The organism is Nonomuraea sp. NPDC050404 (assembly GCF_040655495.1).
Taxonomy (GTDB): domain Bacteria; phylum Actinomycetota; class Actinomycetes; order Streptosporangiales; family Streptosporangiaceae; genus Nonomuraea.
The window spans coordinates 1-57,363 of record NZ_JBFAKB010000033.1; the positions used below are offsets into that span (position 1 = coordinate 1).

Below are 57,363 nucleotides of genomic sequence, written 5' to 3' on the forward strand. Positions count from 1 at the left end.
CGTCCGAGACCGCCCCGAACCCAGCAACCAGGGCACCCTTAGTACCGATACGGAGAGTGATCATTCTGAAAGTTGCCCATTGCGTTGGAGGCGTGATCTCCCCCATTCTCTCCAATATCTACTTGAACCGGCTGGACAAATTCGTCGAAACAGTTCTCATACCGGAATACACCCGAGGCGCGGTCAGAGCGAAAAACCCGCCCTACCGCAAAGTCGAGTCGGCACTGCGGGCAGCACGCAGACGCCAGGACCACACCACCGCACGGCACCTGCGCAAGCAACTGCACAGCCTGCCCAGCGGAGACCCCGGAGATCCCGGCTACCGGCGACTGCGCTACACCCGCTACGCCGACGACACCCTCTTCGGATTCATCGGACCCAAGGCCGAAGCCGAGCAGATCAAGGCCCGCCTGGCCCAGTTCCTGCGCGAGGAACTCAAGCTGGAACTGTCACCGGATAAGACCCTGATCACCCACGCCCGCACCCAAGCGGCGCACTTCCTCAGCTACCAGATCACCGTGCTGCACAACAACCGCAAGGTCACCCGGGGCCTGCGCAAAACCAACGGCACCGTCTCCCTGCGGGTGCCCACCACGGTGGTCAAAACGGCCTGTGCCCCCTACCTCCGCGGCGGCCACCCCGCCGACCGGCCCGAGTTACGCAACCTCGATGACCACAACATCATCGCGACCTACGGATCCCGGTACCGGGGCATCATCCAGTACTACCTGCTCGCCGGCAACGTCTACACCCTCGACCGGCTGGAATGGGTCATGAAGACCTCCATGCTCAAGACGCTGGCCGCCAAGCACCGCTCGACCGTGACGAAGATGGCCCGAAAACACCGGACCACCATCGCCACCCCGGCCGGGCCTCGCCGGTGCTTCGAAGCCCGCATCGAACGAGCAGGCAGGAAACCACTGGTCGCACGGTTCGGTGGCATTCCCCTCCGGCCGCACAAGAAGGCGATCTTGACCGACCTTCAACCACCCCTGGCCACCGCCCGCCGCAAACAGTTGCTCACCCGGCTCACGGCGGGCCATTGCGAGCTATGCGAGCAACCCGCCCCGGTGCAAATCCACCAGGTGCGTAAACTCGCCGACCTCACCAAGCCAGGACGGCCACAACCCGCGTGGGACCAGCTCATGACCAGGATGCGACGCAAGACCCTGATCGTCTGCCAACCCTGCCATGACACCATCCACGCACCACCCCAACCCGCCACGACCACCACGCAGTAATCACTGGAGAGCCGGATGCGGTTAACGCCGCACGTCCGGTTCGGGCCGGGGGCCGTCGGCAAAGGACCTGCTCATACAGGCACCTCATCGACGGCCTACCGGAGCACACCACCACGGCCTCTGCTTCCTGGCATCATGGTCACCGGCCGACGCGACGGGAGCAGCTCCACATGCATGTCGAGACCCATGGTCCCGTCGGCGCCCCGCCCGTGCTCCTGCTGCACGGTGGCGGTGTCGCCGGTTGGATGTGGGAGCCGGTACGGGAGCGGCTCGCGCGCGACCACCGGGTGATCGTCCCGGACCTGCCCGGCCACGGCCGCAGCGCGGACGAGACGTACCACTCCCACGCCCGCACCACCGAAGCCCTGACGAAGATCCTGCACGACGCGGGCGGTCGCGTCCGCGTCGCCGGATTCTCCCTGGGCGCGCAGCTGACGGTTCTCCTCGCCGCACACCGGCCCGACCTCGTGGAACGCGTGGTCGTGGTCAGCGCCCAGGCCAAGCCCGTCGCGGCCACGGGGTTCACCCTCGGCCTGCTGGGCGCCACCGCGGGGCTCGCCCGGCAGCGGTGGTTCGCCAAGTTACAGGCCAAGCAGCTCTTCATCCCCGATCCGCTGCTCGACGACTACATCCGTACGTCCGCGACCATCTCGAAGCAGACCCTGCTCGCGGCGGTCGGCGAGAACCTGCGTTTCACGCCGCCGCCCGCCTGGTCGCGTTTCCCCGGCCAGGCGCTGATCCTGGCCGGCGGGCGTGAGCGGGCTCTGATGCTGGAGTCGGCCGGCCTGCTGCACGAAGCTCTGCCGGGCAGCGACCTGGAGATCGTGGCGGACTGCGGCCACGGCATCCCGCTGCAACGCCCCGCCTGGTTCGCCGGCCGGCTCGCCACCTGACTCGCCCGCATCGTCATATGTGTGCGGGGACGCCTCTATACGGCCGTGTCCCGGTCCTCCGGGGCTTGCCCGATGCGCCACGAGTACGCCAGCTCGACCTGATCCGCAGGTATCACGTAGTCGGCCGTTTCCACCGGCTGGCCCCCCACCCAGAAGGTTCGCCTGATCGTCAGCACCGGAGCCCCCGGAGGCATCTGCAGTTTGACGCACTCCTCCGAGCTCGCGGCTCGGGCGCCGACCACTTCACTGGTGCTGTCTACCGCCATCCCAATGCCGGCCATGCGCTCCATGACTCCGCGACCGGCATAGGGGCCTTCTTCCGGTAGAGCGATCGGTGTCCCACGGGTGATCGTGAGCACCTCCCAGCTTCTCACGATCATGGTGGGCTCATCATTGAGCTGGTGCAGGTACTCGGTCTCCATGACGTCGGGACGGTCTTCGAGGTCCGGATCTCCGAGACCGAGCCTCACGCGCACCTCCATCGGTGCATAAATGCTCTGCGAGCTGTAGCTCCGCATGCCCTGCCGACGCGCCGCCGTTTCGAGCCCGTTGGCGATGGGACCGCCCTCGCCTCGTAGCCGGTCGTAGCAGCGGATGAGCTGACGAACCCCAGGACGAGCTCGTACGTACGTTCCGGAACCGCTCTTGGAGACCACGACGCCCCACTGCGCCAGCGTCCGTACTGCTTCGTGCGCCGTGTTCCGGGCGATGCCGTACGACTCCGCGATGGCCGGAATGGCAGGCAAGCGCTCCCCGACCTTGAACTCTCCCGCCTCAACACGTCGGCGTAGGTCGTCTGCGACCTGCTGGTAGCGATCGCGTTCTGCTGGATTCACGGGAACAGGTTGACAGCATCCTAGGACGCTTGCAAGCATCTCAATATGAATAACAAGCATCCCAGGATGCTTTCCGGCTCAGTGCACGAGCACTCCCTCTCTGTCAGCCCGACCACCATCGAACAGGCACAGGCCTGGATTCGAGCGCTCGTCGACCCGGAGTCGGCCGACGACGCCGCCACGATCATCGGGGACCTGGTCGGAGCAGCCGGGGTGCGCACCCCTCCGGGCGGCCGGATCCAGCTCGCCGCCACTTCACAACACGGAGAACTGACCATCGAGGTTCGCACCGCATCCCCAGACATGAGCTCAGGCAACGGTCCGGACTGGAGCAAGTGCTCCAACCGCGCCTGGTCCATGGCAACGAGGCAGACCGACTCCGGCTACATCGCCATGGCGAAGGTCAATTGCCCCAGGCGGGCCGAGCCATGAGCCTGTTCCGACACACCGGCAGAACTCACCTCAGCGTGGCGGACACGGCAGACAGCGGACACTTTCTCGCTGAGCTGGTACTGCCTGGAAGGCGAGCTTCCGTGCCGATAGCGCGCCACCACGTCGGCACCGTTCTGACGGCGGCGGGGCACCGGAACGTCTGTAACGCGCAACTCGTGGTTACCGAGCTCGTCGCCAACGCCATCATGCACTCCGCCTCGGGCCTGGCAGGCGGGCTGGTCACGGTGGACCTCACGGCACTCACCGACGACCTGGCCCGAATCGACGTGATCGACCAGGGGGCATCCACCATGCCCAAGGTGTGCATGCCGAGCGACGCGGAAAGCTCCGGCCGAGGTCTGTGGATCGTCGAACGAACGGCGCTGCGATGGGGCGTACTCGATGACGCCCTCGGCGGCACGGCAGTGTGGGCGGTCGTACTCACGGCCGACGATCCGACGCACAACATGCCCAAAGCGCTAATTTGGGCGGCGGATGCGCGATGACATCGTCAGTGCAGTCACCCATCCTTGGCAGCGAGATCCCATCCCTGTGCTTCAGCCCTCATGTCGAAGCCCCGGCCCCGCACTGCCGACGCCTGAAGTGGACGGTTCTGGAGCGATGTGCGCTCGGGGGCCGTGTCCTGGTGTGGACCTGCGACTGTGAAGGCACCTTCTACGAACTGCGCCAGGCCGGTGGTCTGCAGTTCATCCGGTGGACGCGGGTCGACGAGCGGGGAGCACAGATGATCGAAGACAGCCACACCTGGCGCGCCGCCATCGCCGCCGCACACTGGCAGGCCCTGCTGAGGGGCGAGCTCCGGTAAGGCGGCACACGACGAACCGTGCGCGACCGTTGCCTACAGCGCGCCCGCGTAAACCCAGCGCCCCTCGAACCGAACGAACCGGCTGTTCTCCTCCTGCTCCCCCGCTCGGCCGCGCTCCAGATAGTGGGCGCGGAAGCGTACCGTGCCCTCGGTGTGCACGACGCTGCCGCCGGTGCTGTCCAGGATCTCCAGCCGCACATACTTCGTCCGCTTGTCCAGGCCGACGCGGGGCGGCCGGGCCGACGGGTGCCAGGAGCGCAGCAGGTACGCCTCGTCCCCCACCGCGAAGGCGCTGAAACGGGAGCGCATGAGCTGCTCGGCGGTGGTGGCGGCCGCCTCGCCCCGGTGCAGCTTGCCGCAGCAGTCCTGGTAGGGGGCGGGCAGGCCGCAGGGGCACGTACGAGGAGGCATGGGCCCTATTGTGCACCCACCGGAACGGTCAGACGGTGGGCGAGGTCGCTCAGGGTGGCGCCGAGCGGGGCGTCCAGGATGAGTACGGCGTCGGCGTCGCCGCCGGTCGGGCCCTGGTTGACGATGGCGATGGGCAGGCCGAGGGCGGCGGCCTTGGTGACGAAGCGCAGCCCGGATCTGATCGCCAGCGACGACCCGAGCACGAGCAGCGCCCGCGCCCCGCCCACCACCGAGAAGCATTCGTCCACGCGCGGCCTGGGCACGTTCTCGCCGAAGAAGACGACGTCCGGCTTGAGCACCCCGCCGCAGCCCGTGCAGTCCACCATCCGGAACCCGGCCACCTGCTCGTCGGTGAGCAGGGCGTCGCCGTCGGGGTTGATCTGGCCGCTGTCGGCCTCCCAGTCCGGGTTGGCGTCGCGCAGGCGGCGCTCCAGCTCGGCGCGCGGGGTGCGTTCCCGGCACGACAGGCAGACGACCCGGTCGAGCCCGCCGTGCAGCTCGATCACCCGTTGCGCGCCGGCCGCCTGGTGCAGGCCGTCCACGTTCTGGGTGACGATGCCGGCCAGCAGGCCGCGCCGCTCCAGTTCGGCCACGGCCCGGTGACCTTCGTTGGGGCGGGCCTCGCCGATCTGCCGCCAGCCGACGTGGCTGCGCGCCCAGTAACGCTGCCGGGCCTGCGCACTGCCGACGAAGCGCTGGTACGTCATCGGCTCGGCCTTGCGGGAACGCCCCGTCGGGCCCCGGTAGTCGGGAATTCCCGACTCGGTGGACAGCCCGGCCCCGCTGAGCACCGCCACTCTTCCCCCGGCGACCAGTTCGGCCAGCTCCGCCGCCTTCGTGCTGCTTGGTGTCACAACTCCATGGTGCCTCAGCCCTTGGTCAGCTCCGTCCGGCGGCCCGAGGCTGAGAGCTCATCGAGAGCGGTCACCTGGCGGCGAGCATTTGGGTCCAGTAGATCGAGCCGTCGGAGTCCTCGGCCGCGCCGACCCCGATGAGGGTGTACTTGCAGTTCATGATGTTGGCCTTGGTTCCGGGGCTGCTCATCCAGGACCGCACGACGATGGCCGGGGTGCGCTGGCCCTTGGCGATGTTCTGTGCCCACGCGGTGCCGCCTTTGAAGCCGGCCTGCCTGAGGCGGTCGGTGAAGGATCGGTCGTCGCGGGACTCGCTCGAGAAGTAGCGGTACTCCGCCATGTCGGCCGCGTGCCCGCGCGCGGCCCGGTGGAGTTGCCGGTGGTGCTTGAGCGCCCGGCATCCCTCCTTCGCCCGGTGGGCGTTGACCAGCCGCACGACCGCGTTCTCCCGCTCCGTTCCCACGGTGACGGCGTCGGAGGCATGCGCCGTGCTCACGGGCGCGGCGATCGTGGCCAGGACAGCGGCGGCGGCGGCGGGTAACCCGAGGTGTCGGCGCATGGGACATTCCTCCAGTTGCGGTGGACGTTGGACCGCTCCGCATTCTGGCGCGGCACAGATCAATTTGTCACCTCAGTCACCGGTCTGCTCCTCCGCCTCGGCGATCTGCTCGGCGTGCCACAGCCGCCGCATCTCCGGGCAGCTCTCCAGCAGGTCGGTCAGCCGCCCGCGACCGGCGACGCGGCCCCGGTCGAGGACGATCACCTGGTCGGCGCGTTCGAGCGCGGCCTGGCGGTGCGAGACGACCAGGACCGTCCCGGGGCCGCCGCCGCCGATGCGCTCCCACAGGAGTTGCTCGGTCTCGACGTCCAGGGCGGACGACAGGTCGTCCACGACCAGCAGGTCCGGGTCCCGTACGAGGGCGCGGGCGGCCGTCGCACGTTGCGCCTGCCCGCCGGACAGCCGCATCCCGCGCGGCCCGACGACCGTGCCGAGCCCGTCGGGCAGTTCGGCCAGGTCCCGTTCGAACGCGGCCAGTTCCAGTGCCCGCCGCGCGTCGTCGTCGCTCGCCGGGTGGCCGAGCCGCAGGTTCTCCCCCAGGGTCGCCGAGAACAGCCGGGGCACCTGGCCGGCGTAGGCCGTGCGGCCGGGGACGAGGAACGTGCCCGGGTCCGCAATCGGCGTGCCGTTCCACGAGATCGTGCCCGCGTCCGGGGTCAGGAGGCCGAGCAGGGCGCGTACCAGAGTGCTCTTGCCCGCCCCCACCGCGCCCGTGATGACCGTGAAGGTGCCCCGCTCGACACGCAGATCCACATCGTGCAGCACGCCACGGACGGTCAGGCCGCGCGCCTCGAACACCCGCAGCGGCCCGGCATGCGCGCGCGAACGCGCCCCAAAAGGCGGTGGGTCGTCGCGTAGCCAGACGTCGGAGCCGCGGGCCAGGTCGGTGGCGTTCTCGTGCGGTGCCATCAGGCCGGTGAGGCGTTCGGTGGCGACCGCGGCCTGGGGCAGGCGATAGAGGATGGTGCCGATCGAGCGGGGGAAGGCGGTCAGCCAGCCGATGTAGCTGGTGAACAGCGCCAGGTCCCCCACGGTGAACTCGCCGCCGCGCATGGCGGGCGCGGCCAGCAGCAGGACGAGCCCGATGCTGAGCTCGACGGTCGTGGTGGTCGCGGCGTCCAGCAGGTCGGTCGCCATCCGGTCCTTGACGGCCGCGTCGCGCCGCCGCCGGTTGTGCTCGCGCAGCCGTTCCAGGGCAGCGGCCTCGGCCCCTGCCGTCTTGATCGCGAGTACGCCGCCGAACAGCTCCCCCACGTACGCCGTCACGGCCGCGCCGAGCCGTGCCGCGCGCCGGTGCAGCCGGGCGATCGTCCGCCGCATCATCCTGCTCAGTACGCCTACCGCGATCATCGGCAGGACCAGCACCACCGTGATCACCGGATCGACCGAGGCCATGATCGGCAGGGCCGCGGCGGCGAACAACGCGGTGCCGACCAGGCTGACGCTCTCGTCGGTGAAGTCCACCGTGTCGGCCACGTCGTCGCGCAGGCGGGCGACGGACTCGCCGGAGGAGCGCGGCAGCCGGTCGGCGGCGGGGCCGCGCGCGGACAGGACGGAGCGCAGCACGTTGGCGCGCAGGAGGGTGGCCGCCGCGTTCCACCAGTAGACGCCGTACGTCCAGGCGACGAAGATCACCAGCCCGCGTACGACCTCCACGCCCACGAACGCCGCGCACAACCACAACGTCGCCTCCAGCGCGGCCGGACGGTGCCCGCTGATCTGGTCGAAGACCTGCTGCAGGACGAGCCCGCCGGCCAGCGGGATCACGTGGACCGGCAGCCACAGCAGCGCGCCGACGAGGTAGCGGCGCAGGTCGAACACGGCCAGCCGGGTGGCCACATGCATCACCGGCCGCATCGGCCGGCCACCGGGGACCGTGCTCATCGGCTCACTCCCGCCAGGTCCAGCAGGCGCCCGAATCGGCTGTCCGGGTCGGCGGCGAGGTCGGCGCGGCGGCCGTACTCGACGATCTTGCCCCGGTCGAGCACCGCGATCTTGTCCACGCGGGCCAGTGACGACAGGCGGTGGGCGATGATCACCCCGGTCCTGCCGTCCAGCAGGCGTTCGATGCTGTGCTCGATGCGGCGCTCGGTGGCCGGGTCGAGGCGGCTGGAGGCCTCGTCGAGCACGACGAGCCCGGGATCGGCCAGGAACGCCCGCGCGAACGCGAGCAGTTGCGCCTCCCCCGCCGACACGTGGCGCAGTTCGGTGTCGAGCCCGTCGGGCAGGCCGGCCGCCCATTCGCCGAGCCCGACCCCTTCGAGGACCTCCAGCAGCCGCTCGTCCCCGGGCGAGGCCCTGAACAGCGTGAGATTGTCGCGCACGCTCGCCGCGAAGAGCTGCACGTCCTGCGTGACCACGCCGATCCGGCTGCGCAGCGAGCGCGGGTCGGCCTCGCGCAGATCCACGGTGCTCATATGGGCCCCGCTCGTGTGTACGCCGCCCACGCGCACGCTGCCCTCCACGGGGTCGTGCAGGCGCAGCACGAGCCTGGCCAGCGTCGTCTTGCCGCTGCCCGTACGCCCGACCAGGCCCAGCGTCTCGCCGGGGGCGAGCGTGAGGTCGATGCCGGACAGGACCTGCTCGTCGTCGCCGGGGTAGGAGAAGCCGACGCCGTCCAGCCGCAGCCCGAGCGGCCCGTCGGCGGGCAGCGGGCGGGTGCCGGGGGTCAGCGCGGGCCGTTCGGCGAGCAGGTCCCCGATGCGGGACAGCCCCGCGAGGGCCGCCTGGTACTGCCGCAGCTGGTCGATCAGCCGCTCGAACGGCGCCCGCACCATGAGCGTGTACTGGAAGAGCAGCACGGCGGTGCCGACCGTGAGCGCGCCGCTCCCCATGCTCCACGCCGCCAGCCCCAGCATGATGGCCGTGCCGGCGGCGAAGGCCACCGAGGTGCCCGCGAGCAGCATGGTGCCGATGCCGGCGTCACGGTGCTCGGCGCGGAAGAGTGCGGCGCTGACCTGGTGGAAGCGGCGTACGGTGTGCTCGCCCGCGCCGTTGGCCCTGATGTCCTCGGCGCCGGCGGCGCGCTCTTCGAGCATGCCGAACAGGGTCGCGCTGGCCGCGCGTGAGCGGGCGGCGGACGGTACGGCCAGCCGCTGGGCACGGGCCATGCCGTACCCGATGAGCAGGCAGTACACCAGCAGCACCGACCCGATGCGCCAGTCCACGGTGAACACGACGACGACCACGCCCGCCAGGAGCAGCACGCTGGCCACGACGTCCAGCAGGAACGCCACGACGAAGTCGGCCACCGCCGCGACGTCGCCGTCCACCCGCTCGATCAGCTCGCCGGGCGTGTGCCGGCCGTGGAAGGCCAGGTCCAGGCGGAGCGCGTGCCCGGCCAGGCGTTCGCGCAGGCGGTTGGTGCCGTCCCAGGCGAGCCTGCCAGCCAGCCACGCGGTGAGCATCCTGGCCGCCTGGCCCGCGACGGCCAGCGCGAGGTAGCCGAGCGCGATCAGCGTCAGGTGCCTGATCCCCGCGCCGCCGATGGCGTCATCGACGAAGCGGCGGGTGACCTGGGGCGCCGCCAGCGGGAGCGCGGTGGCGGCGGCGATGGCCGTGGCCAGCGCGGCCGCCGAGCGCCGCCCGGGGCGGAGCAGGCGCAGTACGGAGGGGTTATGGGGTGATGGAGGTCCGGGGTCGATCGGAGTCAAGAAGCGTCATGCCCTTTGCGTCGGAGGTTTCGCTGAGCTGAGGGATCATGAACGCTTCCCGCATCGCGGGCCTCCTTGCTTCGATGACTGCTTCCGCCCGGGAGTACACCAGGCGGGGCCGCCGCCCGGCAACCGAATTATCCGGACTCCATGTGTACGTGGCAGCCCACGCGCAGTTCCGCGCACTGCTCCTGGTCGTCCACCCGCCACCAGAGCTGCCCGGGTGCGGGCAGCATCTCGCTGATCAGCACCTCGGCCGGGTCGTGCCTGGCCAGGTCCTCGACGGCGAGCGGGTCGCAGAAGTCGACGTGGAAGGGGGCGGGGTCGGCGGGGTGGCGGACGAAGGCGTGCCGGGGCAGGTCGTGTTCGCGGTGCAGGCGGTGGATGGCCAGCCAGCGGTCGAAGGCGTCCGCGCCGCGCTCCTCCGGCAGGCGCAGGCGCCAGCGGGCCCGCTGGTAGATCAGGTCGTCGATCATGATGCGCGGGGTGTGCGCACCGAGGTCGATCTCCGGGGGCCCGTGCCCGCTTGCCGGCGGCCCGACGTCGGGCAGGTCTCGTCTGAGCGCTTCCGGGTCGGAGTGGAGCCTGCCGTGGAGGCCCTCGTACAGGTGCCGGCAGTCGGCGCCCAGGCCGGACAGCAGCCAGGTCGCCTCCTCCAGATCCGTGCCGACGGCCATCAGTTCGGGGGCGGGCAGCGCGGGATCGAGCCGTGCTCCGAGGTCGGCGGTGGCTCTGGCGATGTCCTGCGCGGTCAGCCGGATCACGCCCTGCCTGAGAGGTGCCTCGGACGCGAGCCTGGTCAGGACGGCGCCGGCGGCCTCCGGGGTGAGCTGCGTGGCCAGACACCACAGCGGGAGTACCGCCGTCAGGGCCGCCCGCAGCCGGGACAGTGCGGGGCCGCCGATGGTGACGCGTTCGCCGTACGGGCTGGTCCTCGCCTCGCGGAAGACCTCGCTGAATGCCTCGCGGGCTCTGCCGGGTTCCGCTGCCAGGAGGGCATCCTCGAAGTGCTGGGCGCGCTGCGGCCAGGAGGCGCTCGCGTACCGGTCGCGGAGTTCCGCCACCCTGGACGGGTCGCCGAGCATTCCGGTGAGCCAGTCGCCCGGCTCGACGATCGCCCGTTCGGCGACGGGCCCGGCCACCCGCAGCGCGTGCGGGTCGTCGGGGTCGAAGCGCGCGTACAGGACGGGTCCGCCGTCCCCGCCGCCGGTCGCTAACCGCCGCAGGTGCCGGTGGGCGGCGGCGGTGAGCAGCCGGGAGCGCCTGGCCGTGCCGTCGCCGGGCCTGCGGGACAGCGGGTGCCGCGTGATCGCCCGATAGAAGGCGGGGTCGGCGAGGAAGGCGGCGTGCCGTACGGGCTCCTCGTCGTACGCCTCGGCGACCACGCGCCGCGTCGCCATCCAGAGGACGGCGTGGGCCCTGCGGGTCGCGGCCCGCGCCGAACCTGCCGCGACGACGGCCCGCTGCCAGCGCCGCACCCAATCCCCCAGGCCGAGCGACTCCAGCAGCCCGATCTCCGCACCGCTCAGTGGCGCCCCGGCCCGTACGGTCCTCATGCAGTGCCTGGCCTGGATGCGCTGCTCAGCCGGCAAGCTGAGCACGGCCTCGCGCATGGGGGCGGCGCGGCGCTCGAAGCGGTGGCGTTCGGCGGTCAGGCGGCGGTCGGCGGCGAGCAGGCGTTCGGTGAGCCGGCGCAGGCCGGGATGCCCGAGGCCGTCCAGCAGCCGGACCGGCAGGCCGGTGGTGCGCAGCAGGAACCACGGGCGCAGCTCGACGACCAGCTCTCCCGCGCCGACGGGCACCCGCCAGGACAACCCCGACGAGTCCCCGCCACCTCGCTCCGGCCCGATCCCGGTCGCGATCCCGGCCCCGGCCCCGGTCGCGATCCGGGACTCGGTCCCGGTCCCGGACTCGGACTCGGTTTGAGGGTCGTGTCCCAGCTCGTTCCCGGTCGCACCTTGGGCGTTGTGTCCCGGTTCGCACCGCTCTAAAGCGCGTCCCGGTCGCCACGCGTTCTCGCCAACGGCCCACAGCCGGCCATCGAGATCCATCAGCCGCCCTCTCCAGGCCAGGGGTAGGGGTGTGCGGCGCGCAGGTCGTCGCGTCGCGTACGCGTGCCCGCCCCGGCGGTCACGCCTCGCGGCCGGGCTCCGCCTGTCCAGGTGGTGCGACCGGCCGCCGGAAGGAGCGCGCCGCCCGCCCGTTCAGGAGACGGGACTCCCGGGTGATCGTCGTCGCGGCCGGCACCGGCCGCCCGCAGGTAGACGCAGCGCAGCTCCGCCGCGAACCGCTGCTCCCCCTCGCGCAGCCAGCAGTCCTCCGGCCCCGGCAGCACCTCCGTCATCGAGATCTGCTCGGCCGTGGACGCCAGCCGCGCCAGCCCTTCGAGCAGCGCGGGCGAGCGCGTGTCCACGTAGAAGGGCTCGCGCTCGCGGGGCGAGGAGGCGAAGAACGCGACGGGCAGGCCGTGGCTCTCCCGCAGGCGCGCGATGGCCACCAGCAGTTCCCGATCGCCCGCCGCCTGCCCGAGCGCCTCGAACGAGGGCCGTCCGACCCGCCACAGCCCTGCCGAGATGACGACGTTGTCCCAGGTCAACCGGGGCACCCGGGCGAGGTCGCAGAGGCGGGGCGGTCTGATCCTGGGCAGGGCGAGCGCCGTGTGCACCGCCGTGTCGTGCTCGCCGTTGTGGAACAGCAGCGGCTCGTCCATCCCCTTGGCGTGCAGGACGGCGCGCTGGCCGTCGCTGTGCACGTACAGCTCGTCGAGCCCGATCCGCCGCCGCCGGGGGTCGGCGGCCACCCCGCCGAGTTCCAGCACGGGGCCGGGGAGCTCAAGGGGCGGCACGCCGTCGGAGCGGCGCGAGATGACGTTCAGCACTGTGAAGCCGGACAGCGCCCGCCGGATCTCGGTGTCCCGCTCGGCCAGACACGCGGCTGCCTCCTCGTGGAACTGCAGCGCCCAGGGCGTGAGCTGCACCGTGTCATGCAGCCGGCCGAGGACCAGCGGGGTCACTCCCCGCTCGTACGCCTCCAGCGACCCCGCCGCCACCATGACGTCCGCCGAGCAGAGCACGGGCGCGGCCGGCGGGGCCGGCTCGTCGAGCAGTCCCGCGAGGTTGAGCACGGGTGTCCCCCGGGGCGCGTCGCGGATGAGGGCGGCGATCCGGCCGGCGAGCCGGTCGCCGTGCTCGACCCGCAGGTCTCCGGTCGTGCGCAACACCTCGGCCAGCTCGTACGTGCCCGGCCCGAGCCTGCCGGCCAGCAGCCGGTTGGTGCGCAGCCTGGTCAGCTCGGCCTCCGCGGCGAGCAGGCCGAGCACCTTCGGCACGCGTCCGCGCAGGTCGTCGGCCAGCGCGCCGCCCGCGGTGACGCGCAGTGTGCCGGCGGCGGCCTCGTGCACGATGGCCCGGTCCTCGCGCCGCCCGCCCCCGGCCAGCGCCTCGATCCTGCGCTGCACGGCCAGCTTCACGTCGGGAGAGGCGGCCGGGTACTGCCCGAGCAGTTCGCTGATCTCCGCGACGCGCCTGGCCAGCGGCAGGGCGGCGTCGGGCGCGGGCCGCTCCCCCGGCCGGGCCCCGGTGCCCGGCCGCCGGCGCTGCGCGGGCACACCCGCCGACGCGGACAATCTCGGCATACCCGGCCCGGCCCCCCGTTCGCGCGCATGGGCGAGCTCACACCCGGGCCCCTCGGCCGCCCCCGCGCCCTCACCTCCCGAAACACCGCGCGGCCCCGCGGCCTCACCTCCAGACACACCCGCCGCCCCCGGGTCTCCCGAAACGCTGCGGGGCCCCGCGCCTCCCGAAACACCGCGCGGTCCCGCGGCCTCACCCCCGGAAGCACCCGCCGCCCCCGCGACATCGCGCCCCGAAGCTCCGCCCGTTCCCGAAATATCCCGCCTCGAAGCGCCTCCGAGACCTTGCGGGAAGGTCCCCGCTGCCCCGCCATAGCCGCACTCGCAGCTCTCCGCCGCCCTTCTGGCGCCCGGCTCGGCGGCACCCCCGTGCCCGCCGCCCGGTGCTCCCGCGAGCCCCTTGGCACCGCGCTCCCGCGTGCCCCTGGCGGCCAGCCGTTCGCGCAGCCACCCCAGGGTGTCGCCGATGGTGGCGGGCGGGCACAGGTCGTGGGTGAGCAGCCCCCGCCGCACCGCCACGGCCAGCGCCGCCGACGCCCGTTCCATCCCCGTCCCCGTCTCGGCCGCGATCTCGGCCAGCGTGCGAACCCCGTCGCAGTGCCCCGCGAACGCCGCGCCTTCCTGCACCTCCCCCGTCCAGGTCTTGCGCCGCGGCACCAGGCCGGCCACGAGTGCCGGATCGGCGAGGATGCGCTGTTGCAGCGCCTCGCCGACCCGCGCGGCAGGGAAGGCGAGCCGCCGCGCGAACTCGCGATGCCCCTCCCAGGCGTGACCGCACGCCTGCCCTGACCCGACGATCCCGTAGCCGATCAGCCCGTGGCTCCCCGCCGTCTCGCAGGAGGCCGACAGCCGCTGCACGTGGTGGGCGATCTGCCGGCGCAGCTTTGCCGCCTTGGCGCCGCGCCGCAGGTCGCAATAGAGGGCGGGCGAGGCGGACACGAGCGCGTCGAGGAAGCGCTCGTCGGTCACGATCCCGTCCATGGCCGCGCGGGCGAGCGCGGCGTCGGCCGTGACCATGCCGGCCAGCGTGAGCCGCGCCTCCTCCAGCAGCCCCGTCACCTCGTTCCAGGCCGCCACCCAGCCGGCGCGCGCCGGCGTCCCCGGTGGCAGGAGCGTCCCTGGTGGCAGGGGGCGCAGGTCGCGCAGGCGGCCGCGCAGGCCCCGCGCCAGCCGCCCGCCGTCCACCCATCCGCCGTCCACCCATCCGGAGTCCATCCATCCGGAGTCCGCCCGTCCGTTGGGCGCGCCGGACGGGCGGACGTCAGTGCCGCGGTCGGTGCCGCGGTCGGGGCCGCGGTCGGGGCCGCGGTCGGGCGTCTCGGCGAGCAGGTCGAGTGCCTGTCTCTCCAGCCGTACGACCGTCGCGGCCAGCTCGGCCGCTCTCGGGTAGAGGAGGGACAGGGCGAGCTCCCAGCCGAACCCGGCGCTCCTGACGACCACGGCCGGCAACAGGGTCCAGTCGTGCTCGATGTCCATATGGACCTCTCCCTTTCCTGTCATGAATTCGCCGCACCACGTCCCAACTCAGATATTTACAAGATCATTTTGCTATGTCAATGAGTTTCGAGATTAGAAGACAATGAGAACCAGGAGCCCCCACGGGAAAACTCCAGCAAAGCCCGCCAAAAGGGGCGCGACTGTTTACTTTCCGTAGCCATCGGGCCTATCCTTGCAGTACACAGGGTCAGGATCCGCCGAAAGATCCGCCACGGAAACGAGTCTGAAAACGAATGTCACCGGCCGCCGTACGTTGATTTAAAAGTGCATCAGATAATCGCGCTAATGCTCCGCCCTGCCGTTCACATTTCAACTTCCAGGGGCAAGGTGCGGTCAAGAACGTGTGCCGCCGCCCCATAGCGGAGAAACAGCCTGATAGAAGGTGACATGGGGGCGAAGGGGGACCTGTGGCGGAGGACGCGCGGCACCGAGGCGGCGACAGGCCACACCTGAGCACGCCCGCGTTCGCGACCGGGCTCATCCTCATCACAGCGGCGATCATCGTGCTGGACGTGACCACGGGCACGGCGGTGCGGCTGTTCCCGCTGCTGATCTTCCTGCCGGCCATCATCTCGGGGCTCGGCACGGTGTGGCAGACGGCCATCGCCTCGGTCTGGGTGGTGACGGTCGAGGTCGGCACCGGCGTCTACCTGGGCGGGGAGACCGACGACATCCTGCTGGCGACCGGTTTCGCGACCCTGTTCGGGATACTGAGCGTCGCGTGGTGCCGCTACCGGGTACGGCGCGAGGAAGAGGTGCGCAGGCTCCGCTCGGCCGCCTCCGCGCTCCAGCGGCTGATCGTGCGCCCGCTGCCGCTGCGCACCGCCGACGTCGTCGTGGACGGCCTCTACCAGCCGCTGGAGGAGGACACGATGGTGGGCGGCGACATGTACGAGGTGGCCCCCTCCCGGCACGGCACCCGGGTGCTGATCGCCGACGTCCAGGGCAAGGGCCTGCCGGCGATCGGCACGGCGCTGGCCGTGCTGGGCTCGTTCAAGGAGGCGGCCTACCGCGAGCACACGCTCACCGGCGTCGTGGCCGCCCTGGAGAACTCCGTGGTCAGGCAGAACTTCTTCGCCACGCAGACCGGCGACACCGAACGGCTGGTCACCGCGCTCGTGCTCGACATCGGCAAGGGTGCGACGATCGAGGCCGTCAACTGCGGCCACATCGCCCCGTACGTCATCGCGCACGGCGAGGCCCGCCAGGTGGACCTCGGCGAGCCCGCCGTGCCACTCGGCCTGGCGGACCTGGCGGGCAAGCCGCGCACGGGCACGCGCTTCTCCTTCCCGCCGGAGGCGACGCTGCTGCTGTGCACCGACGGGGTGACCGAGGCCCGCGACCCTGGCGGCGCCTTCTACCCGCTGGGCCGGCGGCTGCGCGCCTGGGCCGCGGACCCGCCCGCCGACCTGACCCGCGCGCTCGGCGCCGACCTGCGCGCCTTCACCGGCGACACCCCGCGCGACGACATCGCCGTCCTCACGCTCCGCAGACCGGACCCGGCCCACGAGTGAACATCGCCCAACATCATGAACCGCTTTACTGATCCGCGCGTACCTCCTCACATCGGAACGTGGTCCATGGAGGTGTCGTGGAGCTCAGTCTCTTGCGGGCACAAGCGCACAGCCCGTCGTACTTCTCACTCCTGCGCAGCTCGACGGGAGAGCGCGCCCCGGTGGACTTCTGCATCCCTTGCAACCCGTATTTCCCCACACCGGAAATATTCGAGCACCTCGGGAGAAACCTGGAATCGATCCTCAAGTTCTATCCCAGCGACGCCGGGACGATCACCGAGGAGCTCTGCGCCACCCTCGGGCTGCATCCCAAGACGGTGGCGATGGGCAACGGCTCGACCGAGCTCATCACCTGGATCGACCACCTGCTGGTGCGCGAGAGCCTGGCGGTGCCGATCCCCACCTTCGGCCGCTGGACCGACCAGCCGCTGGAGACCGGCAAGCGGGTGGACATGTATCCGCTGACCGAGCACCGCAACTTCACGCTCGACGTCAACGACTACGTCTCCTTCATCCGCATGCGCGGCTCGCGGGTGGCGGTGATCTGCAACCCCAACAACCCCGACGGCGGCTACCTGCCCAAACACGAGGTCCTGCGCCTGCTCGACGAGCTCATCGACCTCGATCTGGTGATCGTGGACGAGTCGTTCGGCGACTTCGTGGACGCCGAGCCGTACCCGGGCGTCGCGGCGGAGGCGGCCGTGCGGCCGAACGTGATCGTGCTGCGCAGCCTGGGCAAGAACTTCGGCCTGCACGGCATCCGCTTCGGCTACATGGTGGCCAACCCGGCGCTGGCCGGGCGGGTACGGGACGCGCTGCCCAAGTGGAACCTCAACTCCTTCGCCGAGGTCGTCGTGTTCATGATGCGGCAGTTCATGCCCGAGTACCAGGAGAGCATCAGACGGCTCGGCAACGACAGGAGGGCGATGTTCCAGCAGCTCAGCACGATGCCGGGGCTGTCGGTGTTCGCCTCGCAGGGCAACTTCCTGCTGGTGAAGCTGCCGCCGGGCCACGACGGGGTGCCGCTGCGCGACCACTTACTCACCGAGCACGGCGTGTACGTCCGCGAGTGCGGCAACAAGCTGGGCACCACCAGCCAGTTCCTGCGCCTGGTCGTACGCCCCCAGGACGACGTGCGCCGCCTGCTGATCGGCATGACGCAGTTCCTGTACTCGGGCAGCCTGCACGAGATCCCGGTGATCGGCGTCCATCACCGGCACGTCAACCCGCTGTCCGCCTAGGCCCTGCCCCTGGTCACCCCCTCCGGTGGCCGGGGGCAGGCCAGGCGCCTCCTAGTCCCTGCCGCGCGGCCGGTACGGCTTGGGCAGCCTGAGCCCGCGCTCGGCCATGACCTGGCGCAGCCGGTCGGGATAGTCGGTGATCAGGCCGTCGATGCCGTCGTCCATGAGCTTGCGCATGGTCGCCTCGTCGTCCACGGTCCACGGGATCACCTTGAGCCCGAGCGCGTGCGCCCGGTCCACCATGTCCTTGGTGACGTACGGCTCGTAACCCGGGTCGGTGATCTTCCCGTTCTGCGGGAAGCCGTGCACGGGCGAGAACGCCTGCGCGCCGAACGACCTGACCGCCTTGAGCGGGTCGCCGCCGAAGTCGTCGATGTCCAGGCCGCCCAGCCACGGCGAGGCGCCCGGCTGCCCGGTCTGCAGGAAGTCGCGGTTGGTGAGCGCGACGAGCGGCAGGCGCGGCTCGACCTCGCGCATGCGCATGAGCGCGCCCCAGTCGAAGCTCTGGATCGTCACCTGCCGCAGCAGGCCGGCCCGCCGGATCTCGCGCGCGGTGACCCGGACGAACTGCTCCCTGGGCGCCGTCTCGCTGGGCGCCCCGGCCTCCACCTTGGTCTCCACGTTCAGCTTGACGTGGTTCGCCCGGTATCGCCGTACCAGGTCGAACACCTCACGCAACGTGGCCATCCGCGCCCCCGGCACGGCCCGCTGCCCGGGGTACTCGGGCAGCGTCTGCGACCCGCAGTCCATGGTCCTGACCTGGCGCAGGGTCAGGGTGTTGAGGTACTTGCCGACGTAGGGGAACTCGGGGTCCCCCTCGGCCGCGGGCGCGGTGTCGCGGCACTTCCTGTCGCTGATCTTGCGGTCGTGGGTGACGACCGCGTACCCGTCCTCGGTGATCTGCACGTCCAGCTCCAGCGTGCTCACACCGAGCTCCAGCGCGTTGGCGAACGCCGGCAGCGAGCTCTCCACGACCAGTCCCAGGCCACCCCGGTGCGCCTGGAGGTCGAAATCCCGGCGGCCTTGCTCACTCTGCGCGCTCTGCGCGCTCGCCGGAGTCGCGGGCAGGGCCGTCAGCACCAGGGCCGCCGCCGCGAGCACGTGCCATCTCTTCATGTCCACGGACGCCAACCTCGGGCATCACCGGTACGGGAGCGCGTACGCCAGATGAGCGCCGGGCGAAACCTGCCCGATCATCGGAACGTCAGGAGTGGACCTCGTGCACGGCGACCGTCGCGGCCGTGTCGAGCGCCCGCTGCCCGGCCTCCCGCACGAGCGGGGCCGGCGCGCCGCCCGTCGCGAGCGCCTCGGCCAGCGCGGCCGCGGTGAGGCCGTACTGCAGCAGCGTGAGGCCCTTGTGGGCGAGCACGAGCCCGGCCGAGACCTTCAGCCCGAGCCCCATGGCGCGGTCGCCCTCCTCGGCGAGCACGGCGTGCTCGTCGCCCAGCCGGAGGAGGGCCTCTTCGTCCCCGCCGGGGAACAGCCGCTCCAGGAACAGCTCCATGGGCGCCAGCGCCGCGGGCAGTTCGAGGCTCACAGGATGCCGCCGACGCGGAACCGGTCCATGCTCATTCCCCCCTCATCCGTGCGGCCCGATGCCGGTCATCAGCGCCGCCATGCCCTGCGCGTAGGCTCGCATCCGCAGCGCGCCCTGCTCACGCAGCTCCGCCACCCTGGCCATGACCTGCTCGACACCGGCGCCCGACCCCGCGCGCCGCAACCGCGTCCTGGCCTCCAGGTCGGCCAGGGCGTCGTTGACGGCGCACACCACGCGTCCGCCCAGCGCCCCCGGGCCGCCGTGCATGGCCCGCGGGGTCACGCTGAGCGCGACCAGCCGCGGGCCCGGCGCGCACACGGCGCTCACGAGCCCGGCGGACGTGCCGCGCAGGTCCTCGTCCGGCACGCCGCCGATCGTCTCCAGCATCTCGACGAGCTGGTCGAACAGCTCGCCGAAGTCCAGCGTGGGCACGCCCCCCGGCGCCCCTGACCCTGTGCTCAGCCCGGCCGCGCTCACCTCGACCGACGCCGTCAGCCGCGCCATCCGCGCGTCCAGGTCGGCCCGGACCGCACGCAACTCCCTGGCCAGCGCCAGCGGCTCGATGAGCGGCACACTGTCGTCGTGCGGGCGCGCCTCGCCGAAGGCGGCGTCCACGGCCTCGGCCACCCGGCCGGCCACGACCTCATGAGGCTCGCGCATCAGCCGGGAGTCGATCCCGAGCGCAACGAGCCTTCCCCCCGCGAGGACGGCGCGCACGCCGGCTCCCCGATCATTTTCCAGCAATGACGAAACTCCGGCTGAGGTTGGTAAGTGCTCCTTCACGCTAACGGCGGCCCGTACGCCCCGCAGCGCACGTCATCGGAGCTTCGCCGCGAGTTCATCCGGCCGGGTCCGCCCGCCTGGCGGGCGCGAGCACGACCGGACCGATGTAAGCTGTCCCGGCTAATCCCCTTACACCATAAAAAGTCGCCACAAAGGGAAGGGTTCCGTGCTCTCCAGCCAGCAGGCAAGCACCGTCCAGACCCGCGATCACACCGCCGCGGACAGCCACGACCACATCCAGGTCCGTGGCGCCAGGGAGAACAACCTCAAGGGCATCTCCGTGGACATCCCCAAGCGGCGTCTCACCGTGTTCACCGGAGTTTCCGGCTCCGGCAAGTCCTCGCTCGTCTTCGACACGATCGCCGCCGAGTCCCGGCGCCTGATCGACGAGACGTACACGGCGTTCATCCAGGCGTTCATGCCGAGTCTGTCCCGCCCCGACGTGGACGCGCTGCACAACCTCAGCGCGGCGATCATCGTGGACCAGGAGCGGATGGGCGCCAACGCCCGATCCACCGTGGGCACCGCCACCGACACGCACACCATGTTGCGGATCATCTTCAGCCGGATCGCCGAGCCGCAGGTCGGTTCGGCCTCGGCGTTCAGCTTCAACATGGCCGAGGGCATGTGCCCGGAGTGCGAGGGGCTGGGCAAGGCGTCCGAGATCGACGTGGACGCGCTGGTCGACAGGGAGCTTTCGCTGAACGAAGGGGCGATCAAGATCCCCGGGTACCCGGTGGACAGCTGGCCCTGGCAGGTCGTGGCCAGTTCCGGCCTGTTCGACCCCGACGTCAAACTGGCGGACTTCACCCCGCAGCAGTGGGACGACCTGCTGCACAAGCCCGCCACGAAGCTCAAGTACGGCACGAACAACTTCACCTACGAGGGCCTGGCGCTCAAGGTCAGGCGCAACATCCTGGGCAAGGACCGCGAGTCGATGCAGGCGTCGGCGCGCGCGTTCGCCGACCGGGCCATCACGCTCGCCCCCTGCCCCGCCTGCGGCGGCGCCCGCCTGAACGAGGCCGCCCGCTCGGCCAGAATCCAGGGCAAGAGCATCACCGACTGCTCGGCCATGCAGATCAACGACCTGGCCGACTTCATCCGCGGCATCGACAACCCCGCGGTCGGCCCGGTGCTGCAGGGGCTGCGCTCGACGCTCGACTCGCTGGTCGAGATCGGCCTGGGCTACCTCAGCCTGGACCGCGAATCCGGCACGCTGTCGGGCGGCGAGGCGCAGCGGGTCAAGATGGTGCGCCACCTCAACTCCAGCCTGACCGACGTCACCTACGTCTTCGACGAGCCCACGGCCGGGCTGCACCCGCACGACATCCAGCGCATGAACCGCCTGCTGATGGCGCTGTGCGACAAGGGCAACACGGTGCTGGTGGTCGAGCACAAGCCGGAGACGATCGAGATCGCCGACCACGTCGTGGACCTGGGTCCCGGCGCGGGCACCGGAGGCGGTCAGCTCTGCTACGCGGGCAACCTGAGCGGGCTGCGCAGGTCGGGCACGCTGACCGGCCGCTACCTCGACCATCGGGTACGGCTGCGCGAGGACGTCCGCACCCCCACGGGACAGCTCCCGATCAGGAACGCCACCCTGCACAACCTGCGTGACGTGAGCGTGGACATCCCGCTCGGCGTGCTGACCGTGGTGACCGGCGTGGCGGGGTCGGGCAAGAGCTCGCTGATCCACGGCCACGTGGCGGGCCTGGAGGGCGTGGTGGTGGCCGACCAGTCGCCGATCCGCGGCTCGCGCAGGAGCAACCCGGCCACCTACACGGGGGTGCTCGACCCGATCCGCGCCGCCTTCGCCAAGGCCAACGGGGTCAAGCCGGGCCTGTTCAGCGCCAACTCCGAGGGGGCCTGCCCGGCCTGCAAGGGCATCGGGCTGATCTACACCGACCTGCAGATGATGGCCGAGGTGTCGTCGGTCTGCGAGGAGTGCGAGGGCAAGCGGTTCACGCCGAAGGTGCTGACGTACCTGCTGCGTGGCAAGAACATCAGCGAGGTCCTGGAGATGCCGGTCTCGGAGGCGCGCGACTTCTTCCCCACGGGCCAGGCCGGCACGATCCTCGACCGCCTCGTCTCGGTCGGCCTCGGCTACCTGGGCCTGGGACAGCCGCTGACCACGTTGTCGGGTGGCGAGCGGCAGCGGCTCAAGCTGGCCATCAACATGGCCAAGAACGGCACCACGTACGTGCTGGACGAGCCCACCACGGGCCTGCACCTGGCGGACGTGGACCAGCTCCTGGCCCTGCTCGACCGCCTGGTCGACGACGGGAACTCGGTCATCGTGATCGAGCACCACCAGGCCGTCATGGCACACGCGGACTGGATCGTGGACCTCGGCCCCGGCGCCGGCCACGACGGCGGCCAGGTCGTCTTCACCGGCACCCCCGGCGAACTGGTGACCAAGGGCGACTCCCTCACGGCCATCCACCTACGCGACTACGTCAACCGCCCCTGACAAATGGAGAGCGGCGCCCGCCCCTTGACCACCGCCCCACCCCGCCAAAGGTCGGGACGCCGCTCTCCCCTCCCCCCAAGGACCCCAGCCACACAAAGACCTCAGCCACAGTACGACCGGAAGCCGCCTTCCAAGGACCTCAACCGCAGCACGGCGGGAAGCCGCCTTCCAAAGGACCTCAGCCGCAGTACGACGGAAAGCCGTCCCCTCTCCCCCCAAATGACCCCAGCCGTAGTACGGCGGGAAGGGAGTGGCGGCGGGTCCGTGGCCGGGGACGTGCGACCGAGCAGGCCGGACGCGCCGGAACGTCAGACGGCCAGGCGGGCCAGGACGCGGGCGAACTCCGGCGGCGGCGCCACGACGAGCCTGGTCTGCCCGTGCTGGGTGACGATGTCGGCCCTGATGAGCGTCAGCCGCCCCTCATGCCACCAGTACACCTGCGGGCTGAGCCCATCCGTGCGCGCCGCGTGCATCCGCAGCCGCTCGATGGCCCGTACCACCCCGATCCCATCCACCGGATGCACGAGCAACGTGTACGGATCCGGCAGCACCACGAGCACCCCGTCGTCCGGCACCGCGAGGTAGTCCCCCAGCCACCGCAGATGAGTGGCGGCCGACGGGCTCGCCGCGGTCAGCCGCGTGACCGGCGTGCCGGACAGCTCGATGTGCTCGGACCTGAGCCGGTCCTGCCCGCGCACGTTGGCCACGGCCAGGTCGAGGGCCTGCGCGGTGGGCACCGGCCAGCAGCCGGACTCCTCGGGCCGCACCGGGCGCGCGCCCACGGTGAGCAGTTCGACCAGGTCGGCGTTCAGGTGGCGGCCGACCACCCTGGTCAGGTCGGGCACCTCGTCCACGGCCTCCACGCGGGTGCGCATCAGGGGCCGCGCCTGCTCCAGTTCGCACACGTCCACCCGGTCGCCGGCGGTGGCCACGGCGTGCGTGAGGTGTTCGGAGACCAGCATGGGCCAGTCCTCCCTGGCCCTGCGCCCGGCCTCGCGCCGCAGCCCGGTCAGCTTCACGACCAGCTCGGCGCCGTTCTCGACCTGCGGGCCTCTGAGCGTCACGGAGGAGCCGTCATGGGCGAACTCGAAGGAATATCCGAGGGACTCCGCGACAAGCGCCAGCAACGAGTCGAGGTCGACATCCTCGACCGGCCGGCGTGAGGGCTCGCGGTCACGTCTGAACAAATTCACGCGCCGTGTCCCTTTCTGTCGGATTCGTCCCTCCTACCTTGCCTGCTCCTCATTCCGGATCCCGCCAGCTAGGGAGCACGATTCGGTATCGATAACACCAAGTGCGCCGAGCCAAATGCTGTGCTGCGGCGAGCCGTGCCCGACCGGCAACCCCGCCACGATCGGCACTCCGAGCGGCCCCAGCCGGTCGGCCAGAACCGGGTACGGATCTCCGCACTCCACCCACGATCCCAGCGCGATCCCGCGCACCCCGTCGAACACGCCCGCCTGCAGCAACTGGGTGAGCATGCGGTCGATCCGGTACGGCTCCTCCCCCACGTCCTCCAGGAAGGCGATTCCGCCGTCGAACGACGGCTGCCACCGGGTCCCGCACATCGAGGCCAGCAACGACAGGTTCCCGCCGCTCACCACTCCCTCGGCCCGCCCCGGCGCGAGCACCCGGTCCCCCTGGACCGTCTCCGCCGTGCCGGAAGCCGTGCCGGAAGTCGTGCCGGAAGTCGTGCCGAAAAGGGCCGAGCGCAGGCTCTCCCACGTACGCGGCTCCGGCCCGGCCTCGTCGCCGGCGATGAGCGCGCAGGCGGTCATCGGCCCGTGCAACGTCGGCACGCCCAGCTCGACGGCGAACGCGTTGTGCAGCGCCGTGATGTCGCTCGACCCGAGCAGCACCTTGGGCCCTGCCTCGCGCATGGCGTCCCAGTCGAGCAGATCCAGCAGGCGGGCCGCGCCGTACCCGCCCCTGCTGCAGAACACCGCGGACACGGCCGGGTCGCACCAGGCGGCCTGCAGGTCGGCGGCCCTGGCGGCGTCGTCGCCCGCCAGGTACGGCAGCTCCTGGCGGTCGAGCGCGTGCGGGCCGACCACCACCTTCAGCCCGAGCTCCTCAAGCCGCTTGACACCGCGTTTGAACAGGACCGCGGAGGCCGGGCCGGAGGGCGAGACGATGGCGACGGTGTCACCCTGCTGCATCGATCAGCTCCTTGACGAGAGCGGGCAGTGCCTGGCCGATCGGCTCGTTGATCACCTGGTCGGCGAAAGAATCGTACGGGGTGGGCTCGGCGTTCACGATGACCAGCCGCGCCCCGAAGTCGATCGCCTCGCCGCACAGCCCGGCCGCGGGATGCACGGTCAGCGAGGTGCCCACCGCCACGAACAGGTCGCACGAGCGGGCCGCGTCCAGCGCCGCGGCCAGCACCTCGGACTTGAGGTTCTGCCCGAAGGAGATCGTGTTCGACTTCTGGATGCCGCCGCAGCGCGGGCAGGGCGGGTCGTCCTCGCCCGCCGACACGCGGGCCAGCACCTCGCCCATGGGCGTGATCAGGTCGCAGGACAGGCATTCGGCGCGGCGCACGGTGCCGTGCAGCTCGATGACCTTCTCCGGCGCCGACCCGGCGCGCTGGTGCAGCTCGTCGATGTTCTGCGTGATCAGCGCGCGCAGCAGCCCGGCGTGCTCCAGATCGACCAGCGCCCGGTGCGCGTCGTTCGGGCGGGCGTCCCAGACCGGATGGCCGAGCCTGGCCCGCCACGACGCGCGCCTGACCTCCGGGTCGGCCACGTAACGGCTGATGTCCGCGTTGGCCGCGGCCTGCGGATCCTTGGTCCAGACACCCTGCGGCCCCCGGTAGTCGGGGATGCCGGAATCGGTTGAAATGCCCGCCCCGGTTAGCACCGACACTGAGGTTGGCTCGTTCACCTGGCAAACGGTGTCACACTTGCTTGTCGTATGCGACTTCCGCCCCACATCCTCGTGGTCAACGGCATCAAGGTCCGGCGGCCCGTCTTCCTGCTCGGAGCCCCGCACTCCGGCACGGACCTGCTCGCCCGCGCCCTGAAACGCTCTCCGGGCTTCCACGTGACGATGGGCCGCGCGAGCGTGGCGCACGTGGTGTACGCCTTCGCCCGCAAGCCGTCCATCGCCGGCACCTCGGGCGCGGTACGCGTCATGCGCGACGCGCTGTCGGAGTCGTGGCAGGTGCGCCCCCGCTCCTGCGGCGAGTGCGCCGAACCCTGCCGGGAGGCGGGCGGCGTCACCGGCGTAGGTCCCTGCGTGGCCGCGGCCGACGTCACCCGCTTCGGCGACGGCAGCCCCGACCTGATCTACAGCGCGCCCGTGCTGCTGCAGGCGTTCCCCGACGCCCGCTTCGTGCAGCTCATCCGCGACGGCAGGGACGCGGTGGCCGGCATGCTGGCCGACCCGTCCTGCCTGGCCTGGTTCAAACCGACGATGTTGTCGGAACAGACCGAGTTCCCCAACGCCTTCCTCGGGGTCAACAAGGACGAGCACCTCGACCGCTGGAAGACCATGCCGGTGGCGGGCAAGAGCGCGCTGCGCTGGCGCAGCGCCGTGCGGCTCAGCGCCGAACTGCGCCGCACGCTGCCCGAGGACCAGTTGCTGACCCTGCGCTACGAGGACCTGATCGACAAACCGCCGCAGTCGGTGGCCACGCTGTCGGAGTTCCTGGACACGCGGGTGTCCAAGGTCGTCCTGTACGACACCGCCGTGCCCAAGGTCGGCGCGTGGCGTACCCGGCTGCGCCGCGACGACCTGGTGCTGGTGGAGAAGGTGGCCAGGGAGGAACTCAAGCGGCTGGGCTACCAATCGAGCTAGGCCGCGCACTCAGGCCGGGCTGCCGGTCGAGCTGAACTGGGTGCGGTAGAGCTCGGCGTACAGCCCGCCGCGCGCCAGCAGTTCCTCGTGCCCGCCGCGCTCGGCCACGCGCCCCTCGTGCACGACGAGGATCTCGTCGGCCTCCCTGATCGTGGACAGCCGGTGCGCGATGACCAGCGACGTCCGGCCCTCCAGCGCCGTCTTCAGCGCCACCTGCACGGCCGCCTCCGACTCGCTGTCGAGGTGCGCGGTGGCCTCGTCGAGCACGACCACGCGCGGCGCCTTCAGCAGCAGCCTGGCCAGCGCCAGCCGCTGCTTCTCGCCGCCGGACAGCCGGTAGCCGCGGTCGCCGACCACGGTGTCCAGCCCGTCGGGCAGGCCCTCGACCAGCTCGCCGATCTGCGCGGCCCGCAGCGCCTGCCACATCTCCTCCTCGCCCGCCTCCGGCCTGGCGTACCGCAGGTTGGCCCCGATCGTGTCGTGGTAGAGGTGCGCGTCCTGCATGACCACGCCCACGGTGTCGCGCAGCGAGTCGAGCGTGGCGTCGCGCACGTCGAGCCCGTTGATCCGCACCGCGCCCTCGTTGACGTCGTAGAGCCTGGACACCAGCGAGGTGATCGTGGTCTTGCCCGCCCCGCTGTGCCCGACGAGCGCGATGAGCTGCCCGGGGGCGGCCGTGAACGACACCCCTTCGAGCACCGGGTTGGACGGGCCGCCGTCCTGCCTGGCCACCGACTCCAGCGAGGCCAGCGAGACCTCCTCGGCGGACGGGTAGCGGAAGCGCACGTCGTCGAACTCGATCGTCACCGGCCCCTCGGGCACCGGCACGGCGCCCGGCCGCTGCGCCACCATGGGCTTGAGGTCGAGGATCTCGAAGACGCGGTCGAAGCTGACCAGCGCGGTCATCACGTCCACGTGCACGTTGGACAGGGACGTGAGCGGGCCGTACAGGCGCATGAGCAGGGCGGCCAGGGCCACCAGCGTGCCCAGCTCGAAGGCGCCGGAGACGGACAGGACGCCGCCGATGCCGTACACGAGGGCGGTGGCCAGCGCGGCGATCAGGCCGAGCGCGACCCGGAAGACGGTGCCGTACATGCCGACGGTCACGCCCACGTCCCTGACCCTGGCCGCCCGCGCGCCGAACACCCGGGCGTCGTCCTCCGGCCTGCCGTACAGCTTGGCGACCATGGCGCCGGCCACGTTGAAGCGCTCGGTGGTGACCGAGCTCATCTCGGCGTCGAGTTGCATCTGCTCGCGGGTCAGCACCGACATGCGGCGGCCGACGTACTTGGCGGGCACGATGAAGATCGGCAGCAGCACCAGCGCGACCAGCGTCACCTGCCACGACAGCGCCAGCATCGCGCCGAGCACCAGGATCAGGCTGACGACGTTGGCGACGACCGAGGACAGGGTGCTGGTCAGCGCGCGCTGGGCGCCGATCACGTCGGTGTTGAGCCTGCTGACCAGCGCGCCGGTCTGGGCGCGCATGAAGAACGCGACCGGCATGCGCTGCACGTGGTCGAACACCTCGGTGCGCAGGTCGTAGATCAGTCCCTCGCCGATGCGGGCCGAGAACCAGCGCTGCACCAGCGTCAGCCCCGCGTCCACCACCGCGAGCGCGGCGATCGCCACGGCCAGCCAGACGACGGGGCCGGTCCGCTTCGGCAGGATGCCGTCGTCGATGATCGCCTTCATCAGCAGCGGGTTGGCGATCACGATCACCGCCCCGGCCACGACGAGCGCGAGGAACGCCGCGATCTGCCTGGTGTACGGGCGTGCGTAGCGGGCGATGCGCCGGACGGTGCCGGGGCGCAGCCGCTGCTTGGTGACCGAGCCGTCGCGCCGCATCGACGCCATCATCCCGGGGCCGAAGCCCCCACCCATCATCGCCATCCGGGGGATCCCCTCTCCTCCGCCGGAGACAGCGCCGCGGGGCAGCACGGGATTCCCGCCTCAGCTCACCGCGAAACTCACTCCCAACTCCCCCGGCTTTCCGCCACCGAGCCCCCGATGCCCGGTGACGCCCGATGGTTCCCGGAACGGCCGGGCGCGATGCCCGGTGATGCCCCGGAATGGCCGCTGATCGTCTTCTGAGCGCCGCTGACGCCGTGTGCCATCCTGAGCCGCCACTCAGGCCCGCCGCCGCTCCAGGGCCCTCTCAGGGCCGTTACGGGCGGTCTGTGGGAACGGCTCAGCCGAACAATGCCTTGATGCGTGCCGCCTGTTCCATCCCTTCGGCCACACTCTGCTCCTCCAGGGTGCGTCCTGGCGCTCCCTGGAGGAGTCGCTTGGTCGCCGCGGCCGCGTCCCGGTTGGTGGACAGCAGTTGCGCGACCTTGTCACGTACCGCTTGCTCCAGGTCGCCCCCGGCGACCACTTGCTCCGCGAGGCCGATGCGCATGGCCTCATCGGCGTGCACGGTCCTGGCGGTCAGGCAGATGTCGATCGCCTTGGCCAGGCCGACCAGCTCGACCAGGGGCTTGGTTCCCGTCAGGTCGGGCACCAGGCCCAGTGCGGGCTCTTTCATGCAGAACGATACGTCGTCGGCCACTATCCGCAGGTCGCAGGCGAGCGCGAGCTGGAACCCCGCTCCGATCGCGTGCCCCTGCACCGCGGCGATGGAAACGATCTCCGGGCGGCGCAGCCACAGGAAGCCCGCCTGGGCCTGCCTGATGCGCTGCTCGAAGCCCGCGCCTTCGCTCTTGGCCGCCGAACTGAACGAGCCCTGTCCGGGCACCCCCTCAGTTGTGAACATTCGCAGGTCGATCCCTGCTGAGAAGGACGGTCCCTCACCTTTCACGACGACGACGCGCACCTGCTCGGGCAGGTTCTCGCCGATGCGAGCCAGTGCGGACCAGGTCGCGAACGTCTGTGCGTTGCGCTTTTCCGGCCGTACCAGCGTGATCGTCGCTATCTCACCGTCCACCTCGATACGGACTCCGCCCTCCACCGAGGAAGAGTCTTCGTCCGCGTTCCCCCCGCGCTGTCGCGCCTGTGCTTCCGCCATCGCCCGCTCCTTCGCCGGAGTGCTGACCGTCGCGCCCGAGCCTACAGAACATCGTTCTGGCTCGGGCGCGACGGCGGCTGACTAGGGACGGGCGGCTGCGGTCGCACGTTCCGAGGCGGCCGTCAGCGCTTGGACTTGCCTCGGGTCGCCCCGCCGCGCCCACGCAGAGTCACACCGGACTCGCTGAGGATGCGGTGGATGAACCCGTAAGACCGACCGGTCGAAGCGGCCAGCGCGCGAATGCTCTCGCCCGCGGCGTAGCGCTTCTTGAGATCGCCGGCCAGTTTTTCCCGGTCGGCCCCGGTGACCCGGGTGCCCTTCTTCAGTGTCTCGGCCACGAGTACCTCCTGTAGTGCCGGACTTCCGCAGCGTTACTCCGCCATGATCAGTCATTTCAGCGGGATCGGCTACCTACTCCACGGGAAAAGATCCGTACCCACTCAAATTAAGATCAGGCAAGTGCCACAAGATCGGAAAATTCGTCGCTCCATGCGTCTTCAGTTCCGTCCGGTAGCAAGATCACCCTATCCGGTGACAGGGCGTCAACGGCACCCTCGTCATGTGTGACTAGGACGATCGCTCCTGAATACGACCTCAGGGCGTTGAGAACCTGCTCCCGGCTGACCGGATCGAGGTTGTTCGTGGGCTCGTCGAGAAGTAGGACATTTGCGCTCGAAAGCACCAGGATCGCCAGCGCCAGCCGGGTCTTTTCCCCGCCGGACAACACTCCGGCGGGCTTGTCGACATCGTCGCCGGTGAACAGGAACGAGCCCAGGACCTTGCGCAACTCGGTGTCGGTGAACTCGCCGCCCGCCGAGCGCATGTTCTCCAGGAGCGTACGGCTGGAGTCCAGAGTCTCGTGTTCCTGGGCGTAGTAACCGATCTTCAGGCCGTGTCCCGGCCTGATCTCGCCGGTGTCGGGCGTCTCGATGCCGCCGAGCAGGCGCAGCAGCGTGGTCTTGCCCGCGCCGTTCAGCCCGAGGATGACGACCCTGTGACCTCGGTCGATGGCCACATCGACGTCGGTGAAGACCTCCAGCGAGCCATAGGACTTGGACAGGCCCGCGGCCGTCAGCGGCGTGCGCCCGCACGGCCGCGGCTCGGGGAAGCGCAGCCGCGCCACCTTGTCGCTCTGCCGCTCCTCCTCGGTGCCCGACAGCAGCCGGTGCGCGCGGCGCATCATGTCCTGGGCGGCCTTGGCCTTGGTGGCCTTGGCGCGCATCTTGTCGGCCTGCGCCAGCAGGGCTCCCGCCTGCTTCTCCGCGTTGGCGCGCTCGCGCTTCCTGCGCTTCTCGTCGGTCTCGCGCTGGGCCAGGTAGGCCGTCCAGCCCACGTTGTAGTGATCGATCACCGACCGGTTGGCGTCCAGGTGCAGGACCTTGTTGACCGTCGCTTCAAGAAGACCGACGTCGTGGCTGATGATCACCAAGCCACCTTGATGACTACGCAAAAAATCGCGAAGCCACCCGATTGAGTCCGCATCTAGGTGGTTTGTGGGTTCGTCTAGAAGGAGAGTTTCAGCACCGCTGAAAAGAATTCGCGCCAATTCCACGCGTCTCCGCTGACCGCCGGAAAGCGTTTGCAACGGCTGTCCGAGCACCCGGTCGGGCAGGCCGAGACTGGAGGCGATGGAGGCCGCCTCCGACTCTGCCGCGTAGCCGCCCAGGACATGCATCTGATCTTCGAGCCGCCCGTACCTCCTCACGGCCTTCTCCCGGGTGCGCTCGTCGGCGGAGCTCATGCCGAGCTCGGCCTCCCGCAGCTTGCGGATGACCTCGTCGAGCCCGCGCGCGGACAGGATGCGGTCGCGGGCCAGCACCTGCAGGTCGCCCGTGCGCGGGTCCTGCGGCAGGTAGCCGACGCTGCCGGTGGTGGTGACCGTGCCCGAGGCGGGCAGGCCCTCGCCCGCCAGCACCTTCGTCAGCGTCGTCTTGCCCGCGCCGTTGCGGCCGACGAGCCCGATCTTGTCGCCGGGATTGACCCGGAAGGAGGCTTTCTCGATGAGCAGGCGCGCGCCCGCGCGCAGCTCGATATCATTAGCGATGATCATGGTGACCGGAACACTCCCGAGCTAGGAAACAAGGTTTGGGCGTGCTACGCCGGTCAATCGGGAGTATGCATACCGATCAGTGTAGAGCCCCGGGCAGGGGCTCCACCTCTCGTCAGCGTTCCTTCAGGTGCTCCCCGATCAGCACCAGGTTGTGGATGGCGGCCAGGCCGTACTGGGCGGCGCTGTTGGTGCTGACGAACGGCGCCTCGTGCACGGGGTGCGGCACCCGCGGCCCTTCCACCAGGGTCAGCTCCCAGTTCTCCTGGTGCTGCAGCGGGTTGCGGTTGAGCTGGTCGCCCTCGCCGAGGTCGAACTTGCGCCACGCCCACGCGGCCAGCTCGGGATCCGCGGTGCGCGCCGCCGCGTACGCCGTGAGCCGGCTGTGCGCCTGGATCAGCGAGATCCCGCTCAGCCGCCGCCCCACCTCCGCCTCCTGCTGCTCGGGCGGCGCCAGGTAGAGCCGGCAGTACTCCAGCCACGCCGCCTCGAACCCGGGCACGCCCAGGTCCAGCTCGATCAGCTCGGCGCACATCTCCGGCAGCCCGAACAACGACGACAGATGCGAGATCGAGATCTGGTCGCGGGAGGTGTCGAACCGGCCCGTCTCCAGGTCCAGCCGCCCCTCCCCGGTCAGGAAGCGGCGCGGCAGCGCGCCGATGCCGGCCATCGTGCCCAGCAGCCGGTCCCTGGCCCGCTCGTCCCCGTGCCGCTCCCACCTGGTCAGCCAGGCCGCCGCCAGCGAGCCCCAGTCGGTGCCGAGGCCGACCGACAGCGCCGAGGGGTCCGGGGTGTAGACGTCCTCGCGCACCTTGCGCAGGGGGTCGATGGCCAGGAAGGTCTCCTCGGGGACGCTGAGCTCGTCCATGAGGTCGCCGGTGCGCTCGTCGGCGGTCAGGTAGTAGTAGAAGCGCCGGTAGGCGGCGTTGGAGATGCGCAGTTGCTTGCAGCTGCAGCCCCAGTGCTGCACGTTGTGCCGGCTGCCCAGGCCCTTCCACCTGCCCAGGTGGTAGACGTCCACCTCGCCGGTGTGGCGGGTCATGGACTCGGCGAAGCGGAAGACCTCCGCCCGGCCCGTGCGCAGGAACTGCAGCCACAACCACAGGTCCGGCGACAGCTCCGAGTTGTCCCAGGCGTAGCCGCCGACGTCGTAGCGCCAGGTGTGGCGGTCGCCGTCGTAGGTGTGCATGACGTCGCCGTAGTCCCAGAAGCCGTACCAGCGGCGCTGCTCGCGTTCGCGCTCGTACAGGTCGAACAGGAAGTCGAGGCGGTCCTCGATCTTCGCGCGGGCGGGCGTGGAGCGGTCGGGCAGGCCCCAGACGCCGAACACGCCCGCCTCGCGCAGCCGCTCGGGGCTCGCGGTCAGCAAGCCGGGCTCGTTCATGGCGGCGGCGTGCGCGGCCAGGTCGTGCGCGGCGGGCGTGGCATCGTGGACGCGCAGGCTCAGCTCGTGTGTACGGGCGATGCCGCGCGGGTCGCCGAACCCCGGCTCGTAGTCCTCGTAGGTGATCTCCAGACCTTCGAGCTGCTCCTCGAAGGTGTCCTGGCCCATGCCGTCGTGGTAGAAGCGCAGGTCCATGGCCGGGGCGGACGGCGACCACAACCAGATGGTGGCGGTGGCGACGTCGGTGGCCGCGTTCCTGATGTCCAGGCGGGTGGGGTGCAGGCGCCAGAAGTCGCGCAGCCCGAAGCCGAGGCCGCCGCTGACGCCGCCGACGTAGCCGTACCCGTTGGAGCGGGCGCCGGCCGGGATCGTCACCCAGGCGTGGCCGTCCTTGGTGCGTTTGCGCAGCGTGTAGCCGTCGGCGGAGCCCTGGTCGAGGGTGTGGTCGTTCCAGGCGGGGATCAGGTGCAGCCGGCTCGCCACCTCCGGGTCCAGCTCGCCGGCCGGGCGGCCCTCGACCTGGGCGCGGCGCGCGGCCTCGCCGGGGTCGATGCGCAGGCCGGTCAGCCCGCGTACGGCCTCGGTGAGGAAGCCTTCGGCGCCTGCCAGGCGCACGTGCCTGTCGTGGAGTTCGTCGCGCATCACGACGTCGGCGCGCAGGCCGAGGCCGGCCAGGAAGTCGCGCTCGGGGTCGCCGTCCCAGATGAAGGTGTGCATGATGCGCACGTGCTCGGCGCCCGCGTAGAAGTACAGGCGCACGGTGAACGGCAGCCAGTCGCCGTGCCTGCCCTCCAGCCTGAGCACGGCGCGCACGGGGCCGTCCTGCTCGACCGTGACGCTCTCGACGACGCCCGCCTGCTGCTCGCGGGTCACGTGGCCGCCCTCGTCGGGGGTGGGACCGTCCTGGCGGAGGCTGACCAGGCGCACGTCCCTGGCGATCTCGCGGCTCCCGCGCGAGATCGACCTGGCCACCGCGCCGCCACCGATCCGCCACGTCACGACTCCCGTGGTGACCACCAGGTCACGACCTTCGCGGGCCACGGTGACGGCCGCGCCGGGGGCGGTGGCGGGCTCGGCGGTCGGCGTGGCGGGGGCGGTAGCGGGCTTCAGGTGGTATTCGGGCGAGTGCGATCCCGCGCCGATGGCGTGGGCCGACCACTTCACCGAGCCGTCCGGCCAGGTGGCGGTCACCCAGCTCTGCAGCGGCACCTCGCGCCCGCCCGCGTCCGTCAGCGCGAACGGCGTGCCCCGCTCGACCGTGCCGCGTGGCCACGGGACTCCCCAGGTCACCCCCTGGTCTCCCGGTCGGTCCAGCCAGCGCAGCACAGTCATGCGATCTCCTTCAATCGCTCGGCGACGATCGCGGCCACCTCGTCGGCGCCGCGGAAGCAGAAGTGGGTGTCGTCGGCCACGCCGTCCGGGTAGAGGGGGTGCGTGCCCGGCGGGAAGTGGGTGAACAGGGCCTTCGACCCCTTGGGGCCGAGGCGTTCGTACAGCTCGGTGGTGGCGGTGGTCAGGTCGACCAGCGGTACGCGCTCGGCGGCGGCCAGCTCCCGCACCCGGTCGGGGTAGTCGCCGTGGGTGGGGACGAGCGAGCCGCCCTCGAACCTGCGGCGCTGCACCGGCGTGCAGAGCACGGGCATCGCGCCCGCCCCGCGCGCCTCCCCCACGAAGGCACGCAGGTTGTCGCGGTAGGGCAGTTCGGGCTGCTTCTGGTCGTTGTGCCCGAACTGGATCACCACGAGGTCGCCGGGCGCGATCTCGCGCAGCAGCGCCGCCCACAGCCCCTCCTCGCGGTGGCTGGCCGTGGTGGCGCCGCCCTTGGCGAAGTTGCGCACCGGGCCGCCGGCGTACGGCCCGAGCTGCGCCCCCCACCCCGACATCGGCGCTTCGAAGGCGGGACAAGAGGCGACCGTCGAGTCCCCCGCCAGCAGGATGGTGCGGCTCACTCCTTGACGCCGCCGATCAGCACGCCCTTGGCGAAGTGCTTCTGCAGGAACGGGTAGAAGAACAGGATCGGCAGCGTCGCGATCACGATGACCGCGAACTTCAGCCCCTGCTCCGGCGGCACCCAGGTCCTGTCCATCTGCGCCAGCGCCGCCGCGGCGTCGGTGTTGGTGAGCTGGCGGACCAGGATCTGCAGCGTCCACTTGTTCGGGTCGCTGATGTACAGGAGCGGCGACATGTAGTCGTTCCAGATCGCCACCGCGTAGAACAGCGAGAACGTCGCGATGATCGGCTTGGACAGCGGCAGCACGATCCTGAAGAAGACGCCCATCTCATTGCAGCCGTCGATCCTGGCCGCCTCCTCCAGGGCCTGCGGCAGCTCCTGGAAGAAGCTCTTGACGATGATCAGGTAGAACGGGTTGATCGCCAGCGGCAGGATCAGCGCCCAGTAGCTGTCGAGCAGCCCCAGGTCGCGCACCACCAGGTAGGTGGGGATCATGCCGCCGGTGAAGACCATCGTGAAGATGACCAGGTTCAGCACCAGCGTGCGGCCCGGCAGGTACCGCTTGGCCAGCGGGTAGGCCATGGTGAAGGTCAGCATCACCTGCACCACCATGCCGACCGCCGTCACGATGATGGTAGTGAGCAGGGAGCGGACGAAGGTGGGGGTGGCGAAGATGTACTCGTACGCCTCGGTGACGAACGTCGTCGGCCACAGGAAGAACGGCCGCGAGGCGATCTCCGGCTCGCTGGCGAACGACGCGGCCAGCACGTAGACCAGCGGCAGCACCGTGACCAGCGCCAGGCCGACGAGCACGACGATGTTCAGCGTGTCGAAGATCCGGCTACCGAGCGAGCTGTTGTTGTTGACCGAAAGCTTCTTGGGCTTGGTCTCAGTCATAGTGGTCATGCCCGGGCCCCTTTAGAACAGGCCCCGCTGGCCGAGGCGCTTGGCCAGCCAGTTGGAGCCGAAGATCAGGATGACGCCCACCACGCCCTTGAACAGGCCGACGGCGGTGGAGTAGCTGAGGTTCCCGTTCTGGATGCCGGAGTAGTAGACGTAGGTGTCGAACACCTCGGCGACCTCGCGGTTCAGTGAGGTGGTCATCAGCCAGATCTGCTCGAAGCCGGTGTCCAGCAGGTTGCCGGAGGCGAGGATCGCCATGACGACGACCGTCGGGGCGATCGCGGGCAGCGTGACGTGCCAGAGCTGGCGGAAGCGGCCGGCGCCGTCCATGCGGGCGGCCTCGTACAGGTTGGGGTCCACGCCGGCCAGCGCGGCCAGGTAGATGATCGTGCCCCAGCCCGTCATCTTCCAGAGCTGCTGCAGGATGATCAGCTGGCGGAACCACTGCTCCTGCGCCATGTAGTCGATCTTCGCGGTGTCGCCCAGCAGGTCGCGCATCCAGCCGGCGATCACGCCGAAGTCGGCCGCGAACAACACGTACGTCAGCGACGCGACGATCGTCCACGACAGGAAGTGCGGGATGTAGATCAGCGACTGGATCGAGCGCTTGAGAATGTTGAGCCGCAGCTCGTTCAGCATCAGCGCGACGATGACCGGCGCGGTGAAGACGAACAGGATGTGCAGCGCCGCCAGGATCAGCGTGTTGGCCATCAGCCGGCCGAAGTCGGGGCCGGAGAAGAGCTGCTCGAAGTGCTTGAAGCCGACCCACGGGCTGCCCGAGTAGCCGAGGAAGGGCAGGAAGTCCTGGAAGGCGATGGTCACGCCGTACATCGGCAGGTACTTGAAGAGCGCGAAGTAGACGAGGCCCGGCAGGAGCATCAGGTAGAGCCAGCGGTAGCGCAGCAGCGCGGTGCGCAGCGGCACCTTGTCGGCCCTGCGCCGCTTCGCCTTGGGCGCCGCCTTCGCTGGAGGCGTCGCCAGGTCGGTGGCCACAGCGGCCTCCTTTCAGATGAGGGGCCCGGAAGGTGCCCGGGCCCCTCATGCGGGGGGTCGTGAACTACTTGGGCAGCTTGGCGAGCAGGTCGTTGACCTCGGCGGCGATCTGCGTGCCGCCGCCGTCGTACCAGCGCTTGATCTCGGCCTTGAGCCCCGCCTCGTCGATCGCGCCCGACAGGAACTTGATCCGGGCGTCGGAGATGATCGTGTCGATCTGCGCGCCCCGCTCGATCGCCGTGGGCGGCGCCACCGGCAGGGCCACGTTGTGCACCGCCGTCTTGAGGTCCTCCTCGACCAGCTTCTTCTGCAGGGCCAGGATGTCCCGGTACGGCTGGCCCGACGGGACGCGCTGGTAGGCGATGCCGCCGATGTCCATCGTGCCCTTGGTGCTGAGCTGCGTGAACGCGTCGTCCACGTTGTCCTGGACGACCTTGACGGCGGGGTCGTCCTCGTTGATCAGCGCGGCGGTGTCGCCGTTCTCGACCTTGAAGTTACGGCCCTCGATGCCGTTCTGCAGCAGGACCTGGCCCTCCTTGGTGGCCAGCTTGTCCAGCGTCTTCAGCACGTTGTCCAGCTCGGCGTCGGTCCGCACGCTCTGCTTGGAGATGGCCAGCTGGTCGGCGTAGCCGGTGAAGGGGTAGGAGAACTTCTTGCCCTCGGCGAGCGCCATGTTGCCGACCATGGTGACCTTGTCGCCGTAGTCCTTGTCACCGTTCTCCCTGAACAGGTCGAGCACCTGGCGGGAACGGATGTTGACGTCGATGATCATGCCGCCGCGGCCGTGGAAGAACGGCTCGTTCCACTTGGCGGTGTCGAAGGTGGCGTAGTCGGGGTTGATCAGGCCCTCGTCCATCATCTTCTTGAGCCACTTGTTGGCCTCGACGAACTCGGGCGTGTCGAAGCCGGGCACGACCTTGCCGTTCCGCTCGCCCCAGCCGGTCGGGGCGCCGAACCAGGTCTCGATCACGTCGTACGGGCTGGCGCTGGCGTAGTTGCCCGGCCACTTCGGGATGAGCAGGCCGTAGGTGTCCTTCTTGCCGTTGCCGTCCGGGTCCTTCTCGGTGAACGCCTTGGCGACGTTGTAGAAGTCGTCGACCGTCTTCGGCTCCTCAAGGCCGAGCTTCTTCAGCCAGTCCTTGCGGATGACGACCGCCGAGCGCAGCAGGGGCCGCATCCGGTACAGGCCGTAGATCTTGCCGTTGATGGAGGCGTTGAGCGCGGTCCGCTCGTCCGCCGGCTTGAGGTTCGGGTACTTGTCCAGCTTGTCGGTCAGGTCCCAGAACGCCCCGGCCTGCGCGGCCTTCACGAACGCGGGCATCTTCGGGTCCACGACCACGACCTGCGGGATGCTGTCCGAGGCCAGCGTGACGTTCATCTTCTCGGTGTACTCGGCGTTGGGGACCCAGGTGACCTTGATCTTCTTGCCGAGGAACTTCTCGATGGTCTGCTGCATCTCGCCGGTGGGCTCGGGCGCGGTGCCGAACAGCTTGGCCATGAACGTGATCGTGTTCGGATCGGACTGAGACGCGTCGCCGCCGCCGGAGCAGGCCGAGGCGGTGAGAGCAGCCGTTAGCGTTAACACACCGGCAAGAAGCCGCCGGCGACGGGATGCGCTCATGAGTTCCCTTTCGAAAGCAGACGCGCCTCGTTCTCCTGGAAGAAGCGCTGGCAGAGCCACGTGTTGAGATAGATCCAGGCGCCGAAGCTGATCAACGGCGCCAGGATGGGCATCGCCGAGGTCGCGAAGACGATGGCCGTGAGCGCTAGCAGCAGGATCACGGTCGAGGCCGGACGCAGCAGCGCCAACTGGACCGCCTTGGGCCAGTAGGCCCGCAGCGGCAGGTCGTAGTGCGCGTAGAGCGGCCCTACGTGCGCCCCCACACCCGCCAGTGCGATGAGCGCCACGAAGCTAGCGATTCGCGGCACTCCGAGGCCGGGCCCCAGGGCGGAGAAGTAAAGGTAGTTGCCGACCAGCACGGTGGCGACCAGCGCCGCCGGCACGACCAGCAACGAGGCCCGGACGAACTCCCGTCGGTAGACGGTCCAGAATTCACTCCAAGCCTGAAACGTTTCATTTCGGGCATGCCGCCGAGCCAGGGTGTAGGCGGCTACGGTGGCGGGTCCCAGCCCGAGGATCACGCCTCCGGCGAGGGTGAAGACGAGCCAGATCAGGTTCAGGCGGACCACCCAGATGAGCTCTGAGCAGGCAGCTTGAAACCTGAGGGACATGGCGGGGTGGTCCATCCGGCACCACCTTTCGTGGCATGTGCACGGATTACGGGGGTGAGGTGTTGCACCGCGGTTCCTGACCAGTTACAGGCCGGTGAACGGCGGTTGGTGCGAAATTAGTGTTGAATCGACTCAAAGTCAATGACGAGATACCCGGAGATTTCCGTACTCTCCGATCAGCGGCGCCATCTGCCGGAAGCCGATCTTGCCTCCTGCCAGGGCGGGTCCGCCGATCGAGCCGTCGTCCTGCCAGCGGAACGAGACCAAATCGTTGATTGAGAAGCTCACCGCGCCCGCCTTGACGTCCAGCCGGATCGTATAGGGCCCGTCGGCGTCCAGCACGCCCGGCAGCGGGTCGGCGCCCTGCGCGACCAGGTGGAAGCCGTGGCTTTTGCGCAGGTTGCAGGTGTGCAGCGCGCGTTCTGAGGGCCACATGCGGCGGAAATAGGACACGTGGTAGGCGTTGATGTCGCCGTGGTGGTACTGCTCGTAGGGGCCGTCGCGATGATTCAGGGCGGCATCGAAAAGATCCTCCCCGTCGCGGCCCCTGGCGTGGAAGAACATGATCGCCAGTCCCGGCTCCCTGACCGGCCAGAAGTCCCACTCGATCCGCACGTCGGCGGGGAACTCCTCCGGGCACCACAACACCAGGTTGGCCGCCTGCCCGTCGGACGGCGGCCGCAGACTCTCCAGCCTGAGGCGTCCCTGGGGGAAGGACATGGCCCCGTCTCCCTCCATGCGGAAACCGGTCAGGTCTTCGGGGGTGGCGAGGGGGTTGCGGTAGAGCTCGGTCACTTTGCTCGGCTCCTTCTGGGGCTCGCGGCGTGGGGGAAAGTGCTGGTCACAGGGATTCTGGAGGGCACACCCGGGATGACACAAGAACGCGCCCACCGCCGACGCCTCTGCGACCGCCCGGCACAAGACATCTGGCTTCGCCACAGCCGCATGCCCGGCACAAGACGCCTGGCTTCGCCACAGCCGCATGCCCGGCACAAGACGCCTGGCCTCGCCACAGCCGTACGCCCGGTACGGACGCGCGGGCATCGCCTCCAGCAACGACGCGCCCGACGGCCCGACCAGCGGGCATGCCCTGTGAGCACGCGCCCGGCGAGCACGCCCCGCACGACCACGCGCCCGCACGGCCAGGCCCTCGGACGGCCACGCGCCCGGACGGCCACGCGCTCGGACGGCCACGCGCCCGCAGGCACCGCGACGCAGCCAACGCGGACACCGCACCTCACTCGCTGACCTCTCCCCCGGCGCCGCGTCGGCGAGGCGGCGAACGGACGAGCCCGGCGCAACAGCCACGGCCGCCAGCAGAGCGCGCGGAAAGGCACGCCAACACAAGGCACGTGCACCGCAGCAGAGCCGCAGCCGGGGGCCGCACCCAGGGTCGGGGCCGGGGCGAGGGCGGAGGGCTGGGGGCCGTAGCCGAGGCCGGGGGCCACAGCCGGGGCCGGCCGCCCGCTGGGCAGGGTGCGGCTCAAAGCCGCTGGCGTGCCGGGTTCAGAGCTCGCGGCGCAGCGCGCTGGACTCGCGGATCACCAGGTCAGGCTGGAAGATGACCTGGCGGTGCCGGTGTTGTTCAGGCTCGGCCACTTCCTCAAGCAACAGGTCGATGGCAGTGCGCCCGAGCAGTTCGCGGGGCTGCCGGATGGAGGACAGGGGAACGGCCGCCGCCGCGGCGAAGTCGATGTCGTCGTACCCGATGATGGCCAGGTCCTCGGGCACCCGCAGCCCGTGCGAGGCCATCGCCTGTAAGAAGCCCAGGGCCATCATGTCGTTGGCGCAGAAGGCGGCGGTCGGGCGTTCGGCGGCGGGCAGGGCCGCCACGCGCTCCCCGATCGCCCGCCCCTCGGCCACGGTCAGCGTGGGCGAGGTGGAGACGAGCAGTTCGACGGCGCCGTCCGCGGCGGCGACGGCGCTGGTCACGCCCGCGTGCCGGTCGGCCACCTGCTTGATGGACGACGGCCCGCCGACGAACATGATCCGCCGGTGCCCGCGTTCAATGAGGTGAGCGCCGGCGATCTGCCCGCCCAGCCGGTCATCGACGGCCACCGAGCACTGCAGCCCGGTCGCCGGGCTGTCGACCAGCACGACGGGGGTGCCCCTGGCGACCAGTTCCTCCAGCCAGGGGGTCTCCATCTCGACCGGGGTGATCAGTATCCCCATCACCCGCTGCTGTTCGAGCTGGTCGAGGTGGCGGCGCTCGCGGCCGGGGTCGCCGGCGCTGTTGCAGAGCACCACCATCGAGTCGTGGTCGTCGGCCACGGCCTCCGCGCCCTGTGCCACGTCCACGAAGAACGGGTTGGACACGTCGAGCACGACGAGCCCGACCGTTCTGCTGCGGCCCACCCGCAGGTGGCGGGCCACCTCGTTGCGGACGAAGCCCAGCTTTTTAATCGCTTCAAAAACGCGCTCGCGTGTGGCGGGGGCCACGATCTCCGGCCGGTTGAGGACATTGCTCACCGTGCCCACTGAGACGCGCGCGAGCTGCGCGACCTCCTTGATGTTCCTGGTCGCCATCGATCCTCACGAGGCCGTGCTGCTGAAAGGGGGGAATGCGCAGGTCGGAGCGCCCCGCTGGAGCGCGGCACACACCGGAAAAGCGCAGGACCCGCTGCGTACGGCGGATCGCCGAAACGCGGTCCGCCGAGAGCTTCGGCTCATCATAGCGGCATTCAAGATTCTTTTGAATCGTCTCAAAGACTCGGGATGGTCACGCTCCGGAGCCGGGAGACGGCGTGGCGGCGCCGGACTTCATGCCGTCGAGCATCAGCCGCAGGTATCGCCCCGGGTCCGCGGCCACCGGCGCGGGCAGGTCCTCGGGGTGGCAGGTGAAGACGTTCAGCAGGTGGATGAGGTCCTGCACGCCAACGTCCGGCCGCATCGAGCCCTCCTCCTGTGCCCGGCGTACGAGCGCGTCGAACCGCCCGACCCACTGCGCCCGCACCCGCGCGAACTCGGCCCGGTCCACGAGCGCCTCCTCCGGCACCTCGGCCAGCGCGGTGGACAGCGCGGCGCGGCCGGGCTCGGCGACCCAGGAGACGAAGTCCCAGATGGCGCTCCAGGCGTCGGCGGCGCTGCCGGCGGCGGTGTCCAGCGCCTGCGCCATGGTGTGGATGTAGTGATCGCCGACGGCCGCGATCAGGGCGTTGCGGTCGGGGAAGCGGCGGTAGAGCGTGCCGATGCCGACGCCGGCGCGCCTGGCGATGGCCTCCATGGGCGCGCCCACGCCCCGCTCCGCCACGACCTCGGCGGCGGCCTCGACGATCTTGTTCAGGTTCCGCCTGGCATCCGCGCGCACCCGCCACCCCTAAATGGACGATTCGATTCCGCTTAGTGTACCGTCCAAGCAACCGGAATCTGAGATTCCACTTAGCTGGAGGTTCCCATGATCGTGATAACCGGCGCCACCGGCACCATCGGCCGGGCCCTCGTCGAGCGGTTGCGCGGGCACGACGTCCTCGCCGCCGTCCGCCGCCCCGCCGACGACCTCGGCCGCCCGTACGCCCTGGCCGACTTCGACGAGCCCGGGACCATCGGCCGGCTGCTGTCCCCCGGCGACCGGCTCTTCCTCAACAGCGGCCTGTGGCCCGGCGTCGTCGAGGCCCAGCGCGCGATCATCGACCTGGCCGCCAATGCCTGCGTCGCGCAGATCGTCGCCATCTCCGTACGCGACGCCGCCCCCGGCGCCAGGCTCGGTATGGGCATGCACGGCCTCATCGACGCCCACCTGCGCGAATCGGGCGTCCCGTGGGCCATCCTCCAGCCGAGCGGCTTCATGCAGAACCTGCCGCGCGACTTCCGCGACGGCGTCATGTACGGCTCGTACGGCACCGCGCCCGTCAACTACATCGACACCCGCGACATCGCCGAGGTGGCCGCGACCCTGCTGACCGGCGAGATCGGCCAGAACCGCGACCACGTGCTCACCGGCCCCGAGTCCCTGTCGCACGACCGGATCGCCGAGGAGGTCGGCAGGTCCATCGGCCGCCCGGTCCGCTATGTGAACCTGCCCGTCCCCGAGATGACCGCCCACCTGGAACGGCAGGGCATCCCCCAGCCGCACGCCGGCGACCTGGCCCGGCTGATGTCCGAGACCGGCGACGGGCGCTGGGCACCGACCACGACGACGGTCCAGGACCTGGCCGGCCGCCCGCCCCGCCCCCTGTCGGCCTTCCTCGCCGACCACCAGAACGCCTTCATCTGAGCCCACGCACGTCAGTCCCGAGGGACGCCTTCACCTGAGCCCACGCACGTCAGTCCGGAAGGACGCCTTCACCTGAGCCCACGCACGTCACTCCGGAAGGACGCCTTCACCTGAGCCCACGCACGTCACTCCGGAAGGACGCCTTCACCTGAGCCCACGCACGTCACTCCGGATCGACCACGCGGATGCGTACGGCCCTGAACAGGGCGGGGGTGTCGCGCAGGACCGCCAGCCGGGGATCGGGCACCACGAGGAACGGCTCGCGCTCCAGCACCAGCAGCGGCTCCAGCCGGCGGTCGGGCCGCAGGGCCTCCACCGCCCTGCGATCCCCGCCGAAGACCACCGCGTCCAGCGCGGCCAGGTGTGGCATCACCACCCGGACCACCGTCTCCACCGCGTCGTCGTACGCCTGGGCGGCCTGGTTCCTGCGCCGCCTGGCGAAGCGCTGCTGCGACCAGCCGCCCGCCGCCGTACGTCCCTGGACCAGCCGCGAGCCCACCTTGGACGCCACCAGTTCGGTGCCGTGGAAGACCCCGGCGGCGTACCCGCCGAGGCGTACCAGGAAGACCCCGACTCTCCGTGCGGCGCCCGCGTGCGTGACGAACCTGGCGACGTGCGGCGGGCCGGGCGGCATCATCGGCGGGAACGGGACCCGCAGCTCCGCCAGCGCCCCGTCGGCGGCCACCAGCCGCACGACCTGCCGATCCCCCGTGGCGGTGAAGGGGCCGTGCCGTGCGGCGAATCCGTCGATCCACGGGTTCAGGCGCTCCGGCGGCACCGTGACCCACCGGCCGCCACCCTTCGCCGGACGCGCGCTCATGCCCCGAAGGTTAGCGGAAGCCTCCCCAGACGCATGGGGCGGGAACCAAAGTGGAAATGTCGGTAAATTTTGGTTCAGGGGGCTTATGCGGCGGTTGCGACTGGAGCAGCATCTGTACGTGTCCTCCCTGCTCACCAGTCCCCTAGTGGACCTCGACACCGGGGCCGTCATCGCGCACCCCGCCGTCGTGGACCCCACCGGCACACTCAGGGCCGCGCCGTTGCCCATGGTGCTCGAACTGCCGGTACGGGTGGTGCTGTCGGGCGCCGGCGCGCTGGCTCCCCTGCACGAGGCGCTGAGACGGGCGGGCAGGCATCCGCGCGAGGCCATCGTGCTGCTCACTGGACCGTGCCACGAGCAGGACAGGGCGCTGCTCAAGGTGGGCATCGACGGCCTGCGCACGATCGGCTACCTGATCGGGTTCTCCGACGTGGGCGCCTCGGGCGCGAGCCTGGACCTGGTCACCGACTCCGCGCCGTACCTGCTGGCCCTCGGCCTCGACGTGGTCTCGCGTATCCCGGGCGACCACCGGGCGGCCGCGGTGGCGCGGGCGGTGACGACGCTGGCGCGCGGCATCGGCGCGCACGTGATGGCGCCGGGCGTGGAGCGCGAGGCGCAGGTGGCGGTGGTGCGCGGCCTGGGCGTGCGGCTCGCGCACGGCCCGCTGCTCGCGCCGGGTCCCGACGGCAAGGTACGGGTGCCGCTGCCGATCGAGGACGAGCCGCCCGACTCGATCATGCTCGGCCCCCGGGTGCAGGAACTGCTGCTCCCGGCCGTGACGCTGCCGGCGGAGGCGAAGGCCGAGGAGGTGGTGGCGGCGTTCGGGCACGAGCCGACGATCACCAGTGTGATCCTGGTCGATGAGTTCCAGCGGCCGAAGGGCAGCCTGGACCGCGGCAGGTTCCTGTTGTCGTTCGCGGCCCGCTACGGCCATGCCCTGCACGGCTCCAAACCGGCCCAGCGCCTGGCCGACCCGCCGCGTACGGTGCCACGCACGACCCCGGCGATCGCCGCCATGCAGGCGGCCGGCCGCGACTCGGGCCGCGTCTACGACGACCTGGTGGTCACCGACGAGCTGAACCGCTGCCTGGGCATCGTCCGCGTCTCCGACCTGATCCGCCAGGTCACAGCCCTCAGAACCTGACCCACCGGGCCACCACACACAGGAGCGGGGCCACCCTCTCAGAACCTGGGGCAGCGGGTTCCGCGCGGGTAAGAAGCAGGCATGCTGAACAGACGGGCCCTGCTCGGCGCCGGGCTGCTGACCGGGGTGGCCGCGTGCACCGCCGACACCCCCGCGCCGAAGAACGCGGCCTTCGCACCGTACGACTGGACCTCCGTACGGGCCCAGTTCGCCCTCGACCCCGCCTACGCCCAGTTCGCGGCGTTCGTGCTGGCCCCCGCGCCCGCCCCGGTCCGTGAGGCGATCAGGGCGCACCGCGACGGCCTCGACGCCGACCCCGAGTACACCCCGGCCGGCGGCGGCTCCCCCGACCAGACGGTACGCGAGGCCGCCGCCCGCTACCTGGGCGCGGAGCCGGGCGCGATCGCGCTGACCGACAGCACCACGATGGGCCTGGGCCTGCTCTACTCCGGCCTGGTCCTGCGACCCGGCCAGGACGTGCTGACCACCGAGCACGACTTCCTGGCCACCCACGAGGGCCTGCGCCTGCTGGCCGCGCGCACGGGCGCGAAGGTGCGCAGGGTCAGGCTGTACGACGACCCGGCCGGCGCCTCGGCCGACCGCATGGTGGCGGCGGTCAAGGAGGGGCTCGGCCCGCGTACCCGGGTGGTGGCGCTCACGTGGGTGCATTCGAGCACCGGCGTGCGCGTGCCGATCCGCGCCATCGCCGACGTGCTGGCCGAGGCGAACAGGGGCCGCGCCGAGCACGACCGGGCGCTGCTGTGCGTGGACGGGGTGCACGGTTTCGGCGCGATGGCCGACGGGGTGGCGGACCTGGGCTGCGACTTCCTGGCCAGCGGCACGCACAAGTGGTTGTTCGGGCCGCGTGGCACCGGCATCGTGTGGGGCCGGGCCTGGGACGCGGTGGCCCCGATCGTGCCCAGCTTCAGCCAGGCCGCCTTCGCCGCCTGGCACAACGGCGGCACACCCGGCCCGAACACGGCGGAGCTGGTCACTCCCGGGGGCTACAAGGCGTTCGAGCACAGGTGGGCGATGCCGCAGGCGTTCGCGTTCATGTCGGCGATCGGCAAGGACCGGGTGCGGGGCCGCACCCAGGAGCTGGCCACCAGGTTGAAGGACGGCCTGGCCGGGATGCCGCACGTCAGGCTGGCGACGCCGCGCTCGCCCGAGTTGTCGGCGGGGCTGGTGTGCTGCTCGGTGGCGGGCATGCAGCCGGCCGAGGCGGTGGGGCGGCTGCACGGGCAGAAGGTGGTCACGAGCGTGACGCCGTACAACCCCTCGCTGCTGCGCTTCGGCACCAGTATCGTGACGAACCCGGAGCAGGTGGATCAGGCGATCAAGGCGGTTGAAGGGCTGCGATGAACTGGGACGAGCCTTACGGGCCGCTGATCGAGACCCGTGTGCGCGTGCTGACCTGGAACGTGTGGGGCGAGTACGGCCCGTACGCCGAGCGCTCAGGCCGGATCGAGAAGCTGGTCGGCGAGTTGTCGCCCGACGTGGTGGCCCTGCAGGAGCAGGCCGGCCAGAGGCTGCGCATGCTGACCGGCCGCAGCGCGCCCGCCGCCCCCGGGCTGGTCTTCTACGACGCGTGGGAGGTGGCCGGCGACGGCGGCCCCGGCCACACGTGGGGCAACGCCAACCCGTGGGCGCGGCCCGGCCTGTATCCGGACCGGCGCTTCGACTACGTGCTCAGCGCCTGGCCGAAGGCGGGCGGCGCGGGGCATCCGGTGCGTTGCGAGGTGGTGGGCGACGGCCCCGACCCCGCCTCCGACCACTACGCGGTGCTGGCGGAACTGCGCTACTGACCTCAGAAGCCGAGCACGTTGCCGCGGTTCTTGCCGACGTGGTCGAAGGCGATGCCGTTCATCAAGGGAACGCCATGGCCGGCGGCGGTGCGTTCCCACCGCTCCTGGCGGTGACGTCTGTCAGATCACGCGGCTCACCAGCCCGGTGTCCAGGCTGTAGTAGGCGCCGATCACGGTGGCGCTGCCGTAGAGGAGACGGTCGGCTCTCAGGTGCGAGACGGTCTGCCGGATGTGGGCGCGGACCATGGGCTCGACCCGGCCGCCGGCGGTGTCGTAGGCGGGCTGCAGCGCCTCGACGATGGAGGGCAGTTCGCCCGGCAGGGTCACGCGCCGGCGTAAGGCCCGTGCGGCCGCCGTGACCGCGCCGCAGCGCTGGTGCCCCAAGACGACGACGAGGCTGGCGCGCAGGTCCTGGGGACCGTACTGGACGGCGGCGGTGACGAGGGAGTCGAGCGTGTGGGCGGCGGTACGGACGACCAGCAGGTCGCCGAGGCCGACGTCGAAGACGACCTCGGGCGGCACCCTGGAGTCGATGCACGACAGCACCACCGCGGGCGGCGACTGGCCCCCGGCGAGCTGTTTCCTGCGTCGCGGGTCCTGGTGCGGGCGGTGGGATTTACCCGCCGCCCAGCGCCGGTTGCCCTGCACGAGTAAGGACCAGATGTGCCCGGCGGAACCACGCCAAGCGACGGCTTCGTTACGCACGGTTCCGATATGCCCGCCGATCAGATGACCTAGCGGGCATATCTCATATACGGCAGGCGTAGATGTCGGTGACCAGAATGGCTCTTGCGCCGATGTCCCAGAGCTGGTCCATCACCTGCTGGTGGCCCTTGCGCCGGACCATGGCGCGTACCGCCACCCAGCCCTCGCGGTGCAGCGGCGAGACCGTGGGGCCCTCCATGCCGGGCGTGAGGGCGATGGCCTCCTCGATGCGCTCGGCGCGGATGTCGTAGTCCATCATGACGAAGTCGCGGGCGTGCACGACGCCCTGGAAACGGCGTACGAGCTGGCCGACGCCCGGCGAGTCGGGAGCGCTCTGCCGCTTGATCAGCACGCCCTCCGACTTCATGATCGGCTCGCCGAACACCTCCAGGCCGACGTTGCGCAGCGTGGTGCCGGTCTCGACGACGTCGGCCACCGCGTCGGCCACGCCGAGCCTGATGGCCGTCTCGACGGCTCCGTCCAGCTTGATCACGCGGGCGTCCACGCCCTGGTCGGACAGGTATTTGTCGAGCAGCCCCGCGTAGGAGGTGGCGACGCGGCGGCCGTTGAGGTCGGCGACGGACGACATCGAGCCGGCCGCGGCGGCCAGCCGGAAGGTGGAGGCGCCGAAGCCGAGCGGCATGATCTCCTCGACCGGCGCGCCGGAGTCGATCAGCATGTCCCTGCCGGTGATGCCCACGTCGAGGGTGCCCTCCCCGACGTAGACGGCGATGTCGCGGGGGCGCAGGAAGAACAGCTCGCAGCCGTTGGACTCGTCGACGACGACGAGCTCCTTGCTGTCCCTGCGCGAACGGTAGCCGGCTTCCTTGAGTATGTTCTGGGCGGCCTCGCTGAGAGAGCCCTTGTTGGGTACTGCCAGACGCAGCATGATCAGGTCCTTACCTCGTGTCTCGCTTCCGCTGTCTCCTGGTGACGGGCGCGCCCGGCGCCCTAGAGATGCTTGTAGACCTGGTCGAGGCCGATGCCCTTGGCGATCATGAGCACCTGCACGTGGTAGAGGAGTTGGGAGATCTCTTCCGCGGTCCTGTCGTCTGACTCGTATTCGGCCGCCATCCAGCTCTCGGCGGCCTCCTCGACGACCTTCTTGCCGATGGCATGGACGCCGGCGTCCAGCGCGGCCACGGTGCCCGAGCCCGCGGGCCTGGTCGTGGCCTTCTGCGACAGCTCGGCGAACAGCTCTTCGAAGGTCTTCATGGTCTCTCTCGTCGGTCGTTTGACGTGCCTGCTAAGCCTAGTCTGCGTCACGGGATGAGGCCGCCCGGTGTCCGCCACGCGAGACGGTTTCGGCAGACCGCCCCTGAACCGTAAAAGTCACCCTCGCATCCGTGCATCGTGCCAAACCAGGAAATATCCAGATCAGGGCCGTACACGCTGGGAGGTCGTGAAACTTACATGGTCCGAGCTTGTCACTTACCCGTTTAAGTGCTGAGATCCACACAAGCGGCGGCGACAGATCGGACGGCCATTCATGCGACGAACGACGGCGGCGGGCGCCACGGTCCTGCTCGCGTTCCTGACCTCGGCCTGCGTCACGGGCGGCCAGGCGCCGGCCCAGCAGGCGGACAGGAACGCTCCCGAGACCCTGACCTTCTGGTCCACCGGCGGCGACGACGAGACGGCGATCTTCCAGAAGGCGGCCGACCTCTACCACCAGAGGCATCCGAACGTGACGGTCAAGGTGCAGACCCTGTCGTGGGACGACGCCTACGCCAAACTGCTGGCCGCGGCCACCAGCCGCAGCGGCCCCGACGTCATCTCCGGCGGCATGACCTGGACCATCCAGTTCGGCGCCAGGGGCGCCATGGTCGACCTGCGCACGCGCGGGCTGGACTCGCTCAAGGCGCAGGCCCAGCCCGCCCAGTGGGAGTCGGCCATCTCCCCCGACGGCTCGGTGTACGGGGTGCCGCTGGACATGTCGACCCTCGCCCTCTACTACCGCACCGACCTGCTGGACCAGGCCGGTCTCGACGCCCCGCCCAAGACGTGGGAGGAACTGACCGCGGCCATCGGCAAACTCAAGGAGGCCGGGGTCAAGAAGCCCTACAGCCAGGACTGGGGCAACCTCGACTGGATCGGCTACTTCAACTACCTCTACCAGGCGGGCGGCACGTTCTACACGCCCGACTGCAAGCCCTCGCTCGACACCCCGCAGGCCGAGCGGGCGCTGAAGTACTGGGTGGACCTCTACCGCGAGCACGGCGCGCCCACCGCCATCGCGGAGGCGTCCGACGCGCTGGACACCGGCACCGCGATGGTCGTCGGGGGCAACTGGATCGCCAAGGGCATCGACAGCAACAAGCCGAAGCTGAAGGGCAAGTGGGCGATGACCACGCTGCCCGCGGGCCCCGCCGGGCCGACCACGTTCATCGGCGGCCGGGCGATCGGCGTGACCTCCTTCAGCAAGCACGTCGAGACGGGCGCGGACTTCGTCAAGTTCATGTACAGCGATGAGGCCATCGCCGCCATCGTGGCCGAGGCCAGGAACCGGAACCTGCCCTACATCCCGCCGCGGCCCGACAAGGTGGTGGACTCCTCCTCCTTCACGCCGGAGCAGGCCCAGGTGTTCGAGCGGGCGTTCAAGACCGGCAAGGCCGCGCCGGGCTGTCCCGGCTGGGACGAGAGCGCGCCGGACGTCTCCAAACAGCTCCAGTCGGCCATCCTCGGCAAGGCGGACATCAGGACCGCGCTGAGCGAGGCCGCCAAAGTCATGGAACGCAACGCCGGCTAGCTGGAGCTCCGAGATGGCCCATCCCGTGCCCCTACGCAGCCGGTTGCGTCGCTACGGCACCTCGTACGCGATGTTGCTGCCCTTTCTCGCGTTGTTCGCGGCGTTCCTGATCTGGCCGCTGGCCAACTCCCTCTACCTGAGTTTCACGGCGTTCGACGGCATCAACCCGGCCGCCTTCATCGGCCTGGACAACTTCGCGCAACTGGCGCAGGACACCAGGTTCCGCCACGCGCTGGGCAACACCGCCGTGTACGTGCTGGCCTCGGTCCTGCTCGGCACCCTGCTGTCGCTGGGCCTGGCGCTGGCCTTCGACGGTACGGGCTGGGCGCACCGCATCATGCGCACCGTGTTCTTCCTGCCGTCCGTGACCTCCTCCATCGCGCTCATGCTGATGTGGAAGTGGGTGCTGTTCCCCAGCGACGTGGGCCTGGCCAACACGATCGTGAGCTGGTTCGGCGGTGCGGCGGTCCCCTGGCTGGCCACGCCGGGGCTGACGATCCCGATCCTGGTGCTCATGTCGGTGTGGGGCGGCATGGGCTACGGCATGGTGCTGTACGTCGCCGGGCTCGGCTCGATCCCGCAGGAGTACTACGACGCGGCCGAGATCGACGGCGCCTCGGCCTGGCAGCGGTTCCGGCACATCACGCTGCCGCTGCTGCGGCCCGTCACCACGTACGTGGTGGTGACCGGCCTGATCGGCGCGTTCCAGGTGTTCGAGGCGGTCTACATCGTCTTCAGGGCCACCAACAACGTCGGCGGCGTGCTCGACTCCGGCCTGATGATCGTCCCCTACCTGTACGACCAGGGGTTCACCCACTTCAGGCTGGGCTACGCCTCGGCCATCGCCTGGGTGCTCTTCCTGGTCATCTTCGTGCTCAGCCTCGTCAACCTGCGCCTGGGCCGCGCGACCAAGGAGTTGTGATGGCCGTCGCGCCGCCGGACACGATCACCGACGCGCCCGGCTCCTCACGTCCCGGGCCGCCCCCCGCGGCCCGTGGGCGGTCGCGGCTCAACGGGCACCTGCTGCGCCTGCCGTTCTACCTGCTGTCGCTGACCATGCTGGTGCCGTTCTACTGGCTGCTCATCACGGTGTTCAAGCCGCCCGCCGAACTGGCCAGGACGCCTCCGTCGTTCGTGCCGCAGTCACCCACCGTGGCCAACTTCTACGACGCGGAATGGTCGCCCGAGCGCGTCAATCCCGGCCATCTGCAGGGCATCTTCCAGCGTTTCCAGGTGGACTTCGGATTCTGGCGGTTCCTGTTCAACAGCCTCCTGATCACCACGACCATCACCGTCGGGGCGCTGCTCATCTGCTCGCTGGCCGCGTACGTGATCGCCAAGCACGACATCAGGGGCCGCAGGGTCATCTTCCTGATGATCATCGCCTCGATGATGGTGCCCTGGCAGACCACGCTGATCCCGAACTACATCGTCATGCGGAACCTGGGCTGGCTGGACAGCTACACCGCCTACATCGTCCCGGCGCTGGCCAAGGCGTTCGTGCTGTTCTTCCTGGTGCAGTTCCTGCAGTCGCTGCCGAATGAGCTGATCCAGGCGGCCAGGGTGGACGGCGCCGGGGAGTGGCGGATCTGGTGGCGGATCGTGCTACCGCTGCTGCGGCCGGCGCTCGCCGCGATGTCCATCTTCATCGTGCTCGCCGAATGGAACAATTTCCTCTGGCCGCTCATCATCGTGCAGAGCGACGAGATGGCGAATCTGCCCGTCGCATTGGCGCGGCTCAACTCCTATTACGGCGGGCCCGACCACCAGGGCGCGATCATGGCGGGCGGACTGCTGGCGTCAGTCCCGACGATCGTCTTCTTCCTGGTCTTCCAGCGGTACTTCACCCGCGGCATCGCGTTGAGCGGCCTGAAAGGCTGAGAATCGGCATTTGCGTTCTTGACCGGGCTGCCCGGCTGATCTATGTTTCCGGGAAGTCAATCATTTACCCCGGACGCGGAAAAACCTCTGCGCCGACCTTGGAGACCTGGTGTTGACGGAGAGGCGTTTTCCGCATTCGCGGCGCTCCCGGCAATTCCCAGGAAATGCGGGCCACAGGCCGTATGCCCGAGCCCAGCCGTGGTGTTGTGGGAAAGCGGCGCGCCGCGCGGGCTACGGATATCGCCGGTTCACCCCGGCGTTGGAGTAATTCTCCGAGACCCGTTTCCGCCCTCATATCGGCGCGAGGGTTCACCTTGAGGGCGGAAACGGCGCTGCCCGCCGCACCTTGTGGTGCGGCGGGCAGCGAATGTCAGGTCAGCGCTCGTAGCGGCGGCCCGAGTTGTTGCCGCGGTAGCCGCCGTTGCCGCCGCGCTCGTCGGAACGCCCGCCGCCGGAGCGGTAGCCGTCGCGGGGCGCGCGGTCGTCGGAGCGGAAGCCACGGTCACGGTCGGCCGAGAACGGACGGCCACGGTCGGACCCGGCGCCGAAACGCGGTCCACGGTCGTCGGAGCGGAAGCCGCCCCCACGCTGTCCGCGGTCGTCCTGGCGGGCCGGGCGGTCGTCGGAACGGTAGCCGCCACGGCCACGGTCGTCACGGCGGCGGTCGTCGCCGAACGTGCGCGGCTCCTGCGAGCGCCCGAACGGCCGCTCACCGTCGCCGTGCCTGCGCGGCCGACGGTCCTCGCCCGACCCGAACGGGCGGTCCCCGTCCTCGTGCCGGCGCGGACGGCGGTCCTCACCGGAGGCGGAGCCGAACGGCCGGTCGCCGTCCTCGTGCCGGCGCGGACGCCGGTCGCCGTCGAAGTCCCTGCGCGGGCGACGGTCGTCACCCGTGCCGAAGGTGCGCTCGCCGTCCTCGTGCCTGCGCGGCGGACGGCGCTCGCCCTCGAAGCCACGCCGGTTGCGGCGTCCGCCGCGCCGCTCGGCCGTGCCGCCCTCGCGGCGCGGGCGCAGCGGCTTGCGGACGTCCGGCTCCCACACGGGGATGGGCTCGCCGCTCGGCGCGCGGGCCCCGGTCACCTCGGCGACCCTGGGGTGACCCGGGGTGGCCTTCAGGCGGAACGGGTGGATCCCGGCGCGGCGGGTGAGCTGGTCGGTCGAGCGGCGCTCGTTGGGCAGCACCAGCGTGACGACGGTGCCCTTCTCACCCGCGCGGGCGGTACGGCCACCGCGGTGCAGGTAGCTCTTGTGGTCCTGCGGCGGGTCAACGTGCAGCACCAGGCTGATGTTGTCCACGTGGATGCCGCGCGCCGCGACGTCGGTGCAGACCAGCACGTTGACGGAGCCCTCGCGGAACTCTCCCAGGATGCGGGTGCGCTGGTTCTGGCGCTTGCCGCCGTGCAGGCCGCCCGACTTCACGCCGACCCTGGCCAGCTGCTTGCACAGCCGGTCCACGCCGTGCTGGGTGCGGACGAAGATGATCGTACGGCCCTCGCGGTTGGCGATCTCGGCCGTGACGTCGAACTTGTCGTCGCGCGACACCTGCATCACGTGATGCTCCATGGTGTCCACCGGCGAGGTGGCCGGGGCCACGGAGTGGGTGATCGGGTCCTTCAGGAAGCGCCGCACCAGCTTGTCGACGTCGCCGTCGAGCGTGGCCGAGAACAGCAGCCGCTGCCCGCCGGGCTGGGTCTGCGCGAGCAGTTCGGTGACGACGGGGAAGAAGCCGAGGTCACACATGTGGTCGGCCTCGTCAAGGACGCTGACCTCGACGTCGGCGAGCGAGCACTCGCCCTGTCTGATCAGGTCGCCGAGCCGGCCGGGGGTGGCGATCACGACGTCCACGCCACGGCGCAGCGCCTCGATCTGCTTGCCCATGGACATGCCGCCGACGACGACCTTCATGCGCAGGCCGAGACCGCGTCCGAGGGGTTCGAGGGCGTCGTGCACCTGCAGGGCGAGCTCACGGGTGGGAACGAGGATCATCGCGCGCGGGTGCCCGGGAGTGGGCTTCACGCCGGCGATGCGGGCCATGGTGGGCAGGCCGAAGGCGAGCGTCTTGCCCGATCCGGTCTGGCCACGGCCGAGAACGTCGTTACCCGCGAGCACGTCGGGAATGGTCGCGCTCTGAATCGGGAACGGGCTGTCGAAGCCCAGCTTGGCCAGTCCGTTCACGAGCGGCTTGGGCAGGCCCAGCAGCTCGAACTCGGACGGGCCCGGCTCGGAGGTCTCACCGAGCGAGGGCATGACAGCGTCAAGCATGGTCACGAAAGTCGTGCCTTTCCGTCGAAGTGGCGCGTCACTTCTGCGAAAGGACGAGCCGGGACGTACGGCGCGGAGCCGTACAAGGTTCAAGGGCACCCGCCGTCATGGGGGCGGGATGAAGATGAGGGGAACACACCGGGTGCACCGGCCGCAGGCGATGCGAGACGCGCGATGAGACGTCAGGTGTACCTCTTTGCCAACGCCGGGGATGGTATCGGATATTCCCCGCGATGGGTCCGGACTTTCCGAAACCCACCCGTGGCACGCACACTGCAACGGCCGACGCTTACGTCAGCCGTGACAGCAGCAAAGATCAGACGTTGAAGCCTAGCATACGCAGCTGCTCGCGCCCCTCGTCCGTGATCTTGTCGGGGCCCCACGGCGGCAGCCAGACCCAGTTGATCTTCACATCGGAGACCATGCCCTCCAGCGCCGAGTGGGCCTGGTCCTCGATGACGTCGGTCAGCGGGCAGGCCGCGCTGGTCAGCGTCATGTCGATGGTGGCCACCGGCTGCCCGCCGTCGGACGGGTCAAGGTTGAGCCCGTAGATCAGGCCCAGGTCGACGACGTTGATGCCGAGTTCGGGGTCGACGACGTCCTTGAGCGCCTCCATGACCTCTTCGGCACTCGCCTCACCGTCGAAACCGGTCGGGGTCTCCGTTGGCTTGCTCATTGGGCACTCCTCACCACAGCGTCCTTGTAGGCCATCCACGAAAGCAGCGCGCACTTGACGCGCGCCGGGAACTTGGCCACGCCCGCGAACGCGACCGCGTCGCCGAGGACCTCCTCGTCGGCCTCGACCTTGCCCCTGCCCTGCATCAGCCGGGTGAACTCGTCGACGACCGAGAGCGTCTCGTCCACCGTGGAGCCGGTGGTCAGCTCGTGCAGCACGGAGGCGGCGGCCTGGCTGATCGAACAGCCCTGTCCCTCGTAGGAGACGTCGAGGACCTTGCCGGCCTCGCCCACCTTGACCCTGAGCGTGATCTCGTCGCCGCACGTCGGGTTCACGTGGTGAACCTCGGCGTCGTACGGCTCACGCAGCCCCCGCCCCTGCGGGTGCTTGTAGTGTTCCAGGATCAGCTCCTGGTACATCGACTCGCCGATCATGGCTATGCGAACACCTTCTGGACGTGATGCAGGCCGCGCACCAGGGCATCGATCTCGCCCGTGGTGTTGTACAGGTAGAACGACGCCCGCGTGGTCGCGGGTATTCCGAAGCGCAGGTGCAGCGGGCGCGCGCAATGGTGCCCCACGCGTACGGCGACGCCGAACTGGTCGTCGAGGATCTGCCCGACGTCGTGCGGGTGGATGCCCTCCAGCGTGAACGACACCGTGCCCCCGCGCTGCTCCAGCGTATCGGGCCCGATGACGCGCAGCGACGGCACCTCCCGCAACGCCTCCAGCGCGTGGGCCGTCAGCGTGCGCTCGTGCGCCTCGATGGCGTCCATGCCGACCTCGGTGAGGTAGTCGACCGCCGCGCCGAGCCCGATGGCCTCGACGATCGGCGGCGTGCCCGCCTCGAACTTGTGCGGGATCGGCGCGTACGTCGAGCGGTCCATCCAGACCGCCTCGATCATCTCGCCGCCGCCGAGGAACGGAGGCATGGCCTCCAGCAGCTCGGCCCGTCCCCACAACACGCCGATGCCGGAGGGGCCGACCATCTTGTGGCCGGTGAAGGCCACGAAGTCGGCGCCCAGCTCGGTGACGGCGACCGGGTGGTGCGGCACGGACTGGGAGGCGTCGAGCACGATCAGCGCGCCCACCTCGTGCGCCCGCTGGGCGATCGCGACCACCGGATTGACGGTGCCCAGGACGTTGGACTGGTGGGCGATCGAGACGATCTTCGTCCGCTCGGTGATCACGGCAGGGTCGTAGTCGAGCCGCCCGTCGTCGGTGACGCCGAACCACTTCAGGCTCGCGCCGGTGCGCTGCGCGAGCATCTGCCAGGGCACGATGTTGGAGTGGTGCTCCATCTCGGAGATGACGATCTCGTCGCCGGGGCCGAGCGTGAAGCGCGGGTCGGTGTTGCCCGGGTTGCCGAAGGAGTAGGCGATGAGGTTGAGCGCCTCGGAGGCGTTCTTGGTGAAGATCACCTCATCGCGCGACGGCGCCCCGACGAAGCCCGCGATCTTGTCGCGGGCGTTCTCGTAGGCGTCGGTCGACTCCGCGCCGAGCACGTGCATGGCGCGCCCGACGTTGCTGTAGTGCAGCGCCAGGTGCTCGCGCATGACCTCGATGACCTGGTTGGGCTTCTGTGAGGAGTTGCCCGAGTCGAGATAGACGAGCGGACGCCCGTCGGGCAGCTCGCGGGAGAAGATCGGGAAATCCTTCCTGATCTTCTCCACATCGAAGCTGTTTAGAGTCATGCAGACGCCTTCGTGTACTGCTCGTAGCCCTCGGCCTCGAGCTTCTCGGCCAGTTCCGGGCCGCCTTCCTCGACGATCCGGCCGGCCGCGAACACGTGCACGAAGTCCGGCTTCACGTACCGCAGGATGCGGGTGTAGTGCGTGATCAGCAGCACGCCGGTCTCGCCGGTGGCGCGGAAGCGGTTGATGCCCTCCGACACCACGCGCAGCGCGTCCACGTCGAGGCCGGAGTCGGTCTCGTCGAGCACCGCGATCTTCGGCTTGAGCAGCTCCATCTGGAGGATCTCGTGGCGCTTCTTCTCGCCGCCGGAGAAACCCTCGTTCAGGTTGCGCTGGGCGAAGGCCGGGTCGATGGCCAGGGCGTCCATGCCGCCCTTGAGGTCCTTGGCGAACTCGCGCAGCTTGGGCGCCTCGCCGCGGACGGCGGTGACGGCCGAGCGCAGGAAGTTCGAGACCGACACGCCGGGGACCTCGACCGGGTACTGCATCGCCAGGAACAGGCCGGCGCGGGCCCGCTCATCGACGGACAGCTCCAGCAGGTCAACGCCGTCGAGCAGCACCTGGCCGCCGGTGATCGTGTATTTGGGGTGACCGGCGATCGCGTAGGCGAGCGTGGACTTGCCCGAGCCGTTCGGCCCCATGATGGCGTGGGTCTGGCCGGACTTCACGGTCAGGTTGACGCCGCGCAGGATTTCCTTGTCCGCGACGGCGACCTGGAGGTC

The 57,363-nt window shown here is 70.3% G+C and carries 52 protein-coding genes (1 of these 52 only partly in view); 16 read left to right on the top strand and 36 right to left on the bottom strand.

What is annotated here, in order from left to right; all coding sequences use genetic code 11:
* Positions 1-56 precede the first annotated feature (56 nt).
* Together AB0I81_RS53040 and AB0I81_RS53045 are read left to right on the top strand one after the other, a co-directional pair.
* Positions 57-1,241 carry a group II intron reverse transcriptase/maturase gene (locus tag AB0I81_RS53040; RefSeq protein ID WP_360675720.1) on the top strand — a complete coding sequence of 395 codons (1,185 nt, stop codon included), beginning with the start codon at positions 57-59 and terminating at the stop codon, positions 1,239-1,241.
* Positions 1,242-1,411: 170 nt separating this feature from the next.
* Positions 1,412-2,134 carry an alpha/beta hydrolase gene (locus tag AB0I81_RS53045; RefSeq protein WP_360675723.1) on the top strand — a complete coding sequence of 241 codons (723 nt, stop codon included), beginning with the start codon at positions 1,412-1,414 and terminating at the stop codon, positions 2,132-2,134.
* 35 nt (positions 2,135-2,169) lie between these two features.
* On the opposite strand, the gene AB0I81_RS53050 is transcribed toward AB0I81_RS53045, so the two are convergent.
* Entirely contained in the window at positions 2,170-2,970 is an 801-nt protein-coding gene (locus tag AB0I81_RS53050) for a GntR family transcriptional regulator (protein WP_360675725.1), read from the bottom strand.
* Positions 2,971-3,051: 81 nt separating this feature from the next.
* On the opposite strand from AB0I81_RS53050, the gene AB0I81_RS53055 reads away from it, so the two are divergent.
* From AB0I81_RS53055 to AB0I81_RS53065, 3 genes are all read left to right on the top strand, one after another.
* Entirely contained in the window at positions 3,052-3,402 is a 351-nt protein-coding gene (locus tag AB0I81_RS53055; protein ID WP_360675728.1) for a hypothetical protein, read from the top strand.
* A 101-nt stretch (positions 3,403-3,503) separates the two neighbouring features.
* Entirely contained in the window at positions 3,504-3,908 is a 405-nt protein-coding gene (locus AB0I81_RS53060; protein WP_360675731.1) for an ATP-binding protein, read from the top strand.
* A 140-nt stretch (positions 3,909-4,048) separates the two neighbouring features.
* Positions 4,049-4,228: a hypothetical protein gene (locus AB0I81_RS53065; RefSeq protein ID WP_360675733.1), complete on the top strand. Its 180-nt coding sequence runs from the start codon at positions 4,049-4,051 to the stop codon at positions 4,226-4,228.
* Between the two features lie 33 nt (positions 4,229-4,261).
* Here AB0I81_RS53065 and AB0I81_RS53070 read toward each other — a convergent pair whose 3' ends face one another.
* The 7 genes from AB0I81_RS53070 to AB0I81_RS53100 all read right to left on the bottom strand — a co-directional run bounded on the left by AB0I81_RS53070 (position 4,262) and on the right by AB0I81_RS53100 (position 14,812).
* Complete coding sequence (locus AB0I81_RS53070) at positions 4,262-4,639, bottom strand: YchJ family metal-binding protein (RefSeq protein WP_360675736.1); 378 nt, start codon at positions 4,637-4,639, stop codon at positions 4,262-4,264.
* Positions 4,640-4,644: 5 nt separating this feature from the next.
* Complete coding sequence (locus tag AB0I81_RS53075) at positions 4,645-5,493, bottom strand: NAD-dependent protein deacetylase (RefSeq protein ID WP_360675739.1); 849 nt, start codon at positions 5,491-5,493, stop codon at positions 4,645-4,647.
* Positions 5,494-5,563: 70 nt separating this feature from the next.
* Complete coding sequence (locus AB0I81_RS53080) at positions 5,564-6,052, bottom strand: CAP domain-containing protein (protein ID WP_360675742.1); 489 nt, start codon at positions 6,050-6,052, stop codon at positions 5,564-5,566.
* 72 nt (positions 6,053-6,124) lie between these two features.
* A complete protein-coding gene (locus tag AB0I81_RS53085; protein WP_360675745.1) occupies positions 6,125-7,936 on the bottom strand; it encodes an ABC transporter ATP-binding protein in 1,812 nt (603 codons plus the stop codon).
* The gene (locus tag AB0I81_RS53090) at positions 7,933-9,705 is read right to left on the bottom strand and encodes an ABC transporter ATP-binding protein (RefSeq protein ID WP_360675747.1); all 1,773 of its coding nucleotides are present in this window, start codon (positions 9,703-9,705) and stop codon (positions 7,933-7,935) included. The genes AB0I81_RS53085 and AB0I81_RS53090 overlap by 4 nt, the downstream gene beginning before the upstream one ends.
* 137 nt (positions 9,706-9,842) lie before the next feature.
* Complete coding sequence (locus AB0I81_RS53095; RefSeq protein ID WP_360675749.1) at positions 9,843-11,756, bottom strand: hypothetical protein; 1,914 nt, start codon at positions 11,754-11,756, stop codon at positions 9,843-9,845.
* Positions 11,756-14,812: a hypothetical protein gene (locus AB0I81_RS53100; protein ID WP_360675751.1), complete on the bottom strand. Its 3,057-nt coding sequence runs from the start codon at positions 14,810-14,812 to the stop codon at positions 11,756-11,758. Before AB0I81_RS53100 ends, AB0I81_RS53095 begins: the two co-directional genes overlap by 1 nt.
* Positions 14,813-15,240: 428 nt before the next feature.
* On the opposite strand from AB0I81_RS53100, the gene AB0I81_RS53105 reads away from it, so the two are divergent.
* Both AB0I81_RS53105 and AB0I81_RS53110 read left to right on the top strand, forming a co-directional pair.
* Entirely contained in the window at positions 15,241-16,347 is a 1,107-nt protein-coding gene (locus AB0I81_RS53105) for a PP2C family protein-serine/threonine phosphatase (RefSeq protein ID WP_360675754.1), read from the top strand.
* A 77-nt stretch (positions 16,348-16,424) separates the two neighbouring features.
* The gene (locus tag AB0I81_RS53110) at positions 16,425-17,588 is read left to right on the top strand and encodes a histidinol-phosphate transaminase (RefSeq protein WP_360675756.1); all 1,164 of its coding nucleotides are present in this window, start codon (positions 16,425-16,427) and stop codon (positions 17,586-17,588) included.
* 51 nt (positions 17,589-17,639) lie between these two features.
* Here the strand turns inward: AB0I81_RS53110 and AB0I81_RS53115 are convergent, their stop codons facing one another.
* From AB0I81_RS53115 to AB0I81_RS53125, 3 genes are all read right to left on the bottom strand, one after another.
* Positions 17,640-18,704 (bottom strand): glycerophosphodiester phosphodiesterase family protein, encoded by a 1,065-nt coding sequence (locus AB0I81_RS53115; RefSeq protein WP_360676013.1) that lies wholly within the window; start codon positions 18,702-18,704, stop codon positions 17,640-17,642.
* A gap of 88 nt (positions 18,705-18,792) precedes the next feature.
* Positions 18,793-19,125: a hypothetical protein gene (locus tag AB0I81_RS53120; RefSeq protein ID WP_360675758.1), complete on the bottom strand. Its 333-nt coding sequence runs from the start codon at positions 19,123-19,125 to the stop codon at positions 18,793-18,795.
* A 42-nt stretch (positions 19,126-19,167) separates the two neighbouring features.
* On the bottom strand, positions 19,168-19,842 hold the full coding sequence (locus AB0I81_RS53125; RefSeq protein WP_360675761.1) for a hypothetical protein: 675 nt from the start codon (positions 19,840-19,842) through the stop codon (positions 19,168-19,170).
* A gap of 232 nt (positions 19,843-20,074) precedes the next feature.
* On the opposite strand from AB0I81_RS53125, the gene AB0I81_RS53130 reads away from it, so the two are divergent.
* Entirely contained in the window at positions 20,075-22,378 is a 2,304-nt protein-coding gene (locus AB0I81_RS53130; protein ID WP_360675762.1) for an excinuclease ABC subunit UvrA, read from the top strand.
* Positions 22,379-22,686: 308 nt separating this feature from the next.
* Here the strand turns inward: AB0I81_RS53130 and AB0I81_RS53135 are convergent, their stop codons facing one another.
* Genes AB0I81_RS53135 through AB0I81_RS53145 form a run of 3 tightly spaced genes read right to left on the bottom strand, consistent with a single transcriptional unit; the run spans position 22,687 to position 25,261 of the window.
* Positions 22,687-23,571 carry a hypothetical protein gene (locus tag AB0I81_RS53135; protein WP_360675764.1) on the bottom strand — a complete coding sequence of 295 codons (885 nt, stop codon included), beginning with the start codon at positions 23,569-23,571 and terminating at the stop codon, positions 22,687-22,689.
* 33 nt (positions 23,572-23,604) lie between these two features.
* Entirely contained in the window at positions 23,605-24,537 is a 933-nt protein-coding gene (locus tag AB0I81_RS53140; RefSeq protein ID WP_360675766.1) for an LD-carboxypeptidase, read from the bottom strand.
* Complete coding sequence (locus tag AB0I81_RS53145) at positions 24,524-25,261, bottom strand: Sir2 family NAD-dependent protein deacetylase (protein ID WP_360675769.1); 738 nt, start codon at positions 25,259-25,261, stop codon at positions 24,524-24,526. Before AB0I81_RS53145 ends, AB0I81_RS53140 begins: the two co-directional genes overlap by 14 nt.
* Before the next feature lie 30 nt (positions 25,262-25,291).
* Between AB0I81_RS53145 and AB0I81_RS53150 the strand changes: the two genes are divergently transcribed.
* Positions 25,292-26,176 (top strand): sulfotransferase, encoded by an 885-nt coding sequence (locus AB0I81_RS53150; protein WP_360675771.1) that lies wholly within the window; start codon positions 25,292-25,294, stop codon positions 26,174-26,176.
* Between the two features lie 9 nt (positions 26,177-26,185).
* On the opposite strand, the gene AB0I81_RS53155 is transcribed toward AB0I81_RS53150, so the two are convergent.
* From AB0I81_RS53155 to AB0I81_RS53215, 13 genes are all read right to left on the bottom strand, one after another.
* Positions 26,186-28,069 (bottom strand): ABC transporter ATP-binding protein, encoded by a 1,884-nt coding sequence (locus AB0I81_RS53155; RefSeq protein WP_360675774.1) that lies wholly within the window; start codon positions 28,067-28,069, stop codon positions 26,186-26,188.
* A 298-nt stretch (positions 28,070-28,367) separates the two neighbouring features.
* A complete protein-coding gene (locus tag AB0I81_RS53160) occupies positions 28,368-29,183 on the bottom strand; it encodes an enoyl-CoA hydratase/isomerase family protein (RefSeq protein ID WP_360675776.1) in 816 nt (271 codons plus the stop codon).
* Between the two features lie 122 nt (positions 29,184-29,305).
* Complete coding sequence (locus AB0I81_RS53165) at positions 29,306-29,521, bottom strand: helix-turn-helix domain-containing protein (RefSeq protein WP_020547488.1); 216 nt, start codon at positions 29,519-29,521, stop codon at positions 29,306-29,308.
* A 113-nt stretch (positions 29,522-29,634) separates the two neighbouring features.
* Positions 29,635-31,233, bottom strand: coding sequence for an ABC-F family ATP-binding cassette domain-containing protein (locus AB0I81_RS53170; RefSeq protein ID WP_360675781.1), 1,599 nt, complete (start codon positions 31,231-31,233; stop codon positions 29,635-29,637).
* 112 nt (positions 31,234-31,345) lie between these two features.
* On the bottom strand, positions 31,346-33,946 hold the full coding sequence (locus AB0I81_RS53175) for a Tat pathway signal sequence domain protein (protein ID WP_360675783.1): 2,601 nt from the start codon (positions 33,944-33,946) through the stop codon (positions 31,346-31,348).
* Positions 33,943-34,563, bottom strand: coding sequence for a rhamnogalacturonan acetylesterase (locus AB0I81_RS53180; protein ID WP_360675786.1), 621 nt, complete (start codon positions 34,561-34,563; stop codon positions 33,943-33,945). The genes AB0I81_RS53175 and AB0I81_RS53180 overlap by 4 nt, the downstream gene beginning before the upstream one ends.
* A complete protein-coding gene (locus AB0I81_RS53185; protein ID WP_360675788.1) occupies positions 34,560-35,471 on the bottom strand; it encodes a carbohydrate ABC transporter permease in 912 nt (303 codons plus the stop codon). The genes AB0I81_RS53180 and AB0I81_RS53185 overlap by 4 nt, the downstream gene beginning before the upstream one ends.
* 12 nt (positions 35,472-35,483) lie before the next feature.
* On the bottom strand, positions 35,484-36,461 hold the full coding sequence (locus AB0I81_RS53190) for an ABC transporter permease subunit (protein ID WP_360675790.1): 978 nt from the start codon (positions 36,459-36,461) through the stop codon (positions 35,484-35,486).
* A gap of 64 nt (positions 36,462-36,525) precedes the next feature.
* The gene (locus AB0I81_RS53195; RefSeq protein ID WP_360675792.1) at positions 36,526-37,959 is read right to left on the bottom strand and encodes an extracellular solute-binding protein; all 1,434 of its coding nucleotides are present in this window, start codon (positions 37,957-37,959) and stop codon (positions 36,526-36,528) included.
* Between the two features lie 119 nt (positions 37,960-38,078).
* Positions 38,079-38,708 (bottom strand): DUF624 domain-containing protein, encoded by a 630-nt coding sequence (locus AB0I81_RS53200; protein ID WP_360675795.1) that lies wholly within the window; start codon positions 38,706-38,708, stop codon positions 38,079-38,081.
* A gap of 123 nt (positions 38,709-38,831) precedes the next feature.
* Positions 38,832-39,488: a DUF1961 family protein gene (locus tag AB0I81_RS53205; RefSeq protein WP_360675797.1), complete on the bottom strand. Its 657-nt coding sequence runs from the start codon at positions 39,486-39,488 to the stop codon at positions 38,832-38,834.
* 711 nt (positions 39,489-40,199) lie between these two features.
* Positions 40,200-41,219 (bottom strand): LacI family DNA-binding transcriptional regulator, encoded by a 1,020-nt coding sequence (locus AB0I81_RS53210; protein ID WP_360675798.1) that lies wholly within the window; start codon positions 41,217-41,219, stop codon positions 40,200-40,202.
* Positions 41,220-41,412: 193 nt separating this feature from the next.
* The gene (locus tag AB0I81_RS53215; protein WP_360675800.1) at positions 41,413-42,000 is read right to left on the bottom strand and encodes a TetR/AcrR family transcriptional regulator; all 588 of its coding nucleotides are present in this window, start codon (positions 41,998-42,000) and stop codon (positions 41,413-41,415) included.
* Positions 42,001-42,087: 87 nt separating this feature from the next.
* Here AB0I81_RS53215 and AB0I81_RS53220 point away from each other — a divergent pair, with 87 nt between their 5' ends.
* The gene (locus AB0I81_RS53220; protein ID WP_360675802.1) at positions 42,088-42,906 is read left to right on the top strand and encodes an NmrA family NAD(P)-binding protein; all 819 of its coding nucleotides are present in this window, start codon (positions 42,088-42,090) and stop codon (positions 42,904-42,906) included.
* Between the two features lie 163 nt (positions 42,907-43,069).
* Here the strand turns inward: AB0I81_RS53220 and AB0I81_RS53225 are convergent, their stop codons facing one another.
* Positions 43,070-43,726, bottom strand: a complete 657-nt coding sequence (locus AB0I81_RS53225; protein WP_360675804.1) for an acVLRF1 family peptidyl-tRNA hydrolase — start codon at positions 43,724-43,726, stop codon at positions 43,070-43,072.
* A gap of 85 nt (positions 43,727-43,811) precedes the next feature.
* On the opposite strand from AB0I81_RS53225, the gene AB0I81_RS53230 reads away from it, so the two are divergent.
* The 3 genes from AB0I81_RS53230 (at position 43,812) to AB0I81_RS53240 (ending at position 46,675) form a co-directional block, all read left to right on the top strand.
* Positions 43,812-44,870 carry an EAL domain-containing protein gene (locus AB0I81_RS53230; protein ID WP_360675805.1) on the top strand — a complete coding sequence of 353 codons (1,059 nt, stop codon included), beginning with the start codon at positions 43,812-43,814 and terminating at the stop codon, positions 44,868-44,870.
* Positions 44,871-44,951: 81 nt separating this feature from the next.
* Positions 44,952-46,232, top strand: a complete 1,281-nt coding sequence (locus AB0I81_RS53235; protein ID WP_360675807.1) for an aminotransferase class V-fold PLP-dependent enzyme — start codon at positions 44,952-44,954, stop codon at positions 46,230-46,232.
* Complete coding sequence (locus tag AB0I81_RS53240; protein WP_360675809.1) at positions 46,229-46,675, top strand: endonuclease/exonuclease/phosphatase family protein; 447 nt, start codon at positions 46,229-46,231, stop codon at positions 46,673-46,675. The genes AB0I81_RS53235 and AB0I81_RS53240 overlap by 4 nt, the downstream gene beginning before the upstream one ends.
* A gap of 120 nt (positions 46,676-46,795) precedes the next feature.
* Here the strand turns inward: AB0I81_RS53240 and AB0I81_RS53245 are convergent, their stop codons facing one another.
* The 3 genes from AB0I81_RS53245 to AB0I81_RS53255 all read right to left on the bottom strand — a co-directional run bounded on the left by AB0I81_RS53245 (position 46,796) and on the right by AB0I81_RS53255 (position 48,595).
* Positions 46,796-47,380, bottom strand: a complete 585-nt coding sequence (locus AB0I81_RS53245) for a carbonic anhydrase (RefSeq protein WP_360675811.1) — start codon at positions 47,378-47,380, stop codon at positions 46,796-46,798.
* Between the two features lie 43 nt (positions 47,381-47,423).
* Positions 47,424-48,269, bottom strand: coding sequence for an ATP phosphoribosyltransferase (hisG, locus tag AB0I81_RS53250; protein WP_360675813.1), 846 nt, complete (start codon positions 48,267-48,269; stop codon positions 47,424-47,426).
* A 62-nt stretch (positions 48,270-48,331) separates the two neighbouring features.
* On the bottom strand, positions 48,332-48,595 hold the full coding sequence (locus tag AB0I81_RS53255) for a phosphoribosyl-ATP diphosphatase (protein ID WP_360675815.1): 264 nt from the start codon (positions 48,593-48,595) through the stop codon (positions 48,332-48,334).
* Positions 48,596-48,869: 274 nt separating this feature from the next.
* Between AB0I81_RS53255 and AB0I81_RS53260 the strand changes: the two genes are divergently transcribed.
* The 3 genes from AB0I81_RS53260 to AB0I81_RS53270 are packed head-to-tail and all read left to right on the top strand — an operon-like array spanning position 48,870 to position 52,010.
* Entirely contained in the window at positions 48,870-50,129 is a 1,260-nt protein-coding gene (locus AB0I81_RS53260) for an extracellular solute-binding protein (protein WP_360675818.1), read from the top strand.
* 13 nt (positions 50,130-50,142) lie between these two features.
* Entirely contained in the window at positions 50,143-51,051 is a 909-nt protein-coding gene (locus AB0I81_RS53265; RefSeq protein ID WP_360675820.1) for a sugar ABC transporter permease, read from the top strand.
* Positions 51,051-52,010 carry a carbohydrate ABC transporter permease gene (locus tag AB0I81_RS53270; RefSeq protein WP_360675823.1) on the top strand — a complete coding sequence of 320 codons (960 nt, stop codon included), beginning with the start codon at positions 51,051-51,053 and terminating at the stop codon, positions 52,008-52,010. Before AB0I81_RS53265 ends, AB0I81_RS53270 begins: the two co-directional genes overlap by 1 nt.
* Before the next feature lie 375 nt (positions 52,011-52,385).
* Here the strand turns inward: AB0I81_RS53270 and AB0I81_RS53275 are convergent, their stop codons facing one another.
* The 5 genes from AB0I81_RS53275 to sufC form a co-directional block, all read right to left on the bottom strand.
* On the bottom strand, positions 52,386-54,272 hold the full coding sequence (locus tag AB0I81_RS53275; RefSeq protein WP_360675825.1) for a DEAD/DEAH box helicase: 1,887 nt from the start codon (positions 54,270-54,272) through the stop codon (positions 52,386-52,388).
* A gap of 316 nt (positions 54,273-54,588) precedes the next feature.
* A complete protein-coding gene (locus tag AB0I81_RS53280; RefSeq protein ID WP_360675827.1) occupies positions 54,589-54,948 on the bottom strand; it encodes a metal-sulfur cluster assembly factor in 360 nt (119 codons plus the stop codon).
* Positions 54,945-55,382, bottom strand: a complete 438-nt coding sequence (gene sufU / locus AB0I81_RS53285; RefSeq protein WP_360675830.1) for a Fe-S cluster assembly sulfur transfer protein SufU — start codon at positions 55,380-55,382, stop codon at positions 54,945-54,947. Before sufU ends, AB0I81_RS53280 begins: the two co-directional genes overlap by 4 nt.
* A gap of 2 nt (positions 55,383-55,384) precedes the next feature.
* Positions 55,385-56,641 (bottom strand): cysteine desulfurase, encoded by a 1,257-nt coding sequence (locus AB0I81_RS53290; RefSeq protein WP_360675832.1) that lies wholly within the window; start codon positions 56,639-56,641, stop codon positions 55,385-55,387.
* A protein-coding gene (gene sufC, locus AB0I81_RS53295; protein WP_360675834.1) for a Fe-S cluster assembly ATPase SufC crosses the window boundary here: on the bottom strand, positions 56,638-57,363 show its 3' portion. 21 nt of this gene lie beyond the right edge of the window; the window shows 726 of its 747 coding nt (coding positions 22-747); its start codon lies off the right edge, out of view; its stop codon occupies positions 56,638-56,640. The genes AB0I81_RS53290 and sufC overlap by 4 nt, the downstream gene beginning before the upstream one ends.

Coding starts and splice junctions, on each gene's coding strand:
- AB0I81_RS53045 (WP_360675723.1), top strand. CDS start 1,412: ATGCATGTCGAGACCCATGGTCCCGTCGGCGCCCCGCCCGTGCTCCTG.
- AB0I81_RS53070 (WP_360675736.1), bottom strand. CDS start 4,639: ATGCCTCCTCGTACGTGCCCCTGCGGCCTGCCCGCCCCCTACCAGGAC.
- AB0I81_RS53080 (WP_360675742.1), bottom strand. CDS start 6,052: ATGCGCCGACACCTCGGGTTACCCGCCGCCGCCGCCGCTGTCCTGGCC.
- AB0I81_RS53085 (WP_360675745.1), bottom strand. CDS start 7,936: ATGAGCACGGTCCCCGGTGGCCGGCCGATGCGGCCGGTGATGCATGTG.
- AB0I81_RS53095 (WP_360675749.1), bottom strand. CDS start 11,756: ATGGATCTCGATGGCCGGCTGTGGGCCGTTGGCGAGAACGCGTGGCGA.
- AB0I81_RS53100 (WP_360675751.1), bottom strand. CDS start 14,812: ATGGACATCGAGCACGACTGGACCCTGTTGCCGGCCGTGGTCGTCAGG.
- AB0I81_RS53115 (WP_360676013.1), bottom strand. CDS start 18,704: ATGAAGAGATGGCACGTGCTCGCGGCGGCGGCCCTGGTGCTGACGGCC.
- AB0I81_RS53140 (WP_360675766.1), bottom strand. CDS start 24,537: ATGCAGCAGGGTGACACCGTCGCCATCGTCTCGCCCTCCGGCCCGGCC.
- AB0I81_RS53150 (WP_360675771.1), top strand. CDS start 25,292: ATGCGACTTCCGCCCCACATCCTCGTGGTCAACGGCATCAAGGTCCGG.
- AB0I81_RS53155 (WP_360675774.1), bottom strand. CDS start 28,069: ATGGCGATGATGGGTGGGGGCTTCGGCCCCGGGATGATGGCGTCGATG.
- AB0I81_RS53160 (WP_360675776.1), bottom strand. CDS start 29,183: ATGGCGGAAGCACAGGCGCGACAGCGCGGGGGGAACGCGGACGAAGAC.
- AB0I81_RS53170 (WP_360675781.1), bottom strand. CDS start 31,233: ATGATCATCGCTAATGATATCGAGCTGCGCGCGGGCGCGCGCCTGCTC.
- AB0I81_RS53175 (WP_360675783.1), bottom strand. CDS start 33,946: ATGACTGTGCTGCGCTGGCTGGACCGACCGGGAGACCAGGGGGTGACC.
- AB0I81_RS53185 (WP_360675788.1), bottom strand. CDS start 35,471: ATGACCACTATGACTGAGACCAAGCCCAAGAAGCTTTCGGTCAACAAC.
- AB0I81_RS53195 (WP_360675792.1), bottom strand. CDS start 37,959: ATGGCCAAGCTGTTCGGCACCGCGCCCGAGCCCACCGGCGAGATGCAG.
- AB0I81_RS53200 (WP_360675795.1), bottom strand. CDS start 38,708: ATGGACCACCCCGCCATGTCCCTCAGGTTTCAAGCTGCCTGCTCAGAG.
- AB0I81_RS53210 (WP_360675798.1), bottom strand. CDS start 41,219: ATGGCGACCAGGAACATCAAGGAGGTCGCGCAGCTCGCGCGCGTCTCA.
- AB0I81_RS53220 (WP_360675802.1), top strand. CDS start 42,088: ATGATCGTGATAACCGGCGCCACCGGCACCATCGGCCGGGCCCTCGTC.
- AB0I81_RS53225 (WP_360675804.1), bottom strand. CDS start 43,726: ATGAGCGCGCGTCCGGCGAAGGGTGGCGGCCGGTGGGTCACGGTGCCG.
- AB0I81_RS53230 (WP_360675805.1), top strand. CDS start 43,812: ATGCGGCGGTTGCGACTGGAGCAGCATCTGTACGTGTCCTCCCTGCTC.
- AB0I81_RS53235 (WP_360675807.1), top strand. CDS start 44,952: ATGCTGAACAGACGGGCCCTGCTCGGCGCCGGGCTGCTGACCGGGGTG.
- AB0I81_RS53240 (WP_360675809.1), top strand. CDS start 46,229: ATGAACTGGGACGAGCCTTACGGGCCGCTGATCGAGACCCGTGTGCGC.
- hisG (WP_360675813.1), bottom strand. CDS start 48,269: ATGCTGCGTCTGGCAGTACCCAACAAGGGCTCTCTCAGCGAGGCCGCC.
- AB0I81_RS53255 (WP_360675815.1), bottom strand. CDS start 48,595: ATGAAGACCTTCGAAGAGCTGTTCGCCGAGCTGTCGCAGAAGGCCACG.
- AB0I81_RS53260 (WP_360675818.1), top strand. CDS start 48,870: ATGCGACGAACGACGGCGGCGGGCGCCACGGTCCTGCTCGCGTTCCTG.
- AB0I81_RS53265 (WP_360675820.1), top strand. CDS start 50,143: ATGGCCCATCCCGTGCCCCTACGCAGCCGGTTGCGTCGCTACGGCACC.
- AB0I81_RS53270 (WP_360675823.1), top strand. CDS start 51,051: ATGGCCGTCGCGCCGCCGGACACGATCACCGACGCGCCCGGCTCCTCA.
- AB0I81_RS53275 (WP_360675825.1), bottom strand. CDS start 54,272: ATGCTTGACGCTGTCATGCCCTCGCTCGGTGAGACCTCCGAGCCGGGC.
- AB0I81_RS53280 (WP_360675827.1), bottom strand. CDS start 54,948: ATGAGCAAGCCAACGGAGACCCCGACCGGTTTCGACGGTGAGGCGAGT.
- sufU (WP_360675830.1), bottom strand. CDS start 55,382: ATGATCGGCGAGTCGATGTACCAGGAGCTGATCCTGGAACACTACAAG.
- AB0I81_RS53290 (WP_360675832.1), bottom strand. CDS start 56,641: ATGACTCTAAACAGCTTCGATGTGGAGAAGATCAGGAAGGATTTCCCG.